Source organism: Haloquadratum walsbyi J07HQW2, from assembly GCF_000415985.1.
Classification (GTDB): domain Archaea; phylum Halobacteriota; class Halobacteria; order Halobacteriales; family Haloferacaceae; genus Haloquadratum; species Haloquadratum walsbyi_B.
In genome coordinates this window covers 209,016-258,730 of the sequence record NZ_KE356561.1, presented here as the reverse complement: position 1 = coordinate 258,730, position 49,715 = coordinate 209,016, and the positions used below count along the sequence as shown (strand labels likewise).

General features: G+C 47.8%; 42 protein-coding genes and 5 pseudogenes. 19 read left to right on the top strand and 28 right to left on the bottom strand.

The window, feature by feature from the left end; genetic code table 11:
- Window positions 1-173: 173 nt before the first annotated feature.
- The 8 genes from J07HQW2_RS01285 to J07HQW2_RS01255 form a co-directional block, all read right to left on the bottom strand.
- Complete coding sequence (locus J07HQW2_RS01285; RefSeq protein WP_021053382.1) at window positions 174-1,463, bottom strand: McrC family protein; 1,290 nt, start codon at window positions 1,461-1,463, stop codon at window positions 174-176.
- Window positions 1,456-1,779: a hypothetical protein gene (locus tag J07HQW2_RS01280; RefSeq protein WP_303703864.1), complete on the bottom strand. Its 324-nt coding sequence runs from the start codon at window positions 1,777-1,779 to the stop codon at window positions 1,456-1,458. The genes J07HQW2_RS01285 and J07HQW2_RS01280 overlap by 8 nt, the downstream gene beginning before the upstream one ends.
- A 178-nt stretch (window positions 1,780-1,957) precedes the next feature.
- The gene (locus tag J07HQW2_RS01275) at window positions 1,958-2,962 is read right to left on the bottom strand and encodes an McrB family protein (protein WP_303704294.1); all 1,005 of its coding nucleotides are present in this window, start codon (window positions 2,960-2,962) and stop codon (window positions 1,958-1,960) included.
- Window positions 2,844-5,096 (bottom strand): hypothetical protein, encoded by a 2,253-nt coding sequence (locus tag J07HQW2_RS17010; RefSeq protein WP_021053379.1) that lies wholly within the window; start codon window positions 5,094-5,096, stop codon window positions 2,844-2,846. Before J07HQW2_RS17010 ends, J07HQW2_RS01275 begins: the two co-directional genes overlap by 119 nt.
- A gap of 210 nt (window positions 5,097-5,306) precedes the next feature.
- Window positions 5,307-5,603 (bottom strand): hypothetical protein, encoded by a 297-nt coding sequence (locus J07HQW2_RS01270; protein ID WP_021053378.1) that lies wholly within the window; start codon window positions 5,601-5,603, stop codon window positions 5,307-5,309.
- A 223-nt stretch (window positions 5,604-5,826) separates the two neighbouring features.
- Window positions 5,827-6,042, bottom strand: coding sequence for a hypothetical protein (locus J07HQW2_RS01265; protein WP_021053377.1), 216 nt, complete (start codon window positions 6,040-6,042; stop codon window positions 5,827-5,829).
- Window positions 6,043-6,201: 159 nt separating this feature from the next.
- Window positions 6,202-6,381: a DUF6498-containing protein gene (locus J07HQW2_RS01260; RefSeq protein WP_021053376.1), complete on the bottom strand. Its 180-nt coding sequence runs from the start codon at window positions 6,379-6,381 to the stop codon at window positions 6,202-6,204.
- A 612-nt stretch (window positions 6,382-6,993) separates the two neighbouring features.
- Window positions 6,994-7,440 (bottom strand): site-specific integrase, encoded by a 447-nt coding sequence (locus J07HQW2_RS01255; protein ID WP_021053375.1) that lies wholly within the window; start codon window positions 7,438-7,440, stop codon window positions 6,994-6,996.
- Between the two features lie 46 nt (window positions 7,441-7,486).
- On the opposite strand from J07HQW2_RS01255, the gene J07HQW2_RS01250 reads away from it, so the two are divergent.
- The gene (locus J07HQW2_RS01250; RefSeq protein ID WP_021053374.1) at window positions 7,487-8,605 is read left to right on the top strand and encodes an AAA family ATPase; all 1,119 of its coding nucleotides are present in this window, start codon (window positions 7,487-7,489) and stop codon (window positions 8,603-8,605) included.
- 6 nt (window positions 8,606-8,611) lie between these two features.
- Window positions 8,612-9,976 (top strand): hypothetical protein, encoded by a 1,365-nt coding sequence (locus tag J07HQW2_RS01245; protein WP_021053373.1) that lies wholly within the window; start codon window positions 8,612-8,614, stop codon window positions 9,974-9,976.
- Between the two features lie 87 nt (window positions 9,977-10,063).
- Here J07HQW2_RS01245 and J07HQW2_RS01240 read toward each other — a convergent pair whose 3' ends face one another.
- The 4 genes and pseudogenes from J07HQW2_RS01240 to J07HQW2_RS19745 form a co-directional block, all read right to left on the bottom strand.
- Complete coding sequence (locus J07HQW2_RS01240; protein ID WP_303703863.1) at window positions 10,064-10,927, bottom strand: GIY-YIG nuclease family protein; 864 nt, start codon at window positions 10,925-10,927, stop codon at window positions 10,064-10,066.
- Between the two features lie 72 nt (window positions 10,928-10,999).
- Window positions 11,000-11,122 (bottom strand): annotated as a pseudogene (locus J07HQW2_RS19755) (hypothetical protein); the annotation flags it as partial.
- Window positions 11,112-11,321 (bottom strand): annotated as a pseudogene (locus tag J07HQW2_RS19750) (pentapeptide repeat-containing protein); the annotation flags it as partial. The pseudogenes J07HQW2_RS19750 and J07HQW2_RS19755, both read right to left, overlap by 11 nt.
- Entirely contained in the window at window positions 11,240-11,653 is a 414-nt protein-coding gene (locus J07HQW2_RS19745; RefSeq protein ID WP_394324601.1) for a pentapeptide repeat-containing protein, read from the bottom strand. The pseudogene J07HQW2_RS19750 and the gene J07HQW2_RS19745, both read right to left, overlap by 82 nt.
- A 378-nt stretch (window positions 11,654-12,031) precedes the next feature.
- Between J07HQW2_RS19745 and J07HQW2_RS01235 the strand changes: the two genes are divergently transcribed.
- Window positions 12,032-12,418: a hypothetical protein gene (locus J07HQW2_RS01235; RefSeq protein WP_303703862.1), complete on the top strand. Its 387-nt coding sequence runs from the start codon at window positions 12,032-12,034 to the stop codon at window positions 12,416-12,418.
- A 185-nt stretch (window positions 12,419-12,603) separates the two neighbouring features.
- Here J07HQW2_RS01235 and J07HQW2_RS01230 read toward each other — a convergent pair whose 3' ends face one another.
- The 3 genes from J07HQW2_RS01230 to J07HQW2_RS01220 form a co-directional block, all read right to left on the bottom strand.
- The gene (locus J07HQW2_RS01230; protein WP_021053370.1) at window positions 12,604-12,849 is read right to left on the bottom strand and encodes a ParB/RepB/Spo0J family partition protein; all 246 of its coding nucleotides are present in this window, start codon (window positions 12,847-12,849) and stop codon (window positions 12,604-12,606) included.
- Window positions 12,850-12,881: 32 nt separating this feature from the next.
- A complete protein-coding gene (locus J07HQW2_RS01225) occupies window positions 12,882-13,706 on the bottom strand; it encodes a hypothetical protein (RefSeq protein WP_021053369.1) in 825 nt (274 codons plus the stop codon).
- Window positions 13,707-14,338: 632 nt separating this feature from the next.
- Window positions 14,339-14,689 carry a hypothetical protein gene (locus J07HQW2_RS01220; RefSeq protein ID WP_021053368.1) on the bottom strand — a complete coding sequence of 117 codons (351 nt, stop codon included), beginning with the start codon at window positions 14,687-14,689 and terminating at the stop codon, window positions 14,339-14,341.
- Between the two features lie 1,839 nt (window positions 14,690-16,528).
- On the opposite strand from J07HQW2_RS01220, the gene J07HQW2_RS01210 reads away from it, so the two are divergent.
- From J07HQW2_RS01210 to J07HQW2_RS01200, 3 genes are all read left to right on the top strand, one after another.
- Window positions 16,529-17,230, top strand: coding sequence for a hypothetical protein (locus J07HQW2_RS01210; protein ID WP_021053367.1), 702 nt, complete (start codon window positions 16,529-16,531; stop codon window positions 17,228-17,230).
- 759 nt (window positions 17,231-17,989) lie between these two features.
- Window positions 17,990-19,705, top strand: a complete 1,716-nt coding sequence (locus J07HQW2_RS01205; protein ID WP_048075059.1) for a hypothetical protein — start codon at window positions 17,990-17,992, stop codon at window positions 19,703-19,705.
- Between the two features lie 622 nt (window positions 19,706-20,327).
- Entirely contained in the window at window positions 20,328-21,134 is an 807-nt protein-coding gene (locus J07HQW2_RS01200; protein ID WP_048075058.1) for a hypothetical protein, read from the top strand.
- Between the two features lie 380 nt (window positions 21,135-21,514).
- On the opposite strand, the gene J07HQW2_RS01190 is transcribed toward J07HQW2_RS01200, so the two are convergent.
- Window positions 21,515-21,859, bottom strand: a complete 345-nt coding sequence (locus J07HQW2_RS01190) for a hypothetical protein (protein ID WP_021053362.1) — start codon at window positions 21,857-21,859, stop codon at window positions 21,515-21,517.
- Window positions 21,860-22,179: 320 nt separating this feature from the next.
- Between J07HQW2_RS01190 and J07HQW2_RS01185 the strand changes: the two genes are divergently transcribed.
- Window positions 22,180-22,524 (top strand): PRC-barrel domain-containing protein, encoded by a 345-nt coding sequence (locus tag J07HQW2_RS01185; protein WP_021053360.1) that lies wholly within the window; start codon window positions 22,180-22,182, stop codon window positions 22,522-22,524.
- Window positions 22,525-23,592: 1,068 nt separating this feature from the next.
- A pseudogene (locus tag J07HQW2_RS01175) lies at window positions 23,593-24,687 on the top strand (AAA family ATPase); the annotation flags it as partial.
- 583 nt (window positions 24,688-25,270) lie between these two features.
- Here J07HQW2_RS01175 and J07HQW2_RS01170 read toward each other — a convergent pair.
- The 6 genes and pseudogenes from J07HQW2_RS01170 to J07HQW2_RS17000 all read right to left on the bottom strand — a co-directional run.
- Window positions 25,271-26,731, bottom strand: coding sequence for a hypothetical protein (locus J07HQW2_RS01170; protein WP_021053358.1), 1,461 nt, complete (start codon window positions 26,729-26,731; stop codon window positions 25,271-25,273).
- 20 nt (window positions 26,732-26,751) lie between these two features.
- Window positions 26,752-26,889: a hypothetical protein gene (locus J07HQW2_RS17005; protein ID WP_021053357.1), complete on the bottom strand. Its 138-nt coding sequence runs from the start codon at window positions 26,887-26,889 to the stop codon at window positions 26,752-26,754.
- 510 nt (window positions 26,890-27,399) lie between these two features.
- Complete coding sequence (locus J07HQW2_RS01165; protein WP_048075056.1) at window positions 27,400-27,678, bottom strand: helix-turn-helix domain-containing protein; 279 nt, start codon at window positions 27,676-27,678, stop codon at window positions 27,400-27,402.
- 46 nt (window positions 27,679-27,724) lie between these two features.
- Window positions 27,725-28,120: pseudogene (locus tag J07HQW2_RS01160) on the bottom strand (PIN domain-containing protein); the annotation flags it as partial.
- A 106-nt stretch (window positions 28,121-28,226) separates the two neighbouring features.
- Window positions 28,227-28,472 (bottom strand): hypothetical protein, encoded by a 246-nt coding sequence (locus J07HQW2_RS01155; RefSeq protein WP_021053354.1) that lies wholly within the window; start codon window positions 28,470-28,472, stop codon window positions 28,227-28,229.
- Window positions 28,473-28,533: 61 nt separating this feature from the next.
- Window positions 28,534-28,983, bottom strand: a pseudogene (locus J07HQW2_RS17000) (tyrosine-type recombinase/integrase); the annotation flags it as partial.
- On the opposite strand from J07HQW2_RS17000, the gene J07HQW2_RS01150 reads away from it, so the two are divergent.
- The 4 genes from J07HQW2_RS01150 to J07HQW2_RS16990 all read left to right on the top strand — a co-directional run bounded on the left by J07HQW2_RS01150 (window position 28,931) and on the right by J07HQW2_RS16990 (window position 32,506).
- On the top strand, window positions 28,931-29,257 hold the full coding sequence (locus J07HQW2_RS01150) for a DUF555 domain-containing protein (RefSeq protein ID WP_303703861.1): 327 nt from the start codon (window positions 28,931-28,933) through the stop codon (window positions 29,255-29,257). The pseudogene J07HQW2_RS17000 and the gene J07HQW2_RS01150 overlap by 53 nt on opposite strands.
- Before the next feature lie 1,474 nt (window positions 29,258-30,731).
- Window positions 30,732-30,884, top strand: coding sequence for a hypothetical protein (locus J07HQW2_RS16995; RefSeq protein WP_021053350.1), 153 nt, complete (start codon window positions 30,732-30,734; stop codon window positions 30,882-30,884).
- 240 nt (window positions 30,885-31,124) lie between these two features.
- Entirely contained in the window at window positions 31,125-31,382 is a 258-nt protein-coding gene (locus J07HQW2_RS01145) for a hypothetical protein (protein ID WP_021053349.1), read from the top strand.
- Between the two features lie 323 nt (window positions 31,383-31,705).
- Entirely contained in the window at window positions 31,706-32,506 is an 801-nt protein-coding gene (locus J07HQW2_RS16990; RefSeq protein WP_021053348.1) for a hypothetical protein, read from the top strand.
- Between the two features lie 1,490 nt (window positions 32,507-33,996).
- Here J07HQW2_RS16990 and J07HQW2_RS19740 read toward each other — a convergent pair.
- A complete protein-coding gene (locus J07HQW2_RS19740) occupies window positions 33,997-34,149 on the bottom strand; it encodes a DUF6788 family protein (RefSeq protein ID WP_394324620.1) in 153 nt (50 codons plus the stop codon).
- A gap of 315 nt (window positions 34,150-34,464) precedes the next feature.
- Here J07HQW2_RS19740 and J07HQW2_RS16985 point away from each other — a divergent pair, with 315 nt between their 5' ends.
- Together J07HQW2_RS16985 and J07HQW2_RS16980 are read left to right on the top strand one after the other, a co-directional pair.
- Complete coding sequence (locus tag J07HQW2_RS16985) at window positions 34,465-34,851, top strand: hypothetical protein (protein WP_021053347.1); 387 nt, start codon at window positions 34,465-34,467, stop codon at window positions 34,849-34,851.
- A gap of 245 nt (window positions 34,852-35,096) precedes the next feature.
- Window positions 35,097-35,252: a hypothetical protein gene (locus tag J07HQW2_RS16980; protein WP_021053346.1), complete on the top strand. Its 156-nt coding sequence runs from the start codon at window positions 35,097-35,099 to the stop codon at window positions 35,250-35,252.
- Between the two features lie 107 nt (window positions 35,253-35,359).
- On the opposite strand, the gene J07HQW2_RS16975 is transcribed toward J07HQW2_RS16980, so the two are convergent.
- The 3 genes from J07HQW2_RS16975 to J07HQW2_RS16970 form a co-directional block, all read right to left on the bottom strand.
- Window positions 35,360-35,797, bottom strand: a complete 438-nt coding sequence (locus J07HQW2_RS16975) for a VOC family protein (RefSeq protein WP_021053345.1) — start codon at window positions 35,795-35,797, stop codon at window positions 35,360-35,362.
- Between the two features lie 251 nt (window positions 35,798-36,048).
- Window positions 36,049-36,705, bottom strand: a complete 657-nt coding sequence (locus tag J07HQW2_RS01125) for a hypothetical protein (protein ID WP_048075395.1) — start codon at window positions 36,703-36,705, stop codon at window positions 36,049-36,051.
- Window positions 36,706-37,008: 303 nt separating this feature from the next.
- Window positions 37,009-37,215 carry a pentapeptide repeat-containing protein gene (locus J07HQW2_RS16970; protein WP_303703860.1) on the bottom strand — a complete coding sequence of 69 codons (207 nt, stop codon included), beginning with the start codon at window positions 37,213-37,215 and terminating at the stop codon, window positions 37,009-37,011.
- A 1,196-nt stretch (window positions 37,216-38,411) separates the two neighbouring features.
- Here J07HQW2_RS16970 and J07HQW2_RS16965 point away from each other — a divergent pair.
- From J07HQW2_RS16965 to J07HQW2_RS01095, 5 genes are all read left to right on the top strand, one after another.
- Window positions 38,412-39,437, top strand: a complete 1,026-nt coding sequence (locus J07HQW2_RS16965) for a hypothetical protein (protein WP_021053342.1) — start codon at window positions 38,412-38,414, stop codon at window positions 39,435-39,437.
- Window positions 39,438-40,087: 650 nt separating this feature from the next.
- The gene (locus J07HQW2_RS01110; protein WP_021053341.1) at window positions 40,088-40,885 is read left to right on the top strand and encodes a hypothetical protein; all 798 of its coding nucleotides are present in this window, start codon (window positions 40,088-40,090) and stop codon (window positions 40,883-40,885) included.
- 102 nt (window positions 40,886-40,987) lie between these two features.
- Window positions 40,988-41,701: a rod-determining factor RdfA gene (gene rdfA / locus J07HQW2_RS01105; protein ID WP_303703859.1), complete on the top strand. Its 714-nt coding sequence runs from the start codon at window positions 40,988-40,990 to the stop codon at window positions 41,699-41,701.
- A 1,827-nt stretch (window positions 41,702-43,528) separates the two neighbouring features.
- Window positions 43,529-43,819 carry a hypothetical protein gene (locus J07HQW2_RS01100; protein WP_303703858.1) on the top strand — a complete coding sequence of 97 codons (291 nt, stop codon included), beginning with the start codon at window positions 43,529-43,531 and terminating at the stop codon, window positions 43,817-43,819.
- Between the two features lie 1,562 nt (window positions 43,820-45,381).
- Window positions 45,382-45,687 carry a hypothetical protein gene (locus tag J07HQW2_RS01095; protein WP_303703857.1) on the top strand — a complete coding sequence of 102 codons (306 nt, stop codon included), beginning with the start codon at window positions 45,382-45,384 and terminating at the stop codon, window positions 45,685-45,687.
- Window positions 45,688-47,308: 1,621 nt separating this feature from the next.
- On the opposite strand, the gene J07HQW2_RS01085 is transcribed toward J07HQW2_RS01095, so the two are convergent.
- On the bottom strand, window positions 47,309-48,487 hold the full coding sequence (locus J07HQW2_RS01085; protein ID WP_303703856.1) for an ABC transporter substrate-binding protein: 1,179 nt from the start codon (window positions 48,485-48,487) through the stop codon (window positions 47,309-47,311).
- Window positions 48,488-49,005: 518 nt separating this feature from the next.
- Window positions 49,006-49,608 carry a tyrosine-type recombinase/integrase gene (locus J07HQW2_RS01080; protein WP_021053333.1) on the bottom strand — a complete coding sequence of 201 codons (603 nt, stop codon included), beginning with the start codon at window positions 49,606-49,608 and terminating at the stop codon, window positions 49,006-49,008.
- Window positions 49,609-49,715 lie beyond the last annotated feature (107 nt).

Below are 49,715 nucleotides of genomic sequence, written 5' to 3'. Positions count from 1 at the left end.
CCCGTTGAGTCACCGAATAGACACGTCGATTGGTCCCCCATGTGCAATAATTGGATTGTCTCATTCTGTCTGTATTCAATTCAAGTAACGCAAGACTTCCTTGTTTGTGTCAAATCGCCAATTAATATAGACGGGTGGGGGGTACTCTTTTTTTGAGGCTACACCATGTCTGTCTACTCTCGAATCACACTCGACAGATACCCCCGAGCGCTTCGTTCGAGTGCGTCAACGTAATCTCCATAGGAGTCGACAGAGGGGTTAGTGTTTAGAGCGACCGACCGAAGTGAATACTCGCTGTCGACCACGGACTCCTCGCCGTCATGTTCATAACCGCCGTGATACACGAGCGCCCCATCGGTCTCTAGTGCGAATATGTATGACGTGAGCTGGTAGACATCACTAGCTGACACGCCAGGTTTCCACTTCGCGTCAAGGACGGCGACTGCCTGTTCGTCGGGGCCTCTGACAATGACATCCGGGCGCATCGATCTCGCGTGCGGGCCCTCGACGACGGTCGGAATCGAGCCCTGTCCCTCAACGTCAAGTTCGCCCAGTTCCGACGCCGCCGCACGGCATGCTCGTTCGACGATGCGCTCGTAGACATTGTTCATATCGACAAAAAGCGCCAGCGCACGATTTTCGCCGGCTGTGATATCCTCAAAGAACTCTCTAGAGAGGACCGTCCTTGTCAGGTCCAGTAGCATCTCGTAGTGCTCGTTCAACCGCGAAAGTTCGATCCGGTTGACTGCCTCCAGCGACACTGGACGGACGGAGGTGAACTGGCGAAGGCGTTGCTCCTCATGTCGCAAACGCCCCGCTAGAGTCGGATCACGGACCAGCCGCACGAGAGCGCGAGTGGCCGAGAGAACCGCTCGATTCAGTATGGTATCGGTCGTGAACTCGTCGTACTCGACAGCGAAGTCAGTCGGTTGCGGTCCTGGCCGCTGGAGCTGTCTCTGTACGTCGATTTGACCCCGGACGTGGTCCTCGACCGCCTGGGTTCGGACGTAGTCGCGATGGAGTCCCTGGTCGAGTACCGTCGTGAGCTCGTTCCAGAACAGGACACCGATGGCATCAAAAAAGGATGAGTCCGTCGAGAACTTGGTTTTGTACCCCATCGAGTCGACTGGCGTGTCGAAGGCATACTGCAGCGTCCAGAGCAGACTCGTTACCGACGCTTTCGGTGTCACCTCGACCTGAGTCCCGCTCGGGAGCGTTAGCACGCCCACGTTGGACCCGGTGTGAATACGAACACGACCGTCGCTTGTGTAGGTCACCTCGAACGGAGCTGAGCCGTCGGCAGTCACCCGATCGAGGAACTCTGCGTCCTCCGAACTAATCTCGAAGGGATCGGTCGAGTCGTGTTCTTGTAGTTCGATCGGGTCGCTCGGCGGGACCGTGCCATCCGAGGCTTCGGAGTCGACTGCCGGGCCGAGTTGCCCGAACTGTGTGAGGTCAGCCATCGTGGAGTTCGCGAGCCTGCCGGAGGAACGTCCGGACACCGTCGACGAGTTTCCCCATCTCTTCCTCGGAGAGGTCGGCTATCTGGAGTGTCGGGTCGTCAAAGTCGCCCTCCTCCTCGACAGCTTCTAATTGCTGTTCAAATTCGTACCTCTCGACATCCTCGAACCGTAGTGCAGCCTCGGTGACAAATTCGAGCGTCAGGTCGTTCTTCTCTCTCGATGTGACCCGGCCCCATTCGAATTGGATCGTACCGCTGTCGTCGATCTGTAACGGTCCAACATCGGGATCGACTGCTTCGGATTTCAACTGTACCATGGTCCGCACATCTCCGGGTTCAGTATCTAAGAATAAAACTTCGGGCTCTTCACCCAGTTCCAGCAACCGTTCCACACGCCGGTACGCGTCCGGTCCGAGAGTCCGGTTAACTCGAAGGCGGAACGTATCAATATTCTCGTCGACAGCCGCGTCGGGTTTACTTCCTTCGCCACCCGAGTCAACCCGTCTCCACAGCTGTATTCAGAGGGAGAGGATCATCGATGCCAGCCAGGTCACACAGCGCCTCGTACAGGTCGTTCGCCCCGAAAGACCGAATTCGCTCCTCATCCCACCCGATTAGTCGCTCACCCGTCTCGTTGAGTAAGTCGTCTCGGAGTCGCTCGAACTGCCCGAAGTAGTACTCCTCGAGTTGAGGAAGGATGTCGTACCGCCACGCGTCGACGATTTCCGTCATCGAGGCGTGTCCGAGCAAGTAGGTGTGACCGAGTTGCTTGCCCTTCCCGAGTTCCGGGGCCTGGAGAATCCGGTCGTTCAACTCACGAACCGCGAGGACGCTGGCACCGAGGAGCTGTTCGCCTGCCGAGGTTCCATCGATAGGCTCCGTGATAGCAGCTGTCGGGTCGGGAGCACTCATTTCGTCGTCTTCACTCCACACGACGTCGAGGTCAGGCGGAAAGTCGACGAATCGGAACCGGCGCCGAAGCGCCGTGTCGACTAATGCGATCGACTGGTCGGCCGTGTTCATCGTTCCGACGAGGTAGAGGTTCGGCGGGAGAGTCACCGTCTCTCCGGAGTGAGCCAGATCGACCTCGAAGTCACCGCGCTTGTCCGCCTCGAGGAGCGTGATGAGTTCGCCGAAGATCTGAGCGAGATTCCCTCGGTTAATCTCATCGACGATGAGGACGTATCGTGGCGGGTCCTGTCCCTCAGGTGTGTCTCTGAAGGCTCTCATTGCCGATTCACGAATTCGTTTCAGCACACCGTCCTCAATCTCGTATGCCACTTGGTCGTCGGCATCCGTCTTCGCGCTCAACCCCTCAACGAAATCCTCGTAGGTGAACGAGGGGTGGAAGGTGACCCTCTCGATTCGGTCATCAGGCAGATTACCGTCCACCTGCTGTCCGAGCCACCATTTTGCGAATTGATCGGCAGTATAGGTCTTTCCCGTCCCCGGCGGTCCATAGAATACGACCTGATTCTTCTTTTTTAATTGGCGGACTATTTCGTTCCCTCTGTCGGGTTTCTTCGGGAGGGAAGATTCGAGACACAACCTTCTCAAAAAAATGCTCTGAGAGTTCGGTGAGTACAGACTCATCTTTCAGTTCGTCTACAGTACTCGAATCCGAGTGCAAAACCTCTGCTGCCTCGTTCCAATCGATTCCATCTACTGATTCGTGCCACCTGACTGTGATTCCCTTGATCAAACTTTCGTTACTGGCGAATAAGAATTCGGTCTCTTCTTGCTCCATTACGGGATCGTCGTCCGATACGGCTTCATAGTGTGGACCGGCGGCGACATACGCTCGTCCGACGATTTGCTCCACTGACGAATTATGCACGAGAATCTTGTCCCCCGCAGTCGCCCGTTCAAACACCTGTTTTTCTTCGCCGGGGACCGGATAGAATTGCTCAGCGGCATCTTGGTCCCAGTTCGAACCTGTCGATTCCAGCCACTCGCCGTCGACCCGATGCCAGTCTGCACTGTGGACGTCAAGCCAGAAATGCCGCGAGCAAACACCCCCCATTTCGATTCGTAGATACGCATCGCTCCCAATTTGAGTGATCGGAGTATCGAAGGTGGTCGTATCTCCGAGCTCGCCACGGGCTGCATTGAGACTCACGGGGTGCATCTCCTCGTACTTGACCATCGAGGCGATGTATTCAGTCTCTTCCCCCCTCCCGTCTTTCTCGATACTGTCAATACGAGCCATCGCATAGAAGTGGTCGTCCTCGAGGAAGATGACCCACGCTCGGTCTGTATCCGGTAGTTCTTTCGCCCCCGTCGTATCCAGCGTGAAGTGATACTGCTCTATGGGGTCGTCTCCGCCCCGTCGGTCGTCAGTCTGTAGTACGAAAAATCGAACCGATGTCGTAGCATACTCCACACTCTTCATTTCGACGTTCTCGAGCGCTGGCAGCACCTCCTCGCGATGGTTCGACGCGAGTTTCCACCGGAGTTCCTTGAGATGGTAGTACCCTACTAAAAAGCTCGCATGGAAATTCTTCGAGAGTTCAGCATCTTCGTTTCCCTCCTGGTTCCAATCTCTGGTATCTATCGAATCGGTGAATTCCCTCGTGAAGACCCAGTCGACATATCTGATGTGCTCACCGGTGAATGAGCTATCTGAGAGTATGATCGCCTCATCCGTCTCTCCGACGTAGTCGATCTTCTCGGGGGATACCACCCCAATACCCAGCAACTTGTGGTATCCATCGTGAGCAATGACTATGTCTCCGGGAGACATATCGAATAAGAACCTCCTAGCCATACCCTCCGAGTCCCCCCAGTTTCCTACCCAGTCACCCATAACGGCGATGCCCTCTTTCTTCCATACTTTCCACAGACTCTGAAAATTAGACGAACTGTATTTGATTTGCCAGACATCCCGATTAATATCTCCACGCCTCGCCTCGGTCCAGACCGATTCGCTAGCCCAGTGAAAAAAGTAATCCAGATCCCGCAAGTGCGGGCGGAAATCGAATTCCGCGTGAATCGTCAGGTACCGCTTGCGCACCTCCAGATAGTCATCGAGATCCGTACTCACGGACTCCCCAAAGACGAGTTCCATTCCGTTGGCCGACCGTCCGTTGACCACGGGGAAAACTTTCGGTGCCAGATAGTGGAGAATCGGGGACATGCGGCCGGATTGGACACGATAGAAGTCGATATCCCCCATCTCCCGAACCGCCGCAATCATCGATTCGGGGTCCTCACTCCGAACGATTCGTCGGAAACAGTCGTGTAGTGTTCGTTCGGCGGAATCCTCCTTGTCGTCGCTCCCAACCCGGATTCGCAACTTTTCAACCGAGGCTCCAACACTCCCAATCGAGTCGTCGATCTCTGCGGTGATGCGCTCGATATCGACCGGTGGAAGGTCTAGGTCACGTACTCGGTTCCGTCTCTCCTCTGGTGATTCGCCAGCGGATGGGTGCTGACATAACCGAAACAGCGTCTTGAGTTCCGCGTCACCAATTCGGTCGTAGTGATCGACCAAGCTCTCGACCACGTCGCGAACTACCTTGGAGGTCTGCTTGGCAGACGCCTCAAGTTCCTCCCAGCGATGCTCTTCTCGCTCCCTATATCGATCGACTAGAAACCGCACCCGATAGTGCGATTCGCCCTCGGATTCGACCATTAGACTGAATGTGAAACTGTCGGAATATGAAAGTTCGCGTGGTCCGTCGGACGTTTCGGTTCATCATAAGAGAAATAGGATTCTCGGTCCAACCACAGCCATCCACGCCGTCGGCGGAACTCCCGACAGATGTTATCAAAATAAAACAGTACGGTCATAAACTACATTGCATTCAGGTGACGCGACGCGTCACCCTTGCCTGCTACGCTTTCACAGCGCCAGCTCTACCCGACCAACAATCTGCTTCCAAAGAGCGGTCTTGTATGTGACTGGCAACTCACGCTCATCGAGAGTCGCAGCAATCTCGGGCGCCGTGAGACTTCCCTGTGCTTCGGCTTCATCAAGCAGTGTCTGTATATTCCCACGCCCGTATGCAGCAACACCACCGCACATCCGCAGATAGTATCGTGCCGCTCGGTATAGTGCCTTCGAGCGGGCATGCTCGTCGGTGGCTTCACACAGATTCTCCCACAGTCGATCACGGTTTTCGGTTGTTTTGATTCTCATTTTTGCACAATCCTTCCGATTTGGGGTGCTTCCACGGATAGTTAATATCGATTCTCAGGGGTGAGTAATAAACGGATGTGTGATTCCGCAGTGATCACAATACATAATTCACGAAGGACGGGGAAAATTGCACATCGAACTGGATTCTCAGTGTGCAAAAACAGGGATTGGAAAATCTCTGTGTGTAATCGCCCACTCACATCAAGACCACCACTCCAGCGGACTACGCACCGGCACCACCAGTCTGCCCCGACAGTTCCTGAGCCCGAGTGACTGTGTCCATCTTGAGTTGATCTGTCTCATACTCTGGGTCATCTGCACTTCCTAATGCATCTGCTGCTGCTGAGAGAAACTCCGTCCAAGTCAGATCATGGGCTTCTTTCACTGAGCCGGCATCCTCAATACGTTCATTATTCAGTGTGATACACAGTTCTGTCACTATGATTAGTTAGTCAGTAAGGAGATCCAAGTAAAACACTAACACTGTCACGTGTTCCACGTCGCCGGTCGGCAAAGAATAACTCCGAAGTCAGTAATGTCAAGAACCAGCGGACTGTCTGATACCTGACTTCGGAGTATAGTATTCTTTGATTATAGATTAAAAACAGTTCCGTGCAGCGATGAGAACGGTCATCACTGCTTCAACCCAATAAATAAGTAAAATTGCCCGAAGATTCAACTCACCGGCGGCAATCCCGATCAATGGGAGCAGGTTCACAATCAGAACACCCAACCCGCCGAACACAATCGTTGAGACTGAAAGAAACCGATTGCGCATACAGATATAATTATTATCTCAGTTGACTCAAATACATTTAATTCCCCAGCTAACTCTCAAGGAGTGAAACATAAATTAAAGATACTTTCGCCCAGTCTAGCTTCCACCTGTGCGATATCTATAGTCTTCGCCCAGCCCAGGCGATGCGCTGATCAGCAGGTCAAGAACACAGCTGAACGTGTAGAATCGTATAATGACCGTGTAAAATTAAACGTATAGTGAACGTATTCAAACGTTCAAACTGCAGCTATCGACATAATTAGAGTGATATTTCCCTTCTTTGAGTCAATTTTAAACGTTTCTCAACGTTGGTTCAACGTTGAATCTTTCAACGGTTTTCAACGGTCAAATCTCACTCATCGACATAAATAGAGGTCTATTTGTCATCCTTTGTGTTTCCTCATAACCTCATATCGAATCTATAGAATCATGAGGGATTGAGCAAATAGACTGATCAATTCTCTACATATTAATTTAATAGGTTAGAATCAGGGATTCCCGAGGCATGATGAAAGACCTAATTTTGGCTAGGACTATGCCCTGTGCAATTCCAGGGAATAGATTGTAGCCTCACAACTAATCTGTATAATCTGGGCGGCTACAGTATACCGATTAGAAATCAATCCGTGAAAACGCATCATTGATGACGGTATCAGTAGGTTCGTTCAGGTATGGTTCAATCGCATCGAATGAATTCCATCCCCCGACCGCCATCAACACACGCGGGTTAATCCGTTCATTCACTAGCATTCGCTGGGCGTAATGGCGACGTAGATCATGCGATGATACGGCTTTCCAATCATCATTATCATATTCTTCAGCCGCCGTTTCGGTTAGTCGTTTTACGACTTCCCGAACACTACGGGGCTGGATATCGATGAAGGGTTCATCATTCGCGATCTGGTTATCCCGCTGATACTGATATAATAACATTTCCAGATCGGCTGGAAGATACGCATCGCGGGGCTTCCCATCGCCGCCAGCTGTATCTTTTCCTTTGGGAACATGGATTCGGTAGTGTTCGCCATCAGCGGTTCGGCTGATACCGCTGGGTTTCACCTGGGGAATCTCGAATGATCGAAGCCCGACTTTAGCCCCTAGATCGATGATGATCTTATCGCGATCTGATATAGCGAATCGGCTTTCGCTTTCTCACATTTCTGTTGAGATACCCTCTGGACTGTATTTCCACGGCGGGGAGGATGCGCGGCTCAAGCGCCAGATTAGTGCCGCTCTCAACTCGGGGAAGCATATCATCCTCACTGGTCCCCCAGGGACCGGCAAGAGCGTTCTTGCAAAGCATCTCGCTAAGATCGCGCAGTCATTGGACGAAGTGGATGGATACACGTTCACCACGGCTACAGCTGAGTGGACGACATTCGATACGATCGGTGGGTACGTCCCTGCGACAGAATCAGACCGATTAGAATTCGATCCGCGTCTCTTTCTCCAGTGCTTCCGCACCGATGCTGGCGCCGTCAAGAATCAGTGGCTCATCATCGACGAATTGAATCGCGCGAACATTGACAAGGCGCTCGGACCGCTTTTTTCGGTTCTGTCCGAAGACTCTGTCACACTCCCATACGAACGTGACGAGCAGATTCGGATCGATTGGGTAGATGAGGAGACACCTGAGAGTGTTCGAGCGGAAATCATGAATTCAGCCGATAGGTATCCTGTCACTCCCGCGTGGCGGATCATCGGAACGATGAACACGTTCGATAAAACCTCACTTTATGAGCTCTCTTTTGCGTTTATGCGGCGATTCAGCTTCATTCACGTGGGGGCACCTGATCTATTAAATTCACCAGAGGTAGTTGATCACTCGCTGCTTGACCCGACGGCCGGTCCAAATTATGCGACGGTATGGATGGACGCCTTCGATGAGTTGGACAACACGATTCGAGAGTACCACAGGCCGATGGCAGTTGTCTGGGCAATCATCAACAAATACCGCTCAATCGGGCCGTCGATCGTGTTGGATATGTTCCACCACATCGCAGCCTACGAAGGTGGCGAACGGACGTCACAGATGACATCGTCACTCATTAGCCTAGTCTTCCCGCAACTCGAAGGGATGCGAGAACGGGACCAGAAGACGCTGATCAACGATCTTGAAACCGACTTCGAGATCACGACTGCAGACGGGGGGACAGAACCGGTCAACGTCGATTACCTCCGGAGTAAAGCTGAAGATATGTTCGACATCGACTTCACCGAGTGAGTTCGGATGAGCAAGACACCGCCGGCTGAACTACGGGACATTGTCACCTCCGAGCTTATCACCTACCTACAGGCAGGGGCACCCAACCCTAACCTAATCGCGGGAGCATTTGATTACTCAGCGGTAGAGATCGAGAATTTCCAGAGTCTCAAACGACTCCATTTTGTAATGTATGCTGATGTCGTCGAGTATATCGAACGGCTGCCGGAGCGTCTCCGTCGGATCAAGACAGAACAGCGGCGGATGACGACCCAGTCTCGTGGAGAAGTTCGAGGACAAATTAACTGGAGTAAGACCCTCCAACAGCGAGCCAAATCGGGATACGCTGATCGAACGCTATTTATGACGGACAACCCGGAAATCGAGATCAATATCCCTGAAAATCGAGTTTTCAAGAAGTTACTCGCGGTGATTAGCGAACCGTTGCGACAAGAGATACAGGGTCTTGATCAGGCGTGGCGCGAGATTTGGGATGATGGCGACATTATCCGCTTACGCCGGATGTTGACCCAGAATGTCCATCTTGACGCTCTTCCCTCCGCAGCCAAGATTTCGCTTACTGACCGCGAGCTGACGGTCGCACGACGTGCTCGACAGCCACTGTACTATGACGCTGCCCGGCTGTACCAACTCTATCGTGATCTGATGAACGATCGATTCGATCTCGAGAGTGTTCAAGAGCTTCTCGAGTCCACTATTATCGCTCCGCTGGAGGATCACAAGATGTTCGAGTTATTCTGCCTGTTTGCGATCGGACACTCGGTCCAGCGGAGTATCCAGGATAATCTGACGCTCACGCGAGTACAATCGGGAACCGATGCGATTGCATCATTGGAGAGTCCTGATCGACGACTTCGGATCTACTATGATACGGGCGGACCATTGTCGTTCTACAGCGACTATCCAAGACCCGCAGACCTACCGGACCCAACCGGCGCGGATGAGTTCTATCAAAAACTCTACCGGCAATCACAGGCACTGGAAACACATTCAGAACTCGTTGACCAGTTCCTCTCGCGAGGAAGCCAACATAGCTTCTACAGTGGACGACCTGATTTTCTCGTGTTGGACTGGAATACCCAGCCAGAGGAATCGCTTCGTGAGGTGATTATTGGCGAAATAAAGTATACTAGGTCACCGAGTACGTTTTCCACAGGTCTCAGAGAGCTGATTGAATACATTCAGTTTGCAGAATCCGCGGGAGAATTCCTGTTCGGTGAAACACTGGACGAGGAGTCAGTACGAGGCATCCTGTGTACTGATGGCGTCCAAGGCGACGTCAATGAGGCAGGTAATATTCAACACGTTTCAACCGACAGGATGCAAGCGGAATTTGAGAAGTCCCGGAGCAACCCTCAGGACACCCGATAGCCGGTCTGGATGAGTTCGATCCCTGAGGAGGGACGATGATATGTGTGCATTCTGCAGCAATTGCGGTGGTACCTCACTACTGCAGCACTAATATTGATCCTGCGGTGCCTGTTGGCACGCCAGCCAGTGAGCACCCAGAAGTTCCGTTTCCACTTGTTGGAGCTGAAACTTCTGTACGTACTCCGTCAGTGGCGCATACGAGACGAATAGTTCCTCCTCATAGGCTCGCCGATGGCTCTCCAACCGGTTGCTCAGATGGACCGTTTCGCCAAGATACCGCAATGGCGACGCTGTCTCCGGCTCCCAGAGTCGATACACGCCCCCGTAATTGGGTATTTCGCCGACGGTTGATTCAAGCTCGAGTGGCTCCGACCACGACAACCCCATCCAGTCGTCTGCAATAACCGCTTCCGGATTCTCCCACGGGAGTGGATTAATCCCCTCGCGATAATTCCGTTCGGCCTCGTCACTCTGCCCACCACGAGCGCCGCCACTCCGCTGTGTCGATTTCTCATACCCTGGTGGCATCCGACCAAAATTACCGACAAGGTTCGTTTCCGTCTCGCGCCGATGGACAGCGATGAGTGCATCCTCGATCGCCTTCCGCTGGTAGTCGTTCTCCGCAGCCGGCGGTGTTGCCACGGAGACTTCGAAACCGAGCCCGTACTCATTCGCGATCGCCCACAAGCTCGGCGAGGCTGTATGTGGATCACTGTAGGGCATCTCCTCGTCGAAGGCACCACGAATAAGCGCCCGAATCCGACCGCGAACGCTTCGACCGCTCTCCCCAATGTAGATGAGCCCGTCGTAGACATCGTGGCGGACGCGGTAGAGACCCGGACCGGTCGATGGCTTCGTCAGGTCATCACTCTCGGGGTGGAGTCGGTACCACGGGGACCACTCGATGCCGAGCCAATCGTCGTCTTCGATTCCGGCTTCGTTTGGCATCATGGGGACACGTTCGTCTGATGAGCTTATCACTTGTTCGCTGTGGCGGGGAAACAGATCTCTGAGGATTGGCTCTCACTGTATCGCCGATATCCCACCTGTAAAAAACTGTGTATGGTTACTGATCTGCGCGCCATCCAGTCTCGTCTGATACAGGTATGGCTGTGAAAAGTTGGCTCCAGTTAGATCAGCATTCTCTAGTGTCGCTCGTTAAATTCGCTCGGACAAACACCGTGCTCTCACAATCGCTTCTCGCTAGCCTAACCTCTGTCAACTCCGCGTCATCGAACTCTGCGCCCTCTAAATCCGCCTCTTTCAGGTCGGCTTCGCGCAACTTCGTCTCATGAAACTCAGTGTTTGTTGAGCATACCTCAGAGGGGTTGGCATTGAGCAGGTCAGCCTCTTTGAGTTGGCACCAAACAGACTAGCCTCCGAGAAGTCGGTCTCATCCAGGCTAGCCCCTGGGAGGTCAGTATCTCTCAACAGGGAAATCGATGAAAGGTCTAGATGGTCTGCAAACTGACCCGGTAGAATAGCGCCATCTAACGACCCACCGACCCAGTCATTATTTTTCAGCAGTTGACCCTTGCATTCAGTTTTACCGGGGTCAGCATGGAATACATATCGGTCACTGTCACATAAAGAGTTCCAAATACAACTAAGCTGCTGGGCAATATTTCCTCGATAATCAATTACAATACTCGTAGAATCCTGGGAATGTGTATCCACAGTAGTCTTCTGGCACTTCGCTGTCGAACTCTCCGGGCGATTCACTCAGAATTTGGTATAGGACGGGAGCCGCACAATAGTTGCTATTCATAACACCACGCTGATAATTTCTCCCTTTTGAGAGACTGTCGTCAATGTTTATGAGAATGTGGTATAATGAATAGAGAATTACATCTACACAGATAACCCCAAGAATCTGTGTCAGTGCAGCACTGAGGCGATTGTTTCAGCTGTGCTTATTGCGAAACATAAATAATGAAATAGACGAAGGACGGTCCAAACGTGACACTGAACCGACTGAACTCAGCTCTCACGGCAGGACTGGTACTCACAGTTCTGATCATTGCGAGCATTTCAGGTTTCAGTTCGGGTGGAACCGTGACTGCCCAGCAGAACAATACGACAGCAACACCACCTCCATCAGCCGATCTGCAAGGATCTCACTCACCAGCTACAGTGCCGACAGCTGTAGAACCAACAGGAACATCAACTCCATTTAGAGATATTCAAGAATATCAACCCACACTGCCTGCCACGGCGACTCTCACAACTCGATACCCAACGGAAACGGAAACGGAAACGGAAACACAAACACAAACAAACACAAACACCGACGGCAACCGCAACAGCTACACTCACGCCTACAGTGACAGCTACCGATTCCCCTGGATTCGGTATTTCAACACCGTTCATAGCCGGATTAGCCATTCTGCTGACTGCTTACCGGGTCTCGACATGATCAGTTCAGTTCAGGCTGATCGGTGACAGCCACAGGATTGGCGACAACCCACTGTCTGTGCACAGATATGTATAACCTGTATAGACACGGACATCGACACCATTCGGTTCTATGGTTGTTCTAAACCGTGTTCGGACCGTGTGAAACGGTTACTGAACGGCTGAAAATACACAGTCGTCACACGGTTCACACGATCACCGCATATCTATATTCACGAGAGAATAGCAGGAACGGAAGCGTCGGTCCGCCCCTGCATACAGGGGGATTGCTCCTCGGGATCATCGGCGCTGTTGCCGTCCGCCTCGTCCTCGCCACCGGCAGCGCGTTGTGGGTGGGCGAGCGCGAGCAGCTCGTCAGACACCGACACGACCTCCACAGCATGAGAGTCTAGTCCTGCGACCCGTACCGCAGCGACTCGCTTGTGACCGTTCAAGATCGTTCCGTCCTCCCGAACCACGGTCTAATCTCGAAGGTGTTCGCATGAAATAACTATTGAAGTTTTAGCTTAACAGGGTCGTCGATTTGGGACGTAAAATCGTCTGTGTCTCTGCTTGCGACAGACACCTGAAAGTCGGTTGGCACAGACACATCTTTCTCTCCCAGTTCAGAGTAAACCGCTTCTTCAATTATCTGTATTTCAATTTCTCTCTCCTGACCTGAACCAATTGTCTGTGATGACATGTTCTGGCGATTTTTTTGCAGCTTAACAGGCGCCATTAGTTCAATGTCCTCAATTTCGACAGTGACCTCAACGCTTGGTACAGTAAATTGTCTTCTAAACATCCTGCTCTCATTTCTGATTCTAATCTTTCCAATTTCACCGTTGTCTGAAATTGTCTCTCTAGGGCTGACTCTGTATTCTATCTTTGGTTCTCTCCAATCAATAATCGAAGATACCAGTATACCAAACGCCTGTGTAACTATTATTACTCTAAGAAACTGAAGTCCAATATCTTCAAAAGCTCCTCTTGTAAACAATGAACCAAATCCTATGAAAATTACAGAAGACACAGCAAATATGATGAACCGTCCCATCTTCTGAAAATTATACCATTTTATCAAATAGAAGGATGAGGTGGCGTAGCCTCCTCCTCCAATTACTAGCAGAGTTGCGGAAAGACCAGAGTTTTCTGCTGATATTCCAAGGAGAAACATCGCCAGGCAGAACGAGTACATGATGAGCAGTTTAACACTCACTGATAGGGATAGTAGTACGTCTTTTGCGAAGTATAGAATAGCTAAAATTCCGAACAGAGTTCCGAATCCGTACAAGACAAGACTAGGTTCGATCATCTCAATTATTAATACCTCCATCCAGCAGTAGTTCCTGTTATCTCTTCACTGGATGTGCTTCTTTTTATGATAGGCGGCATCTCCTTTGGGCTCGTAGAAGTATCGAGAGACTGCATCCTCAGTAATAATAGCGTCGCCGCCTTCATCGAGGTAGTTTTCATGACTGATGGATGCATCACTCGCTATCGAACTCTTAAGGGCTCTATCTCTCCCGAGCGGGTTGAGCCGCTCGTTTTTGCATGTCTCTCAGTTGTCCGTGCAAGATATGTGCCCTGTATTCAGCACGCCGTTTGTCTCAGATGAGAGGGATCTCAACAGAGCTTCCAGAACGGATTCCGTGTAATAGTGTCGTGTCGTGTCACCTGCCGCCCATTCACCTCGCTTGAATCGTCTTCGTCTTGCACCAAGCTATGCCAATCGAGGAACTGTTAAGCCGAGCTTGGGATTCGGTCTGTATAAACTCAATCGGTAATGCAATTGTCTCTGGAATAGGGGGAGCGTGGTCGACACGGGAGAAGGGGGTGTCTTGTCTCTGAGCCGGGGCAACTGAAGCCATTAGGTACGAGATTCCGACTCTCTGAGACTAGACTCGACTGTGCAAACTCCACAGTGACAATCATCTCATCGGGAGTAGAGGGTATTATCATCTGCTGTCACTCGAAGCCGTCAAACCGATTCCAGGCGAGATTAAGAAGCATACCAACGGTTAATATGACGAAGAATATTGGTAAATCACTAGCATGTCCGCTTAGAAATGCGATCACTCCAACAATTACGAGTGGAATTACCGAGATACCTGTAAGATCGCCCACTTTGGGATGTGCGTCGAGTGTCAGTGTAAGACCACCGAGCATGACTCCACCGAGAAAGGTGATTTGAAAAGGACTGCTTCCGGTCATGATATCACGAGTGATGAGTAGTATACATCCGATTGTCACAACCCCGAAGAATAGCACAAAAGCATAATCCCATCTGCTAAGCTCATCTACACTCGGGGAGCCCATATCAGCGATACGTGATGATATCTAAAAATAGACACTGTTTGAGTCTGGTTAGTTGTTGTTTATCATGAACGGGACCGGTTTGCCGGGAGTCAGAAGGTGGATTCTTGCTAATCTGCCGATATATGATGATGTATAGAAATATTTAGTGATCTTCTACTGTCGAGAACTGGAGAGTTTTGGCTGCTATTGCCAGATTTGTGATCTGGAGCAATTGAACTGGAGTGATCGACCGTATTCTCTAGGGGTAAAACCCGAACATGCCATGGAAAAGATTTGGCTAAGGACTGCCTGCAATATTTGGATGACAGCTGCTGTGGATGTGGATCAGGAGCTGGGAACATTGGAGAAGATACGTGCAAGATATACACACTAACAGACAATTACCCGCGAATATGAACAACCCTCAAGTCGGCACAAAAGGCTCTGATGACCTCTTGGGATAGAAGAGGGGATTGATCATGAATGTGAAGCAGACATAACAGAGCGGGTTTCATGCCCAATTGTGGTGTATTCCGAAGCAAAAACAAAACGGGTCGAACGAAAGCAAAATTGAATTGATGAGCTGGAAGCACAGCTGACTGAACGCTTTCAACTTGAAGAGAAAATCGAGAATCTGCCGGACAGGATTATGATGAACGCTCATATCAAGATCGTCGGCAGAAGAAGCCTCATCAAGGACCGGTTACTCAGAGGTTGGTACGGAAACTGACCGGTGTGCCGGTTGATCGGAACGAGTAGTCACCTGATGAGTAATTGGTTCATCGGACGATAACAACAACAGTCACATTTGATGAGTGTATTGTCACGAATTACCCAATGTATCACCAAAGAGTGAGAAAAGCAGTTGATGAAATTAATACTGAGCTCACGCGAGAAGAACTGAGAAATCGCACGAATGGACCGCGAACAATTGTTGACGATATAATTGATGAGATGCACTAGGAAGTCAAAGCAGCGCTTGATGAGTTGGAGTTGGAGTTAGATGATGAATATACGCGGAAAGAATTGACAGACGAGACAACTCGCCACGACCGATTGTTGATGACGTCTTTACTGAGCTGCATCGGAGGGGCGAGGTATATCAGCCGACGAGAGGTATCTGGTGCAAGCACTACGAGTGAATTGAACTCTCGGGGATCGAATTGGATATGAGCTCTCGACGGACTGGATCAATGAGACTGGAATTCGGATCATTGAGTTCGACAAATTACGGGTATGATGAGGATGATCAATCTTCTCTGTTTTTTCTTGTAACAATGCCTCCCCATGACGCGACAGAAGATTTGATCCAATCGAGAACATCGGTATCAGGATCGTTACAGGACAAGCGGAGAGATACCTCCCTTTCTCGCCGATTTCAGACTCAGAAGATGAGAAGTACCGTTATACGTCTTCTAATAGCAGTTCTATTCACCGTTGCAGCGGGAACACCAACTACGAGCCAGCTAACCTTATTACTCCATATGCACTGTCCGTTGCAACGGTAAGAAAACACATTGAGTGGTTTCTGAGTAATCTCATACGAGACAGTCGGAGACAATCATATGATCTCATCAGGTTATGACTGATCAATCAATGATGCCTGATAGTTATTGCACTGTGACCACCGACAAATCCGATTTAATATTGCATCAATTTGAGGTAAGACTCATCATATATGAATATCTGCGTTAAGATATGCGTCTCAAGAAAGCATGAGGAATTCTAGCAGTAGGTAAAAATAATATTGTTGTGAGATAAGACTATATTAGTGCATTGTGTAGTATATTGCATTAGAGATTCGATAATATGTGAATTAAACGTCGAAAATAATAAACGCATACACAATATCTCAATCGTATGGATAATGACATGAAGCGATCAGTAGTTGTTTTAGGAGCGACTCTTGGACTCCTAGGATTATTGATGCTATTATTCTCAGGAGGAGTTCCAATGGCAACAGAACAGTTGACAGACGAACTCGGCGACAATTCGACGGTTATTGCGAACCATGTTACAGGATATGAAGATACATCAGCGACAATAACATATACAGCTGAGGTAGATGGCTCGGTTGTTGTGCTTGAGAAACGTGTCTTTGATGATGTTACTAACGAATTAGAGACACAAATTGCGGGAGAATCAGGAAGAGTTAGGCAACGAGTATATCAAACGAGTGAGATTACGTATTTCGGAGAGATCAATGAGAATAGTACGTACGATATTCAGGAGTATGATAATCAATATGCACTAGCAACCGTTGTATATGCACCAACGCTTGAATATTATATCGCCAATGGGGATTATATCCAAACTGGAGAATCTAATACGTACACGTTTTCTCAGGCATCTGAGGGTACTCCACTTGAATCAGAGATTGACAATGGAAACGTCACAAATTATGAATCAACAATTACAGTTGATGACGAGCAACGAATCACACAATTTGCCGTTGAATTTGAACAGTCAGAAGATGATGTCGCTCAAGACGTAGTGCTTTCACTGGACATTTCAGGAATTGGTGAAAGTTCCATTCCTGAGCAAACGTGGATTGAACAATAACTCAATATATTTAACCGAGGTGTATCGTCATATATAATTTCTTTTGATTATGTCGTCACAGAACAGTCGTTCGAGCATTCACTCATATATCACCGCAGCAGTTCAGGACAACGGAAAATTACAGTCATATTGAGACTATCCATTGTCACGATATCCCCCGTTTCAGCAGTATGAAAAACACCCGGATCCTCACATTATAATTATGCCGGAATTCACAATTCCTTCTATTGATATTCTGTGCATAGATATTTTATATCACATTACCTAGTACTATTCAGCATATTGAGCAGTCTTATAGGACGTTTCAATAAGAAGATTGTGGCTTGTTTTGTGAAACGATTATATAATAATTTTAATACCTGTGAGGATCGAGATTTGGTATGAGAAAATAAAGAATTTGAAATTTCAAGATGCGGGAAAACACACATAATATTATTGAATAGTATATTTTGAACAGAAAATTTAATTTGCATAATTAACAGTATGAAGAAAACAATAATTAGCCCTCTGACGCCTTCATGATATCAAATATTGTGAATATAGTACAGTATTTTAAATACATTTCAAAAGATTTATATAGACAACAATTTCATTCACACGTAACTAGATGAGCCAGACAGTATGACAGTTACACAGGAAAGTTCCAACATAGCTAAATATCAGTGTCCTATTTGCGAATTTGAGGCGACTAAAGAGGGTATTGTCAGAGCACATATGAGCCATTCTACAGACTCAGATCATCAATTAGAGTATATTTACATGCCTGAAACTAAGGTAAATGGATTGTCTGATTCTGGAGAGATTATTGAGAGAATTGGTGGTCGTTCACAGTTACAACGTCTTGACGAAATTGATGTATCGAATCTTTCGTCAGTCACGTCTGATCAAGATGAATTTATTGTTCAAACGGCGGTAAAAAACCCTCATAAGTCATTTTCAGAAATCAAAGAACAGGTTAATGAGGAAATCGCAACAGGAACGTACGGATATTCTTCTTCAAAACTCGATTACAATACGGTATATAGTATAATCGTTGAAGCGTTGGATATTCAGCGAAAATCACATGAACGTGACTCTAGTAAAGATAAATCTAAAATGTTTGAAGACCTGACAGAGAAACAACAGTCAGTTATTGAAGTATACGCTGAAGATCCAGATCAAGATAACAAGTCGATTGCAGAAAAAGCGGGCGTTAGTAATACGTACCCTCAACAAGTGCTAGATGATTACGGTCACATAGCACAATCATACAAGAGGAAACTCATGTCACAACAATACGATATCCCAGAAGATAGAGAGTATAGTAACTTAACAGAGCTTCAATTCGAAGTCTTAGACACAATTGCACGGGATCCAACAAAAAGCAATGAGGAAGTCGCAGAGCAAGTAGACTGTGACTCACGATATCCGAAGAAAGTAAGAGAACAATATCAAGACGCAATTCATAATCGTCGAGTTGATATTGGACTTGAGGAACCGGACGATGAGACTGGTGACAACGTAGAGTCAGAACCAGAACCAGAAGTAGAGAGGAATACTCAAGACGATGACACAGAGGTGATTAATGCAGAATATGCACGATATGAAGTGCCAAGTTCAGTCGCAGAAGAATATAATGATCTCACGCCGAAACAAGAGGCTGTAGTTAATGAGTTAGCTGCAGAGCAAGATCCAGAATCACCTGACCGAACTCATGATGTATTATCAGAACACGCTGGAACACATGAAACATATGTGTATATGGTGAAGGACGAGTATATAGATTTGATAAAAGATATTCAATCTGGAACAAAGGTAGAAACAATAAAAGACACACCAAGTCCTAAGCCGTCATACGCTGAACCTGAAGGAGATGAAATCTCTGATGAAACGTTCCCAGAACGACTTGCTGAAGCTGTAAAGGCTAATGACGTGAAGGCAATTCAAGTTCGAGATATTCGATCTAACATTACAAAAGTAGATTCTGCATCTGTCATTGAACAGGCGATAGAACAAGATGATCGAAAAACAGCGCTAAGTTCGTATCAAGACCGTCTTGAAAGAATTAGTACAGAAGAATCCACACAAGAAGAAACTACAGAAGTAAGCACTCAAGAGACTGCTACTGAACAGGAGACTCAGGAGACTGTACAGGCGAACACACAGGAGACGACTACTGAGCAAAAAACTTCAGAGGCAAGTGCTCAAGATACTACTGAACAAGAGTCTATTCAAGCAAGCACACAAGACACCGTTACTGGACAGGAAGCTACACAAACAGACTCTAGGACATCTACTGAATCAACTGTAGCAGATGAATCATCTCCATCTAGTCAGTCTCAAGAAAAACTTGAGAGCGTGTATAATCAGATACAAATGATGTATAAGACAACAGAAGCTGAGATTGAGAACGGCAATACCAATGCTTCAGTTGTCGCTAAAAACGCTGTAGCTAAAACGATTAAAGAAGATCTTGAAGAGATTGTCGAGAACTAATAGAGAGTAGAGCATAATATTTTACGATCACTTACGTACTATTAGAAGAGTATTAGTGAACTACCCCAACCCACTCAGTTGTCAAAGATAGCTTCCTTGAGGAAGGAGTCTTGCCCTCAGATTTAGATAAAAATATAGTAGGTTCTGGTTGTGTTTCTAATTGGTCGAATGATTGCCGACGGAATTCATCGGCTCCATACGCTGGATGACTACTTGGATTAGAAATTATTGCAACGTCTTGCTTTGCATATACGAATTTAGTACTTTTTTGAGTCATTACATTGTTTATATGCCAGAACGATTATGATTTATTATTCAATCATTTATACATGGTTAATGACAAGTATATGGAATGATCATATGGATCTCCAGCTAAGTATCTTCAACTAAATTTCAACGGTTGTTGGATGCCGTGAATATTCTATTGCAATATTGTCGATAGGCGCAGCAATTGCATTCGATATTTCTGAATTTTTTATCGGTGGTTTATTCCAGGAATGGTATTGTTGCTTGCAGTGGGGATTAACACAGCATATAAATCGTATGTACTCGACTCAATAAGCGCATGAACTTTACAAAAATCTCATCCAAATACTTTATCATAGTTGTATTGATTTGTGTAGTGAGTATTGGAGTTGGTCTAACTATCTCTAATACTGGAATTGAATTTGCCTTTATACCAATAACATCACTGTTCACAACAGAGTATTCTGAAAATCAGGGAATGACTAAACTAGAGTCCGTGCCAGATGCTATTGAACCAGTCTCAATTAATGAAACGAATTTATTTCCTAATCGAAATAGCTTGGCTGAGGATCATAATCGATTGGTCACTCAATATGGTGTATTTTCAGCAGATAACGTGGTAACAAGTCAACAAGTGTTTGAATTATCTGGGACTACATATGATACAGATTCACGGCGTTATGGAGTCATTGAATCAGCAAATATTCGAACGTCAGTTCATTCTATCAGTTTAGCTGAGGGTATGACAGTAACAACGCAAAATGGGTTGTATGAAATACGAGATCCACAGACTGGACTCAGGAAGTCTGGTAGTGTGGAGAGTCAGTCCCCACTTATTTCCCGAGAGTTTTTATTCAATCTATCTTCTGAAGCACAGATTACAAATATTCGGTCGACAGAAACAAACAAAGATGCATTATTAATATCCTCAAACTCAGCTGACACAGTCACCGAAAGCTACATTCTAAGACAAGCCACTATTACAAATCCTGAAGACGTCTTTACTGACAACATTCCTGTGACTCTTGGAGGGATAGTTGTGACGAGGATTTCAATTGTTGAGTCTGTACAGATCTCCACCATTCGAGATCCTCTGGGGGGATTGCATGCAGTTTCTTTTTCCAATACTCGCCTAGTCGAGGGATCAGTAACCCGTAATCAAGTAACATATGTATTCGAATGATCTTCAGTTCGATTCTGCAGTACTTATTATCTATAATATTATAGCGTAATCTGTTATGGTAAATCTAGATGAGCTAATCCGGATCGGATGAGTATTGGGAAGTGGAAGATGAAAGTTGATCATAATAGTATTCGTCATAGTAAGCATCACGAACTTCAGACACCTTCGAAAAAAGCCGAGTTAGATTATGATGTCTATATTGATGACAACGCGAAACTCTTGGGGATCACACTAGAATTCTATCAAGTGCTGGGTATGTTGTCGTATCTGTAAACCTATAGCATAATTGGATAATACAGAATAAGCATCAAAACAATAATTTCTCAGCGTAACGAGTTCAACGCATGTTACGGAACATATTATAAAATATAGGAGCTTAGTTAGATGGATCCAATCCAGTGACAAGATTCACAAAAGATTCTATTGTTACTTTTCTTTTCATCGCTGAGTTGTCCTGGATATCCTCCCCAGATGGGTTTTAACATCATTTCTCCACAGTTTTGACACGGCTCCTCAAGTAATTCTAGTGCTGTGGTAATAATACCTACAGTGTTCGCCAGTCCAATATTGCACTTTCGATGAAGTATGATTGGATCTGTGTCTGCGAGATCTTTGTACGAACTAAACCCCTCTTGTCGTAGAATGCGCTCAGTGCCTGGTCCGACGCCTGGAAGTGCTGTTAGATCGTCTGAATATTTATTTGTGTGAGTAGATAGTACACTCATTTATAGACATTATTGTTTTAGTGTTAGTCTGTATATAACGCTTCTCACGATATTTTCGACATAAGGTGATACAGATGCGCTAATATTTATTAGATCATGAGGCATGAACACAGCCATATCTTCGAAGTCAGGTGATAATGGACTGATGTCTAACGCAGGGTTGGTTCAGTATTTTTATCAAGAACCCAGAAATACGTTACTTGTCGATCCCCGAACAATATTCACAATTGGCATTATTTCCGTTGTACTTTTTGATGATCTAAACGCATTATTCTAAAAACTGGAAAGAGTATAAATATAAAGACATAATCATAATCAGTATGAGTTCAGACCCAGAACCGGCTGAATCAACTCTTCCAGATACTATTTCAGATTATATTGATCTTGAAGTGTACACCGTAACTGGTCGATACGTCGGTTGTGTTGAGGATACAAAGCTCGACTTTGGAAATGGCTTGATCGATGGTCTCGCAATAACACATGTTAATCGAGATCTTCAGCCAGTTATTGATCAAGAACCAGCAGCAAAAGGGCTAACCCTCCCGTACAGATGGATTATGTCTGTAAGCGATGTTATTATTGTAAGCGATATTTTCAATCTTATTTCTAATAACCCAATAGAGACAGATTCAGAGTCGAATACCAAACCCAAGATTTCAAATTAACGAAGAGGCGTATAATAGATCCGGCTTTGAATCCATCGCCCTAACTAATCACCTGATAGCTATATTGAAAAAATTAGTTAAGACTCAGGAAGTCGATACGTTTCCTTCACCACGAAAGTTGGTACATACTGATAGAGGTCTATTTTGAATAATGACAGGAGAATATCTGTTCTTCTACTACCGATGAAAAGTCTCTAACATAGTTGATGGTGACACAATCGATCAAGGGTTTCAAACGGTCAAGAATGTTCGAGTGAGGCTATTGGGGATGCTCTCCTACGTCACGGAATTGAAATTTGTGGCGCATCGGGTCGTGACAGACCGATCAATCAAGAGTTGGTCGTGACGATGTATGAGGACGGATCAAAATACAATATATTGCTGAAAATGCAAATTGCAGTGTCTCAAGTATATGCAACATCCTCGATAAAAAAGTGACAGTGAATAGTATATCTGTTAATTGTTACTCTTCATACATTGTATACCGAAGGAATAAACAGATTTTATTTATCTGTGCTATCCTAAGGCGGTTGGAGGGTATGGGAAGATTGAGTAGTCAGAGGCACCAATCCCGTTCTCTGAGTCATTAAGACCTATTCGTTAGGGCATTGGGTCTTGGATGATTCAGAATACCCTCAACAACCGAAATATGATACGTTCTCTAGATACTAATATCTTCGTCATTTAGTTCATATGAAGAATCATCTTTTGTAACTAGTCCATGTGATAGATTTATATTATCAATATACCCATCAGTATGAAAATTCACAGTCTAAATTCTACGCTCTCATAAAGATTGACAGGTAGTGTCATATTCGATACTGAGATGATCATGATGCTGTATAGACACAACTGAAGTTGAGGACGAAGCGACAATGAAGTGCTCTCTTCACTCTTCTCTATTAACTCTCGAACATCCTCCTTCGAAATATATCCTCTCTCTTCGTCGGTGAACCACGGAAGGTATGATTCAATCGGATACACGTCATTCTTGGGTCAATTTAATACTTCAGCTATGTTACGGTCGTCAATCTCAATTCTTGGAAATTCACGCGCCGAGTGTCGGATAGCTATGAGGATACAGTTGAGTCAGATATTTACGACCGGCTGGATGATCGCATTGGTCTGTTTGAGTATGTCGTTGGAGATATGCAGCCGATTCTATCCAGTGTCGGGTCGAAGGTTCGGGAGGCGACGATGGTCGAAGGCGTCAAAGCAGGCAGTGATGAATATGAGGATCTTGAGCAAGATATTAACGAACAACAAGGTGAAGACGATCCCGACTATCCGAGCGTCCCAAAGGCGGCGACTCACCCGGACGCAGCATATGACGCGCTCCCAGTCGACGATAACGGCGAGGTCGTCCCACCAGCTGTTCCCACCGATCCACGATTTCAGCTGCCTCTCGACGAACTCATCGCGAAAAAGCTCGCCCGTGGCCTCGTCCCGATTCGAGTGGTCGGGCCGCGTGGGTCAGGGAAGAACTACCTGCTCAAGTACCTATGCCACATGACGAATCGAGGCTATCAGTCCATTGACGTCGACCGAGCGACCGAACCCGAGGACCTCTTCGGTCCGCTTGTTCCCGATGGTGACGTCATCGTCCCCCGCAACGGCGCCGTCAAACAGGGGCTTCTGAACGGCGATACAATCGTCATCAACGAGTTTCCCGTCATGCAGGCGGGGGCGGCCATCGCGTTACATCGACTCTTGAACGAGGGAACGCTCCTGGTGAAAAGTCACGGTGAGCTCGTTGAGCCGCACCCGTCGGCCCGCCTCGTCATCACAATGAACCCGCCGACGCGCGAGTACCGGGATTCAGAGCCGATGAACTCGGCAACGCAGGGTCGCTTCCGTTCGTTCGAGCAGCCCTACATTCAGGATGTCGACGACGAAGTGGAGACGCTCGACAGACAGGTGAACAGCGGTGAGCCCGTCGTGGATCGACCGACGCTCACGAAGATCGTCCAGTTCGCCCACCAGACCCGGCAGAACCAGAACGAGTCTTGGCCCACGCTCTCGACACGGAATCTCACTATTCTCTGTGAACACATCGAAGACGGCGTGTACCCGAAGGCCGCGGTCAAGGGGGTGCTTTGGGGGGTCGCCGAGCCAAACCAGTACCCCGAGGACACTCACGAAACGCTGGACAACTATCTCTAGTAGAACGATTTCGTGGTTCTGTTGAAACTCTCAGTCAATAAGACCGTTTTCGCGACCGTGCTGAATACACAGCGCGGGCCTTGTTTAGACGCGATGCGGATCGTCCGCGACGACCTGTGGTCAAAGAATACATTCGGGGAGAGAAGCATCCATAGCCCAATTCAGTTCACCCAGTAGAGCTATCAACCGTCGTCTTCCGGCGCGTCTAAACAAGGCTCACAGCGCGTATTCAGCAAGGCTACTAATCATAACGTTCGAAATTTACACTACAGCGTTACCTTCGAATAACTGTTTATCCAAACCATCCGGCGGATTGAGGCGAAGAGAAATCTCAGAATGAAGATCTGCAACGAGAGTTGCGCGCAGCGATTAACGCGCTCGAAGCGGCTGACGAAGCACTCTGACGCAGAGAGCTGTGGGAGCGTGTTCGTACTCGGCGTGACGGTAGTGCTAGCGCGGTTGCGTTCACCTCGGTTTGTTCGGGGAAACGAAAGTGCGTGCTGAGGGGGCGACCTGCCTAGAAGCGACTCGTCCTCTTAGTGCGGCTCCTTGATCACCACCGGCTCGATAATTCATCTGGGGTTCATTCGGGTAGTCCAAGGATTTCGCTTGTTTGGTCTGCGAGACAGAGGAGGTCTTTGTCGCTTTCTGGGGTCCGCCAGTCTAAGCTGATGTGTTTTCGTCGGACAAATTGTTCGGTAGAGAATATCCGATTTGCGACTTGTGTGATTGAGCTAGCTCGGTCATTTTCGGATACAAGTAGTGCGAATAGCATGAAATCCTGTCGTGATAGGTTTGCTTCGTGTAAATCTCGGTTGACAACCGTTCTTGTTGCACCACATGCTGTTCCCACGAAATTCATCAAGTGTTCATATACCTCGGGAGAGAGCTCCTCAAAATCGTGGACACCGTTTGTGACTCCATAAGAACCCATTCCGTCTTTCTCATCCCCTCCTCGATATCCTCTTGGATCAAATCGCCTCGGAGTCCATCGAATGTTCATCAAGTTTCCGATCTCTTCTTTCTCTTCTAGACTGGTTAGCTCGTCCGTGTGCGTCTCCTCCCAGTGTTCTTTCGCAATCTTAACAGCCTCCTCTTGCTTTTCTTTCCGGTACTCGGTTGGTCCGTAGTTACAGATGATATGGGGGGCTTTCCGACCTGCGAGGATCAAAAGGCAGTGTAACGCGCTTTCCATTTGATTGATGAGATCGGTCTTACGATCATCAGTTTCGACATCGAACTCTTTTCTTCCAAGCACGTCGTGGGTGGCATCGTTCCGTAGCTCTCGAAGCTCATCCAGTGTTTGATAAACTTCTGGGGCGATGATATCCATCCGACGTAATAGGCTCAAGTGTGAACTGTACCGGGATCCTTCTCCAACTACTTCGTTCTGGATTACCGTCTTCAGTCGTGCTTCCTCCCGCAGTAATTCTGAAGTGAGGATGTCACTGGCAAGGTCCTCGCACAGCGCTGTGAACAGGAGTAATAAACTGAAGAGATCGGAGGAGAGATGGTGACCCCCGTCTTGATAATCTGTTTCTCTGATCCGGTTTCGTTCGTCAACATAATACCGGATCATACGGGAGTATCTCGAAGATTCAGACCGGTTTTTGTGTACGAGTGCGACTGCTAGCAACTGATCCTCATCGACCTCAAGCGCATCGCTGACCTCCTGAAGTTCTTGTAGTCGGTTATTGCTAAGAAAACTCCGTAGATACGTGAGTGACTCGTCGCTGTACTCAGACGGAATATTGACCGGACATTCCGACACGATATTCTCGAATTTCGCCTGGTTCTGGTTTTCTCCACTACCTGTCGATTCTTGGGCCGATTGTGGAGTGAACTCTGTTAGAATATCTTCGAACCCGTTGACCTCCTCCGAAGTTTTAATCGACACGCTCAGCGAGCCGTATTCGATAACGTATAGGCTCTCATCACCTGTTTCAATCTTTTTGATTGTCGTGTCTAGCCCACCCGCTCCAGAGTCTTCCTCAAGAATGTCGATATATTCGTCTGTCGGGTTTTGGCAGACTGGACACCGCATAGGAGACTGGTGTCAGACGATCAGGCAACGACTGTTGCCTGCTGCTCGTAGTACTCCTTTGCATCCGCATACTCCATATCCATCTCCCGGGAGAGATATAGGATCAACTCCTCCTCGCTCTGATGGACTTCCACAGAGACATCGTTTTCTACGCTCATTGCTCTTACAGGATATTCTCTCCTCCATGCGAATAATAGTTCGCAGTCAGCGTGTAGCCGACGTTAGACAGCTGCTCCTCAATGAGTCGTGCTATGGCGCGACACGGTTTTATATCCTCATTTGATGAGCCTCTTGGCGATATCTGGATTCGGGGTGTTCGATGCGCTCCACAAACTCCGAATTCATTATGTTGGGCCCTTGAGCGATCTTGAACTTAGTTTTTCAAACGGAAATAATGATGTGTAGAATCGGCCATGTGGAACTTCTCGAATGCTGATGATTTGTCGAGCCTATGCTGTAGACAGGGTGGATAGTCCGCAGTGTGGTCGCAGCGTTGGTCAGAACGTCTTCTTCGTGCGGTCTGGTCTACCGAGACAGAAGCGACTTTGGTGGCCTGAATAAATATTTTAACAATAACGGACAGATACGCTATCCTTATACTTCAACGTTCGAGTAAAATCCCGCAGCTCTATCCTACAATGCCGTCGGTCCAGTAGGAGCAACTGGCGCTACTCGTCGGGGAGCTGGTCGGGATCGACCCACCAGACGCGGGCGTTCGCGCCGACTTTCTTCGTCGCGAGCCCGGGGTATGCGTCGTCGTGAAGCCCGTGGAGGCGGTTGTGTGCGGTGGTTTCGGAGCAGCCGACGCGGTCGGCGACCTCGCCGACCTTCAGGGGCTCGGGGTGGGCGTCGACGAGCGCGTCGACGACGTCCTCGTCGGAGTACTTCGACTCGAACTTCCCGCCCTCGCCCTGCTCGACGTCGCCGCGGACGTCTCCGTTGGTCATGGTCAGTCGTAGGTCGGGAGCTGATAAAACGGTACTGCTACGTGGTTCACCGGTCGGACGCTCGCGCGCGCCGGCGCTCGTCGACGTCCTGGTCGGGGCGGCGGCTGGTCAGCACCTCGAGGACCGCGGAGCCCTTCTGGTTGCGGACGAGCAGCGGCTCGGGCGTGAGGCTCTCGACGTGCGCCATCCCTGCGTCGACGCGGACGGAGACGTCGTCGCTCCACAGCTGGGCGTCGCGCTCGAGGGCGGCCGCCAGGTAGACTGCGTCGTCGGGGTCGGTGTCCCGCATGATCCGCGCGGCCTCCTGGAGGGACTCGAGAACCACCGGGCGCGGGACGACGTCGATCCGCTTGAACAGCAGCTCGATGAGCTCCTCGACCTCCGCCGGCGTCAGGTTGGACTTCTCGGAGACCATCTCGGTGTACTTCCCGATCTCGTCGTGGACGTAGGCGGGGTGAGGAGGTCGTCCTCGAGTTCGACGAGGAGCCGCCGCGTCATCGAGTCAGAAATGAGAGCGGAGAGGATGATGTTCGCGTCGACGACGTACTTCATGCATCGGCCTGGTCATCGAGATCGGCCATCGCCTCCTCGGTGGCGGCCCGGTCGATCTGGGCCGCCAGTTCGTCGACGTCCTCCTGGGTAAGTTCGCTGCCCTCGACGAGCTGCTCCATCACCTCGAGGTCGTGGATCTTCTCGCGGATCGCCTGGCGGGCGACCTCGCTCCAGTTGATCTCCGGGTGGTCGTCCATCTGTTCCTTCAGCGTGTCGTCGACGGAGACGGTGACGTTCGGCATCTCACATAATACTGTGTAGACGCAGGAATAAGTAAATTGCGTGCGCCCCGGCCGTCGGCGGTCAGATGGTCTCGAAGTGGTCGTACTCGCGCTCGGTCGTCAGAATCGACGAGTGCCGCAGTCTGTTCCTCACGTCGTAGAGCGTGTTGTCGTCCTCGACGCGCAGCATCCGCCAGGCGACCGAGTGGCGGAGCGTGTGGGCGGTGACGTCGTCGGGCTCGCCGCGCCCGGAGAACGAGTAGGGCCGGACGTCGGCGGCCGCGGCCGCGCGCTTCACGGCGTCGTTGATCGCCTTCCCGGACAGCCGCGGGCTCTTCTGCGAGGGGAACAGCGCCGCGTGGTCGTCGTCGCGCTGCTGGAGGTAGGCCTGGAGCGTCGCGACGACGTCGAGCTGCTCGCTGCGGTCGAGCTCGAACGTCGCCGGCGGCGGGCTCCGGTCGTTCGGGAAGTCCTTCTGGATGGCCGTCGGGATCCGGAGCAGCTCGTCCTCGAGGTCGACAGAAGCTCGATCGTCGGAGATCCTTGTTCAAGATGTCGGTTGTCCTTCCTGTGGGTATGAAATGGAGGCAGCTCTCTGTACGACGGATTTTGCGCTCATCGTACTGACGGTGACCGTTGAGATGTCTGCAAAGTCTCATGCGGAGAGTGAGCGTGTCGCGAAGCGCGAGTTAGGTGTCCGAATGAAGGATATCCCACTCACGGTATTGGAGACAAAACCGGTCGACGAGGTGGATGAAAAGCCTAAAATGAACTTCACAGACCTAGGTCGCGATGTTCAATCCTGAAGATATGATATAACTTGGAAACAGAAGTGAACTCTGTTGCACTCACACAACTAACATAAACAATCTGTATTAGTGCAATAGTGGCTGGTCATCTTTCATGATGAACTGGCTATATATTCGCACTGTACACACTGTTGGCGATTGATGTTTTCTTGATTTTGATCTTTATCATACGATTGATTACATAACATGAATCCAACGGTGGTATCGAGTTCCATACGGAGGGAATTGCCTTCGTTCTGACCACCCATATGCATACTTTGGCATGTGTGTCATTCGTATCTTATTCTGTCAAGTGTGTCGAGTGAGTGGTCCGTTTATATATCACATACACACCGTTTCTCAGTGAGATTGTTGTTTGGAAACTAAGAGGGATGTTGATCGCTGTCGAGTTCCGGTCAGAAGGTATCGCGCGACATCCTGACCAACTCTAGCTGCAGTCGCTCTCTCGGTTGCGATTTATTTTATGCAACCACCGTTGCAAGTGCTTCATATCGATGGTTTCCTTGAATACTTCTCCCTCCTTTGCTAGTGCTTTCTCTGTCAAATAACACAAGTGATTGTTGAGTTGTTTCTAGTTGTAGCTGTCTGTTATATAACCACGTTTTATTCGTTTCATGGGTTATGATTCTTTTATAAACCACACCCCATTTTGCAAGGGTCTTGTCTTTGAGAGAGTGGGACCGGGTGTATTGATCGGGTCAGAGTGGTAGTAGTGACAGTCTCGTTGTGGCAGTGATATATACTTGTAATTATATAAAGTATAGTCGATCAGATTATTGGTTACTACACAGACTGAGACTATCTGAAACTACATTCTACTGATATTCCATACGACACGGATGGAGAACCATTTCTCACCCTGGAGGCTTTACTGCGGGCATCCATCGATCTTAGCGTAACGCCGACGCTATCACCACTATCGAATCTAATGCGTGTCAGCTTCCCGGGTCTGAGAGATACTGGATACAAGCCACTCTATCTCAATTTACAGACATTTCATATGGTGACCCGAATGAAACAAAAGAGTGACACCAAACGCCCTTGAGTAGGACACACTCATGAAGAGTCATGGAAACGACTTCTCGTTTGGGGATATTATAATTGACAAGAAATCTCCAGACTCCGAGGGTCGGAGTGGCAATCACGCTGGCAGAGCCGTGGTAATTAATACACCACCTATGACGGCTGAAGAGTGGGACATGTCCAGCCGTGACTCAGTGGTTAGAGGTGTGCTTCTAAATCATCATATTCATTATACATACCCGGAGTTGGCATAAGCGACTATCACGTTTGTACGCTTGTTTTGAGAAATATTGCCGGAATCAATCACAACTACTCGTTCATCATAATGATAAACATCATGTCATGAACGACGAACTCCGGCGAGCGCGCCGGGAGACAAACCAAAATCGGACTACAAATACCCGAGTTATATTGGAAAGTAATTCCAGGGGATACTCCGCCCTCTAATATGGATACAGCAGATTCGATTAATGCATTTATTGATACGTTCGTGAAGATTATCAAGTCAACCGAGTCTGCAGTTGATCAAGAAACAATTAATACACTTAGACAGATTGGTGAATCAGCTATCGAAGGAACTGAGCAGTCAAGCAGAGATTGATGAGATTCGAGAGCAATCACCGTGGTATTAATTGGGAGTGACCACTTGGCAAAACGCAGTTGTTGGAATGACTAGACGTGACGTTATCTAGAGTCGTGCTTTGCATATCTTAATATCTAAATATTTAGAATACGAACTCAGTAGCCACGATTAAGTGCCACAAAATATTAGTTTTTGATATCATGTCGCAACAGAGTAGGGTAAGAGACTGTAAGACTGATAGACTGTCCCAAAGAAAGTATGTCTGAAGCTGATAATCCAGAGGATGGTTCCTCTGCTGATGTGAGCGGAGTAGATTCGATCGACGAATTTGTTGATATATTTGTGGAGGCTGCTGAGTCGACCGACACTGAGATTGATCAAGAAGTTATCGATGATCTCGAACAACATGGTCGACAGGTGAGTGATGCTTGTGAAGCGATGCTTAAACAACATCAAAAGGAGATCGACGATCTTCGAAATGAGCTAGTCGAGGACAGTGAACCGTCAGAAGAGTAGCCTGTAACTATTTCATATCCTTTTGAATTTACTTCCTCAGTAAGAATCATAAGCTATTGACTCCATTTGGTGTATTTTGACAGCGTGAAGACGTCAATACATGCCAACATATAAGTTGGATATGCTGCATGGAATTGAGAATTAAATAGTCTAAACGTCTATTCTGTTTTTAATCAAATTAATTTACATTTATATATCAGACAAATAATGTAAGATTTGTACGAAGTTTTATATGGAATACTAGACAATCATATCAGTATCCGTTGAAATAATGACGGTGAGGGATGAACGAATAACCCCTCAACCAAGGAGCCCCAAACTCCATGAATAAACAAGACCCGCGCTGTTTTAACAGCACCGACGTCAGTTGTATTGATAAATTAACACTATGCATCGAAGAACTTGCAGACTGTTTGGAGACGACTGATACCGATCAAGAAACGGTTGATACACTTAGACAGGTTGGCAAGTCAGCTGTCGAGGGGATTGAACAATCACTTACTAACAAGCAAGCGGAGATTGATGAGATTCGAGAGCAAGTTGCCACGCAGGCGAAGTCCAACGCTGAAGATCGAAAAAAGATCACGCAACTTGAAGATAGCCTCGCAAAGCATATTGAGAGTGATGCAAAAGTAAGGAAGAGGCTCACCAAAGTAGAAAATAAAGTTGAAACAGACACGACTAATTCCTCTGGTGAGCAATCGTCCCAATCTGAGGACAACGATGAGGATGCGACCACCCCGAGTAGTAGTAAGGCCACTTCCCTTGAGCAAGTGTGTGCACTTCCAGAAAACGTTGCAGTAGAGAATCTCACGTCCAATCAAAAGAGAGCTCGATCAATTGCTCGTCGAATCAAAGACTATGGAAAATCCGTGCCAGCTGGGATTGCTATCACCTCAACCCGGATTCGAGACGTGTTGACTGCACAAGAGGACAAACGCGTTCACAGACAGACAGTCCAACGAGTCGCTGACTTTCTGAAACAGTTCGGTGACGGGGGAGTAGATATTAAAGAAACTCGTGGCGGGAAGACAGCGGTCGTGTTCGATGATGGACTCGCTGATGACGTCACGAGTGTTGTGACGGCAAACGAAGAAACCGCTGTGACGATTGGCGTTACTTGACCAATAACACGATCACTGGCGAGGAATAGTACGACAGAATGGACGTACTAGCCCCTTTCTGTAGTAACAACTGAAGAGAGAACCTCTTTGTTTCAGTAGTGTTTACACCGAATGAAACAGGTTCGTCGAACAGTCAGTAGGTTCACCCGTCACAACGAGTGTGACGCTGTCGGTGACGAAACAAATAGAAACAACAGTCTCATACTCTCGACGTCTTGTCACGAGACCGCGTACATTGATGGTTGGAACTGAGTCTTCTCCTTAACCATTCCTCGGTGGTTTATTTCGACTAGATTGCTCGTAAGTTACTGGTTTTTGGATTCAACTCGGGAAAGAACGGCACGAGTGAGTTAACACTTTGAAATAACCGCCGGACCAACTTCATCGTCAGCCTCGACTCAGTTCAATCGATTTGATGTGTGCTCGAAGGTCATCTCTTGTGTTACTGTTCGAGTACTCAATTGTTACATCGACTGCTCTGGTTTCGACTAGTTTACGCAAAACAGTACACGATGGTACTTATCGATCATTTAAATCAAAGAGCTCAGTCCTATCGGTCCACTAGCAATCAAGTAATTAGTTTTCGCTCACTGGCTACACTCATCTCATCTAAGCGATTGGTCTGACATGTATATCCTTTCGGACGTCATCATCGGAGAATTCATATCGCACACGGGGGGTAGCAAGGATCATAATGACTGCGAAAGGGAGTAATCCGCTGTTCACATGCGACCATGATGTTAGGTGCAAATGAGAGTTTGATGCTTCTTGCGTGTATATTCATGCTAATTTCGATGTTGCGAGCCAATCAGTGTACAGACTGATATTGACCCTTGAACCACTCACCGAGTGCGACCACACACAATGAAACGACGGACGATATTGAGGACCTATTCACAGCACCGGATCACATTGATTCTCAACGGGTTTTGGGTGATACGATATACACGTGATATATCGGGAGGTGGCTTCGACGAGGGAAATATATCGTGCCGTTGGTTGTGGTAATGAATCCTCTGTCTTTTTTTGGAGTATGACACCCCTCTGAAAACGCGTACGTATGTATACATACGCCTATACGTGCGTATAACACATCTGCACCCACGATAGGTTTATTATACAGTAATATCAGCATATTGATAGGTAAGTATCGTTGACCGTTGATCGGTCGACTCCTTGCTACTGCTATAGCATAGTGTCTAAGACGACGGCGCTGAAGTCAATGTCAATCCCGGTTCGAATCCGAGCAGGAGCGTGCCCGCGAGGGTCGAGCAAGGATGACGCTCTTCAACAGTAATGAATGTAATAAAAAGGCACTACGCTACACCCAAGCAGAGTGAGCTGCGTTGGTGCAACTCTCACCCCACTTACAACGGGGTTCGCTAAGACGTGTCCTGTTCTCCTGTGTCGGTCTCTATATTCGTTGAGTGAAGTGAGTACAAGTCTTAACTAATAGCTCTAATAATAATCGAAAATATTAGTTAAGATGATCACTCAGCGACCTTCCCAAGATATTCTGACGTTAGATTCCCGGAGTCATCGTAGTAATAGCCATACCTGTAGGGACCGTGTCCCCCCTCCTCCTTGCAGTGACACGTCTCTTTCCCACACTCGATATACTTCGTATATACCCAGCCACCTATCTGTTCATCGTATCCTTCGATAGACGCATCGTCTGGAATTTCAGTTTCAGTTTCAATTTCTTCTGCTGATGGTTGACGGTTATACTCAGCAAGATCAATCGCCCATTCAGCAAGATCCTCGAGTTGTTGTGCCCCTTAGCGCTCTACCCCATGATCACGTACGTCGGAAGTGACTCTGGAGGTTCTGGTTTTGAATCCATTGTCCTAACTAATCATCTGATAGCTACGTTGAAAAAATTAGTTAAGACTCGGAAAGTGGATACGTCTCCCTCACCACGAAAACTGGTACAGACTGATAGATGTCTATCTTGAGTAATGACAGGAGAATATGGGTCCTTCTACTACCGAACAAAAGTCCCTCACGTAGTTGATGATGATACAATCGATGTCACGATCGATCAAGAATTTCAAACGGTCAAGAATGCTCGAGTGAGGCTGTTTGGGATCGATACTGCTGAAACGCAGTATGTGAATCCTGATGCTGAAGAGTACAGACTGGGTGTCGAACAGACGGAGCTCATCAGAGCCTGGATTCAAGCGGGTCAATATAATTACGACGGTGAGTGGTCATTTATTCTTGACAGTCGTAAAGATGCAACAGGCAAGTATGGTTGGTTCCTTGGATGTATTACTAGACGGTGTGATGGATCTGAGTTAACCGACTCGCTCGTCAGAGAGTACGGTGAGAGTGTACGATACTGATAACTGATTTTGAGCCAGTTGGTCACGTGGACAAATTAAATTGGCATTTATGAGAGCGGTATTCGTTGGCACGTATCTCATTGGCATCGCTGCTCTGTTCCTGTTCAGTGACCACTCAATATGGATCCAGATACCTGTCGTTGTCCTTGGATGGTCGGTCACATACGTATCATCTGTAATACCGATGGACCACATCGACATGTGCTGAAAACTGGTATCACCCATGCAGATGCTACACTGAAACGATGGGATTCCGACAAGCACTGGAAAATCACGGTGAATGCAGTGTTACTCTCGAGAATGATCTGGTAATTGAGTTGCACCTGGACGCAGACTTCGAGACCGACGGTGACACTGACACTGGACGCCTTTTGATGTTCGTCCAACAACATGGTCGTTAGATCGTTGACGCTCCCCACTCAGTTGTCTCACAGCACGAAGATTTCCCCGTCCCTCAGAGGACATGACTGTGTCCTCAGAGAATCTATGTTGTGACCCGAATCAACTGTTACTCTGCTTCAAGTAGTTCAACAACATTTTCTTCGGGATCGTTACAATAAAATCGTGGCGTGATACCAAAATCAACAGGCTCGCTCGTCACCACGGCACCGGCATCGACTACCCGATTATGCCATGTGTCGATATTATCAACCTCGAACGCAAACTGATGCGCACCAATATCATTATTCGCGACACCGACAGCAGACTCCCCCAGTGGTTCGTGATATTTGAGCAGTTCAACTGCACAACCTGGTGCTTCAAGAAACCCCGCCGACAGGTCTGTGTCAGAAATCCCGACTAAAGTGGTGAGAGCCTCGGCATCAATTTCGTCATCCGCTGAGGAAACTTCTGCCTCGACATCGAAACCGAGCGTGTCACGATAGAACGCGGTCATCGCCTCAAGATCATCGACCGTGATACCGATATGATGTGCTGTGGGTGCCATATGTATTGCATGATAATATATGATACATTGGTTTGGACCCCGGCGATATGAGTCATTTTATACAGTCACTCGACGTTGTGAAAGGAACCGATTCAAAAGGATTGCAGATGTAGTGTTAGTAATCAGTATCACACTATCAGTAGAGATAGTGAGCAGTAGATACAGACTGATCTGCGAACGGTAATCGGGAGGGATCCCGAGCCGGTCAGCGATTCCCGTTTCAACCCTCCGCGACATCGCTGGTCTGTCGTTCAGACAGCGACGCCGTACTGTTCGTGTCGCTCGACGACGGCGTACCCTTGAGCTTCGAGCGCTTCGTCCCGGTACCGGTTCGCGACGAGTCGTTGTGGAACCCGCCGCAGACCGAATCGCCGATCCGCTGTGTACTCGTACTCAGCGACGGTCCCGTCGTCTCGCGTGTCGACGGTGACGACGTACGTCGACCACGGCTGACCGTCCACTGTGGCTTCCAACACGATTCGACGGCCGCCATCCGGCGTACGATCCGTCCGGGTATCGACGGTCATCTCGACCGACCGCAAACCGAACAGATACGAGATCCGGTACGTGACTCTCCCGTCTCCAGTGAGGATCTCGTCAGCGATTCCCCACTGAAACACGAGGATCGGCGGCGTCGCCCCCGTGAACGACTCGGCGACGGACTCGGCGTCCTCGTCGGTTCGAAGACGGACGCTCCCGCGTGATTCAATGACCGGAGCACGTATGACGACGACCAGCAGTCCCCCGACGACGACTGCGGGTACCAGCGACGTCGCGACGTACGTACCGAGGAACCCAGCCACGACGCCCAGGACGATCAGCGCACTCAGCGGTCGTTCACGTCTCAGATATCTCTGCGCAGCGGCGCGTGCCTCCCGTGGTCGGTCGACAGTTCGTGTGGAGGGCATCACGAAAGTGTCATCCCGATAGTCACTTGACGCCATCGAATCAGCGTCGCAGACCCGTCCAACGATATTAGCTCTTTTTGACCGCTCCATGCGACCGTACTAGAGCCGTTAAAATACACCCTTGAGAGACCCATATCGACACAGGCGGCTTACAATCGGTCTGACGAGACAGTAGATCTATATAAGGCACGGATCCACTGTAGTTGCACAAATTCTTCGAGTAACCTGTGTGGGTGCAGTATGAATTTGTTACTCAGAATCTCACACGTCGTCTGGGAGTTCGGCATCGGAAAGGTCTGCCAACTAAGCGTCTGTCATGTCGGTGTCAGTGAGGACCGCAGCCGTGAGGTGGACACTCGAGAGATCGGCGGACCTGAGGTTCGCACCAGAGATATCGGCGTTACAGAGGGTAGCACGCAAGAGGTTAGCATTAGAGAGGTCGGCGTTTGGTTGAATATCACTGGGCGAGACTTCGTCGCTGTTGGGAATTGAGAATTCGTAGTTGGTCATTATCTGATAAATATGGATTTTTGAAGTATTTATTCTGAGTGAATTGTCGTGTCACTGATAGGTGGGGCACAGGCTCTACCCATTTGCCAGAGAGCCAGCTGATCAACGATTAGTTGCTCCGTTCTTGTACAGATCTTTTACTGAGAATTGATTGGACTTGCAGTTGCACAAAGAAGTGAGTTAGTTGTATGTCTATAATCATATATTAGTTGATAAATAATCGCATGACTGCGTTCCCTATTCTATTCATGTAAGTAAACATATCAGATTTAGTATCAGATTTACACGCCGTTATCGGTTAATTTGTCAGAGCAAAACAGTAAGAAAATTGGAGCAGTCTGCCTTTCGAACGGGAAAACACCGACAGTCGTCATAGCCTCCGCCGCTGTGTGTTTGTATAATGTTTTCCTCGTGCTGTTGTTCTATGGATATAGATAAGTTAAAATATTAATTGAGACGGTGAGAATCCGAACAAAATAAAGCCAGAACCCCGGCAATTGAGCTGTTAACAGGAGCCATGAAGACCAATATTGACGTGAATTACAGAGTTGACAAAAGGTGGTCTCAGAGGCATCGACGATCAATCGCTCAGCACGCCAGTAATATGATTCCCAAATAGTGTCAAAAGTGGCAGACTGCGAAGCTATTCATCGTACAATATGGTGGTGGAAATGCACACAAAAAATTCGCCGGGTGAAAACTTCGATATGCATCTGTTATCATCAAGTGGCACACATAATTTAAAATACTAATGTATAGTGCCGAGAATTCCACTCAGACATGACACGCTTATGAGCTGAGGAATTGAGTTCCATACTGGAGGATAATTCATTCTCGGGAGATATGTCAAATCCTCTCGAACCGATCACTATCTTCTTTGCTAACAGCACGTTTGTTGAGATCTAGCGAGTCTCAGGTGATGATTGATCTGACTCTATCGAGTTTAAAATCATGATAACCTTCATCGACCTGTTTATACTCTGTGTATAGCAGAGGTCAATGAGGACGGACAGTCAAAAGAGACGCAGATGAACAATTATACGTCTTCTCGAGTGATTTCTCATCCACCGTTGCAACGAACAGAAAACCCACAAAGGATTGAAACAGGGCAGGACAGACGCTCGACGATTACAAGACATCCGACAGTGATGACACCTCAGAGACTGGCGACGGCAGTGGACTGACCGAGTGCTGAGATGCCAGTTGTCGCATTCGATAGAGATGAGTCGCTCGTCTCTGTGAACGATGTTGAGTCTGCTGATGGGTGCCACTGTCCAGACTGCAATGAGGAGTTCAGTTACATCCGAGATGCACATGACCGAGCGGGCAGTCATGTATGTGCGCACTTTGTCCATCGCTCCGCGACTGGCGGTAGCTGTGGCGAGTCGCATATGCATCTCAAGATGAAAGCCGTCGCTGCTGAAACAGCCGAGTCAAAGTTCCCGATGGCGAACGTTGAGATCGAGCGCCCGATTGCCGGTGGTGAGAAAGAGGCTGATATCTGTGTGACATTCCCTGATGTCTTCTACCCATTCGGCGGTGGCATCTGCATTGAGTGTCAGTATAAGAATGAGCAGAAGGATATACCGGGCACTGAGGACGTGTATGCGTCACAGGGCTACAGTACACTCTGGCTGCGCGAGCAGCAGTTTGATGCTTACACTGTCGATCTGCTTGGTGGCGAGCTGACAAAAGGGTGGCTCAAACAGATCCCAGACAAATCAGAATGGTCTGGTGTCACTGACAGGTCCGACGTTTGGTCAAGTGAGTTTCACGACTTCCATTACGCAGATCAAGACACAGCTGCTCGAGTGCCATTCGAGTGGATCAAAGAAGAGCTCAAACAGCGGTATCAACGTGGACTGCAGATATATCGAGCGAAGAATCAGCAGTCAGATGGCGCCGATCACGCGACAGTCAGTTACAGAGATCGACGTCTCCGTGACACCGACCATCTGTCCGAAGAGTTTCATGATGCAGTCCAGAAACTTCGGAAAGCAAACGAGAGACTACCATCTCATTCAGAGGCAAAACTCAGTCGTGTGGAGCATCAAGTTTACGATGAAGCGACCGACTTGCACTGCGTCGGCGACTCAAAACAACACCTGATTGACAGCGGTGAGTGTTATCATTGTGGTATTGAACTATGGAAACTCCGTGAACATCTTCAACCTCACCAAGTGTCGAGGGTGAGAGAAGCAGATCTGAACTTGTCATACTGATAAGGCAACTACTCACTGGTTTTTACGGTGACTCACTGGGTCATACTCGGTATTGTATATAAACATGGGTGTGGTGTGGATGGTGATCGTGCCGCAAGTGTAGGTATTATCTGTGATAATTGTACACTCAAATTGTGATCCGATGTGCAATTCTAGGGATTGGATATTCTCTGTGTGTTTCCCCATGACTTGTGCCAAGAACACCCTTCTAGGGGATTACTCTCACACTCTCAGGATTCATGCCTTATGTAACAAATTGTCTTGTGAGAGAGGCAGATGTTACATAAGGATACTCAGGTGTCCGTCCGTCTCGATCCATGTCCCCACACTCTCGATGAGATTCTCTCAACTTTGGAATTGACAAAGTCGAGTCTCAGAGAGTCGGTTACGTATAAACAGATACTCAATATTGTCTCTCAACTTTGGATTCTATGAGATTTGAATCCAAAGTCTATCTTAACGGTTCACACATGTCTGTAATCTGCAAAATAACGATGCGTCACACTGAAGCAAACAGCGCAGCAATTCACTCTCGACGCTAAGCGATGCCACTGCCACCATCGAATCGTGACAAGTGTCAGCTTCCCAGGAATAAAATACACTAGATTCGAGCGACTGCATTTTTATTCACAGACACTCACACTCACAAAATGACCCAACTCAGAGAAGATACTGACGACCCAGAACACGATAACGACCTGTCGTTTGGAGACGTTGTAATCGATAATGAACGTCCAGACTCGAAGAGACAGAATGAGAATGTCACTGACACTGACACTCGCACTCGCAAGCCAGTGGTCGTCAATGTGCCGCCTGTGACAGCTGAAGAATGGGATGTACCCGACCGTGGAGTGACTGTCGCAGAAGATAATCCGCAATACCGGAGTGACTCACCAATAGCAATTGTTGTGTTCACGCCGGATCTTGACTCAGCATTTCAGTACTATTCCGGAGTGGCACCACTCAAACTGACTCGACTCGAGAGGTCTGGAGTAGATTATTATGCGTTTCCACAGCCGAGACTTCAGAAAGCTGGCTCGAGAGGACCAATAACAGTTGACATTGATCGGATATATCCGTCACCATACCACTCCCGGACGTTTTCCCTCGATCAAAACACACGATTCGTCGAGAAGGTGGCAGCGAGAGAGAAACCACCGAGACCTCCTCTCGTGTGGGCAAATCATGACCGCGCTCATTCTCGCTCTTGCACTTGTACTTGCACTCAAACCGACTCGTTGACTCTCTTAGACGGTCACAAAAGAGTCTGGGCAAGCCATGTAGCTGGACTCGAAGATATCGAGATTCTTGGCATGTACTTGGACGATGAGACTGCAACGAGAGTCTGGGCAAACCGACATCTTGACAGTTACAATCGCACTGAGACGAATCGTGCGAGAACCCGACTCAAAGACAAGTGGGGAGAGGGCTATCGGCAGTTTTTTTAACGAGTGCGAATACGTCATATGTTAGATTGTGACGCAGAATTTCAGTCAGTGAAAACATTCGTGTAGTCTATATACGAATATGTGTATTATTTACCCAAAGCAATGAGTACGGAATCGTCATACTCCCGCCGTGGTGGGGACGGACCCAAAATTGAGCGAGTCGCGGATCGATATGATATTTCAGAACTCGGTGATGAAGTCGTCGCTCGATGGCTCGGAGAGAATGGATACGATCAACAAAGTCTGCGGGATCTGGCTGACCATGTGAATAGACGGATCATTGAGGCTGCGGTCGCCAGTTCAACACATTTGCTTGATGGAGAAGCAGCGAATATCTATCGACTTCTGAGTGGCGATGACGATGACGTGACTGCCGGAATGCAGACTGAGGTCAGACAGCGTCTCAAACACGACGGTATCGATGTTGAGCGACTTGAAGCTGATCTCATCACATATCAATCTGTGTACAATTACTGTAAAGACCATCGAAACGTCTCACGCTCCTCCAGCGAAACAACTAATAATCCAGCCTCAAGTCTCACGCACATGCGAAAAATCGCCGGACGGCTCCAAGCGATTGTGGAAAACAACTTGGCACAGTGGATCAAGCATAATGTCATCGATGGTGGGTCATATGAAGTGAATATCGAAATCTGGGTCACATGTCAGGATTGTGGTGCTCGTCGCTCACCAAAGAGACTTATTGACTCAGGCGGGTGTCAGTGTGCGAGCGACTCTGAGTTATCAGGTGCAGACGCAGATGGAGATGAGACAAAACCCATAGACACTGGAAGTGCACACCGATTGAAGAACTAATTGTGTGGATCCATCTCTAAATCACGGTCGATTGTGTGCAGGAATTCGATTGCAGATTGCCCAGTTGTTTGTGATATGCTGGTGAGAATCTCTCTGCAGCAATCCTCAGCAACACAGGCTGGATTCTCAAGTTGGAATTGACGTTGAACTCGGTCATTAGTTAAGAACGTGTGTGATAATAATCAGTAAATGCATATTTCGACAAATTCAATAAACTTCTAATTGAATGAATACGGTCTGGGTCGTGCTTGTCCGAATACCCCACGATCCTGTTGATCGTTGTCTCAATGAGAATTCGCAGGTACATTTTATGCATGATGCCATGACATCGCGGAGTGTGCATGCACAATGTGGTTAGGGGTAGAACTGGATACAGTCCTCGATCACACGGTCATGAGGACACTTCGCCGTTGTGACACAAAGACGTGTGATAGCCATCACGTTCTTACGCTCGCTATCTGTATATCCGACCATCCGGCACGGCAAACAGTGGCTCTCGTCCATGCTCGTCAGTCTTGTCTAACCTGTCTCTGTCGATGTAATTAGTTAATATATTTGTCAACTTGTCAAAGATAGTCACGCTGCGTTTGCTTTCGTGATTGTTTTTAAATGATATACCGCCATCTGGTCTGGTTCTGAACTTCAAGAAGCTGAACCAAGTTCCATCATAATAAAAAAGACGAAAGTGAGCGGATAGCAGCGATGATCGGGAACGACAAGGTAGCCAACTTGCCGAAATGGATTCATGACGAATTCGAAAGTCAAGGTGAGCGTACTGAATGTGGGTTTCAAACCCTGTTTCACGTCTAATACGTATGACACGCCATACACGGACGGGAGTTATGCTGTAGGAAAAACGGAATTGCACTTTCAGGAGGAGATTAATATTGAGACGGCTAAACTCATTCCAAATTGTGAGTGAGTATAATTCAAGATTCCACTTATTATAATATCCTGAGTACCATCACAAATGCCGCAGCGTCTCTATTGTATGAATCAGGCTTCTGTTTATGTGGATCCGGTCGTGATGGCGTTCAGATGAGTATGTCATCAATTTGATGATGATAATTCAAGAGGATACTGACAGGATACGAGACTCGCTTAGACTATCGGGTGTTATCTCCATAATTCACTGATAAAGACAAACAAACATATTGAGTTGAAAATCCGGCTAAAAAAGTTGGATTATCTGTCGAGTTTATGAACGACTGGTAGTTCTGTAGAACGCCTGTGGATGCATTTGAATGGTTATCACTTCTTACATTGCCACGAGGTTATACATGACAGCGTCTTTTCATGCTAGTATATAACATCCACCTTCCTGAATTCCTGAACAGGTCGCCCCTGGAACTACGACCAAGCTGGAAATGAGTACGAATTTTACCAAGGAGATGGATCCAAGCCGCTTGAGATCGCTGTCGTTGAACACGGTATCCGATCAAATAAGAAGTTCCTCCAGCAGACCTACTCCGACCGACGAGGCGGACGGGTCAACTTAATTGTTATACTCGCTCTCTACGATAACAAGGTTGATTTCTGCGAGACCGCCCGGCTATACTTTATGTAATAATCGAGCGGAACAAAAGCAGATTGTTCCATAAGAAAAAAACTCAAAGTATCGGTAGCAATATACAAACCTACTGCCTGCGTCATAAACATACGAACCCTTCCCAGAACGGATCTCCTCATGAGTGTATTTGAGCGAGGAAACTGAAACGACATTTTATTATGATAAAATCTGAATTGCCGTAGGAGCCAAGTATAATTATGGTTGAACTAGACCAGCTGCCCACTACCGAGTCTGGGCACATAAGAAAGCGACAAGCAATGAAGTGGATAGAGGGACTGGACGAGCCGAGTGATGGAGAGCTCAAAGATACTGTGATTCCGAAGCCATCTGGCTTTTCAGGTAGCAAGTATCCGACAGAGATCTCTACAGTTCGAATTACTGGCACTCCCGAATTTATTGAAGCAGTAGGAGCTTCCCTCAAACCATTGCTTGACTTTGAGGACAATTCGACTCGTGTTGAAATCAATCTTCAGCGCACTGAGGATCGAGATACTGGAGAATTAACCGATAATTACGCACTCTACTTATCTATCGCTGAACGAGGGTAGCTGAAGAAACTACCTACAGTATAAGAGATACAACCAGAGGAGAGCAAATTCGAGTGGGTACTTCGGATAAGGCTGAGTCGTATTATTAATATCACGGAGAATACGTCGCAATTGTGAGGGTACCGTTGAGTGGCTGACAGGGAAGTGCAGGCTTCATGAGACTCATAAGTATATTGATCCAGAATGGGATTATAATGAATATCGCCGGTGCTGATTATGCTCATAGAATTCCGTCCAGTTAGTATCTAATGTGCCTCTGCTGCTGGAGATATGACAAGACAGCTGCGTGAACAGCCCGTAAATATTATTCGCTATTTTGACCGTTGACTCTGTGCAGCCGAGATAGTTACAGTAATACTACTTATTTTTACACAAGATATTGCAGGGAGTAAGTATAGGAGCGATATCCATTTCACATAGAATTCATCAATCAAGAGTGACAATATCGATATAGTTAATCGTCAGACATAGCTTATTTCGCTGCGTGAATATTGATAATTACACACATTAATGAATAATATAAATTATCCGTAGGCATTGTAGACTCAAAATTAAATGATATAATAAAAGTATAGATATATCTAAATTATCAAAAGAGACTGATTTTACAGCTCCCGATTCACGCAAAATATCAAATTAATGATTAATTTAGCAAAATAATATAACATCTGTACCATCATTATACTATTATTCGGCTGACTATGCTGAGATAATATACCGATTAAGGGTAAACTGATAAATCATATTTGTCTAATAATTCGTCATTTATCATCTATTAGGCATAGAATATCCGTGCTATAACATCAGCTTCTTATGTAATATTACAAAATACTTTTTACGTAAGGTACTACGATACCGAGACATCACCTCGATCCTTGTCTGATTAACATTTGCTACTCACGATAATTCTATACTCAAAAATATGACTTCTTACAAAGAACTCGGATTTGGATGCCCCCTCTCCTCATTTCCTGAGTGTTCACTGGGATTACTGAACCACCTGAGGAGGATCGACGAATAAATATATTAAAAGTGGCTTTTCATGCTGAGTGGTTGTGAAAATATTTGAACACTCGGACGGACATACACACACTCCTCTTTTCCTGAGAGTCAAGGGAAGAAGCTGTAATCACTGTTCTGAGGACGTATACATAGTCGTTTAAGTATATATTCTCAGCTGTCTTTGTCACCCGCTACGGATACTATTTATACGCAATACATACACATTTTGTCATATCAATATGATTATATTGACAGAGTAGACCGATTGAGTAGTCTGTTTCACGACAATCGCTAAAGTTACCGATTGAAACGATGATCGTAGTCGGTATTTTTGTTTCTCACATTGTTTTAGATGGTGACATAGAGCATAGTCTTCGCCCAGGCGATGTAGATGAGATCTCAGCTCTGATATCTCGAATCATGAAAAAAGATCAATATTAGCAGGGCATGTCTCACGTCTAGAAAATTGGAATCGCGTTTTTGCTATCAGGGAGAGATGATTACATGTGATCCGGCGAAAGTTCCTTGTTGTAGCTGGGGTAGCATCCTGCAGCGGGTGTGTGTCAGACTTGCAAGAATTGCGACCTTCTCGCTTTAGTATTTTCAATGACCGTGACAGCGTGGTAGAAGGCTCGCTTCAACTCAGATACAGCAATGGAAGTACAATCAACCAGTGGAAATTCTCGGTTAATACTGGTGAAACAAACGAATTTACAGCAAATTTACCAGTTATAAGAAACTTCTTTATTATCGTTGACGTTGATCGTCCAGAAGAAACGACACATGAGACGACGGAACTCACCGAAAGTAATGATTACCAGATAGAAATCAAACCAAACGATATCCGTGTACTGGTTCTCACTTGAGACTGCCAAAACGAGCACAGTTAATCCACGGCACAAGCCGTACTCGTAGAAGACATCTCCATCAGTGAACCCACAAGACTACCCCACAGGCAGCGCGCTGATCAGTGCCAACTCAAATCGATACATTCATATCAACTGTGAGCAGATTATCATGTGATCCTGGATAATTTCTTTGTTCATAACTGCAGCCAGAAAACCCAGGATCAGTCTGGGAGGTTATATTTGCCCTCCTGGACAGCTTCTATTCTCAAGAGTGATAGCTACGGATCCAGCAACCGACTACCCGAGTTCGGGTGGTTGTCATTTCGTTAGCTACTCAATGGGAGTCTGTGAGCATCCGATTGTCGGAGTACAACTACTCTCTGGCGAAGATCACATGTCGAAAGCAACCCTGCCCGGCTCACACCACTCTCAGGTTTTTGCAAGGGATTCGCTTGCAGAAGCACCGTGGATTCGAATCGATTGGACACACATTAAAGACCGTGAAGACCGGAATGCAGATCACTTCAGATTTTGTGTTCTTGATAGGAAGTAGTATTAGTGTGTTACTCTAGGAATCATATATTCTCGAAGAGATCAAAAACGGCGCTTTGGATCCTATATCTGGTTGTACGTACCTAGATGTAGTACGGGTTCACTAGGTTGGTACACGTGAATGTATATATCTTACAAGGAGAGTAGGAATATATTCTGTCATCACAGCAATGTATCTAATATAGATGAGATAATGAAATTGGTTGACGCTCTCAATAGTTGATGGAAATCGCTCGGTTATAAAATAGTCTTACTGTCGCTGCTCAAATATAATTCTACATCAACCGTATGTAATAACTAGAGAAGATAAGAGACGATTTATTACATAAGGTCTAATTGGCGTGAAAATGACATACATAATCAAGTTACTTCTTCAGGCATCATATCGACAGAGGGCATGTATGTTTCAGAATTTTCTTATGCTGGTCCTAGCTGACTCTACAAGCATGAGAAAGCGTACGTCGAGACGCCTATACGCAGACGAGAGATTGTTGATCGGGGACAAGTGACGATTTTCAAGGAAATCTGGGATACTCACGCTGTCAAAGCGGGATGTGAAATTTACTTCGTGGAGGCAGATTACGAGATACAATAACATGGTCTGCAGGCAGTAGCCCGATAAATAAGAACAAGAGCTGAACAGATATTCTTGGATGTTTATTCATATACTTCTGCCCCAACAATTGCAGTTTCTTGTTCTGACTCTCAGGAAATGAGGAGTGTGTCTGAATTTTTGAGTATTCAATTCTTTTCAAGACCGTTTGTTAGTCGGCAGTATTTTTAGCTGGGCCCACACGAAAGGGTTCGGGTCATAATGAAGATGGTTTAGAAAAATATTAATTACCGATTCATTTCACTTGAGGATGAACCCTCACCCCCGTGTGCGATATGAAAATCTACGGGTAGAGACACTCAGACCGTACTAAGGAACACTTATTTATTTTACACGTCAATAATTATACATGGAATTAGCTTATCTGAACACAATCGGTCAACGACTGCTCCTTTTTATTCATATTAACAGTTATCTATTGAACCGTATATCATTCTATCAATAGCTATTCTGCCCACATGAGCGAGATGCGGCTCAGGATACATCCCGCATGATCTCCCCGTATCCTTCGCTCAGGTCATCCGAGAGCGGAAACGTCCTGTACAGCGTCCAGCTGTCGTCCCACCGGATGTACGAGGCAACGTCGTGGCTGAGTTCGTCACCGACGCCCGCTGCCGGGACAGCGCGTTCACGTTCGAATAGTTCGGCCGCTGCCTCCGGACGGGACAGCCAGTTCAGGAGCCGGAGCGCCGCCATCGGGTTCGGCGCGTCGGTCGGGACTATGTTGTAATAGCACTTGTAGACGCTCCCCTCCCGGGGGACGGTGTAGTCGACGGCCAGGCCGCGGTCGAACCGTGCACGGTACGCCATCGACTGCCACATCGTACCTACGACAGCCTCGTCCGACTGAAACGTCTCGATGACTTCGTCCCGATACGCCATCGTGACGTCCTGCGCTTTGAGCCGTTCCAACGCGTCGCGGATGGCTTCGAAGTCGTCCGGACTCTTCGGATCCTGTTCGGTGTAGAGTGCGGCGATGAGCGGGAGGTCCCAGTAGCCGCCGCCGAGGACGACCTCCCCGTCGAACCGGTCATCCCAGAGCACGTCCCACGAATCCGGGGGCTCGTCGAAGGCGTCGGTGTTGTAGGCGAGCGTCGTGAGGACTGCTTCGGTGGGCACGCCGTACGTCTCGCCGTCCTGCCGGTGGACACCGTCACGGAACCGTTCGGGGATGTTCTCCCAGGCTGGCATCTTCTCGACGGGAAGCGGTTTAACGGAGCCGTTCTCGACGCCCGCCTCGAGCCACCCCGGCCTGACGTCGACGGCATCGATAGCCCGCGTCGGACCGTGAGTCGAGCTCAGCGGATTTCCGAGTCGATCCGACACCGGGTCAAGGACGTGGTCGTGGATGGGGTTTAATACCGGACTCAGCGCGTCCGTCTCCGTCGGGTGGTAGTTCCAGAGGGCAGGGTCCTCCCAGTTCCGAAAGGAGATACCGTACTCGTCCTCGAATCGGCCTTGCGCCCAGTCGAGCCACCGACCGTAGACCGAACGGAGAACGACCCTGTCGGTGTCCGTCTGCGGCGGCCACGAGAAGAGCGATGACGGGGAGGGCGAGTCGCCGCTCCCGAGGCAGCCAGACAGGGCCGAGACTGTTCCTGCGCCGATCGTACCGAGGAACGCGCGACGAGGGAGAGCAGGCGCGTCACTCACCTCGGGAGCTGAGTCGCTAGGTGGAGGGCTTCGTGGGGACATACACGTCAGACATATCCGGATGGGTATTTTAAAATTTGGCTACTGTAAGTGACGATTTTATCACCAAACATTCAGATACCTGCTTCGTCCCATCTCGGGGAACTCTTCCGACCAGGATTCACCCCAATTCCCCACCTCTGTTCAATACGGTGATCCGGACAGCGACTGAATCAGGCGACTGACTCTCGAGGTATTCCGACCACTACGTGTTAGCAACTCGTCTCTTTTGCCAGAGCGGACAACCAGCGAGTGTGAACAGACGGTCCCGGACCTCGGGGTGACCAACGGCGGTGGAACTATATCTACGAGACAACGGTATATCCCGGAATCAGGCAGGACGACGTATTCGAAGGCAGTTTGATTGTTCACACACAGACGCATTCAGCGGGATGTCATGATACTCACGCTGTTTCACTGAGTTCGGTAAGAGCCAATATCAATTCCCGATTTTTCGAGTATCCTCGCCTCGAGGAAACTCATAACCACTCAACTTTATTTCTCTCGCGAGCCTGAGCCTCAGGCGAATATGTGCCTCGATAGTGATCAAGAAATGTCTCAAGATTACTCCAACCTCCCCAATCACAGCAAATTAATGGGTCAACAGACTTAGAAGCGAGAGCAGTTGCCCACGTTCGGCGTAAATCATGCAGATTTACCTCAAGCCAGTATTTTTCATCCTCTCGATCAGCAAGCTCCTTTCGCGTCTGATCAAGCCAATTCCTTAAGGTGCGTGTCGTTGTCGGCTCTCCTTTTGTGTTCAAGATTACAGGCTCATTCAATCCCTCCTCCCGAAACTCAACAGCAGTCTCGATTGTTGTCTTCAATTCAGGAGGTATCGGCGTCTCTCGAAACTTGTCCCCCTTTCCATGCTCAACCCTCAGCATCGGTCCGATATCCGTCTCAACAATATCCTCAGGATGTAACTCAACAATCTCATGACTGCGAAGCCCACATTTTGCCCCAAGTGCAAATGCGATTGAGGCTCTTGGGTGAATCGCTTGATCAAGCAGAGAGCTAACCTCTTGTTCAGATAACCAAATCTTGAATCCGTCTTTTTGCTCGTGCTCCTGTAAATTCATAACCTTGCTTCCGGCATTGTATCATACCGGAAACAAGAGCATAAATGTACCCTCTTGAGTGAGGATTTGAGCACCAAAACCACCAATTGAGAGCGTTTCATTTCCGA

What these genes read in the sequence shown, in the direction of transcription:
- J07HQW2_RS01155 (WP_021053354.1), bottom strand. Translation starts at nt 28,472, where the DNA reads ATGCCGAACGTCACCGTCTCCGTCGACGACACGCTGAAGGAACAGATG.
- J07HQW2_RS01270 (WP_021053378.1), bottom strand. Translation starts at nt 5,603, where the DNA reads ATGAGAATCAAAACAACCGAAAACCGTGATCGACTGTGGGAGAATCTG.
- J07HQW2_RS01125 (WP_048075395.1), bottom strand. Translation starts at nt 36,705, where the DNA reads ATGCCCTCCACACGAACTGTCGACCGACCACGGGAGGCACGCGCCGCT.
- J07HQW2_RS01220 (WP_021053368.1), bottom strand. Translation starts at nt 14,689, where the DNA reads ATGGGCTCCCCGAGTGTAGATGAGCTTAGCAGATGGGATTATGCTTTT.
- J07HQW2_RS01170 (WP_021053358.1), bottom strand. Translation starts at nt 26,731, where the DNA reads ATGCGGTGTCCAGTCTGCCAAAACCCGACAGACGAATATATCGACATT.
- J07HQW2_RS16965 (WP_021053342.1), top strand. Translation starts at nt 38,412, where the DNA reads ATGCCAGTTGTCGCATTCGATAGAGATGAGTCGCTCGTCTCTGTGAAC.
- J07HQW2_RS01205 (WP_048075059.1), top strand. Translation starts at nt 17,990, where the DNA reads ATGCCTGAAACTAAGGTAAATGGATTGTCTGATTCTGGAGAGATTATT.
- J07HQW2_RS01150 (WP_303703861.1), top strand. Translation starts at nt 28,931, where the DNA reads ATGGCCGTCGGGATCCGGAGCAGCTCGTCCTCGAGGTCGACAGAAGCT.
- J07HQW2_RS01080 (WP_021053333.1), bottom strand. Translation starts at nt 49,608, where the DNA reads ATGAATTTACAGGAGCACGAGCAAAAAGACGGATTCAAGATTTGGTTA.
- J07HQW2_RS01145 (WP_021053349.1), top strand. Translation starts at nt 31,125, where the DNA reads ATGTCTGAAGCTGATAATCCAGAGGATGGTTCCTCTGCTGATGTGAGC.
- J07HQW2_RS01185 (WP_021053360.1), top strand. Translation starts at nt 22,180, where the DNA reads ATGAGTTCAGACCCAGAACCGGCTGAATCAACTCTTCCAGATACTATT.
- J07HQW2_RS01225 (WP_021053369.1), bottom strand. Translation starts at nt 13,706, where the DNA reads ATGGAGGTATTAATAATTGAGATGATCGAACCTAGTCTTGTCTTGTAC.
- J07HQW2_RS01280 (WP_303703864.1), bottom strand. Translation starts at nt 1,779, where the DNA reads ATGGTACAGTTGAAATCCGAAGCAGTCGATCCCGATGTTGGACCGTTA.
- J07HQW2_RS01250 (WP_021053374.1), top strand. Translation starts at nt 7,487, where the DNA reads ATGATGATCTTATCGCGATCTGATATAGCGAATCGGCTTTCGCTTTCT.
- J07HQW2_RS16990 (WP_021053348.1), top strand. Translation starts at nt 31,706, where the DNA reads ATGAATAAACAAGACCCGCGCTGTTTTAACAGCACCGACGTCAGTTGT.
- J07HQW2_RS01110 (WP_021053341.1), top strand. Translation starts at nt 40,088, where the DNA reads ATGACCCAACTCAGAGAAGATACTGACGACCCAGAACACGATAACGAC.
- J07HQW2_RS16980 (WP_021053346.1), top strand. Translation starts at nt 35,097, where the DNA reads ATGGGATTCCGACAAGCACTGGAAAATCACGGTGAATGCAGTGTTACT.
- J07HQW2_RS01260 (WP_021053376.1), bottom strand. Translation starts at nt 6,381, where the DNA reads ATGCGCAATCGGTTTCTTTCAGTCTCAACGATTGTGTTCGGCGGGTTG.
- J07HQW2_RS01210 (WP_021053367.1), top strand. Translation starts at nt 16,529, where the DNA reads ATGGATAATGACATGAAGCGATCAGTAGTTGTTTTAGGAGCGACTCTT.
- J07HQW2_RS16970 (WP_303703860.1), bottom strand. Translation starts at nt 37,215, where the DNA reads ATGACCAACTACGAATTCTCAATTCCCAACAGCGACGAAGTCTCGCCC.
- J07HQW2_RS16995 (WP_021053350.1), top strand. Translation starts at nt 30,732, where the DNA reads ATGGATACAGCAGATTCGATTAATGCATTTATTGATACGTTCGTGAAG.
- J07HQW2_RS01240 (WP_303703863.1), bottom strand. Translation starts at nt 10,927, where the DNA reads ATGATGCCAAACGAAGCCGGAATCGAAGACGACGATTGGCTCGGCATC.
- J07HQW2_RS16975 (WP_021053345.1), bottom strand. Translation starts at nt 35,797, where the DNA reads ATGGCACCCACAGCACATCATATCGGTATCACGGTCGATGATCTTGAG.
- J07HQW2_RS01190 (WP_021053362.1), bottom strand. Translation starts at nt 21,859, where the DNA reads ATGAGTGTACTATCTACTCACACAAATAAATATTCAGACGATCTAACA.
- J07HQW2_RS17005 (WP_021053357.1), bottom strand. Translation starts at nt 26,889, where the DNA reads ATGAGCGTAGAAAACGATGTCTCTGTGGAAGTCCATCAGAGCGAGGAG.
- J07HQW2_RS01245 (WP_021053373.1), top strand. Translation starts at nt 8,612, where the DNA reads ATGAGCAAGACACCGCCGGCTGAACTACGGGACATTGTCACCTCCGAG.
- J07HQW2_RS01285 (WP_021053382.1), bottom strand. Translation starts at nt 1,463, where the DNA reads ATGGCTGACCTCACACAGTTCGGGCAACTCGGCCCGGCAGTCGACTCC.
- rdfA (WP_303703859.1), top strand. Translation starts at nt 40,988, where the DNA reads ATGAGTACGGAATCGTCATACTCCCGCCGTGGTGGGGACGGACCCAAA.
- J07HQW2_RS01165 (WP_048075056.1), bottom strand. Translation starts at nt 27,678, where the DNA reads ATGACCAACGGAGACGTCCGCGGCGACGTCGAGCAGGGCGAGGGCGGG.
- J07HQW2_RS16985 (WP_021053347.1), top strand. Translation starts at nt 34,465, where the DNA reads ATGACAGGAGAATATGGGTCCTTCTACTACCGAACAAAAGTCCCTCAC.
- J07HQW2_RS17010 (WP_021053379.1), bottom strand. Translation starts at nt 5,096, where the DNA reads ATGGTCGAATCCGAGGGCGAATCGCACTATCGGGTGCGGTTTCTAGTC.
- J07HQW2_RS01100 (WP_303703858.1), top strand. Translation starts at nt 43,529, where the DNA reads ATGAAGTGGATAGAGGGACTGGACGAGCCGAGTGATGGAGAGCTCAAA.